The sequence below is a fragment of the Parabacteroides sp. AF17-28 genome (assembly GCF_003479205.1).
Classification (GTDB): domain Bacteria; phylum Bacteroidota; class Bacteroidia; order Bacteroidales; family Tannerellaceae; genus Parabacteroides; species Parabacteroides acidifaciens.
The window spans coordinates 1-57,671 of the sequence record NZ_QUGV01000032.1; the positions used below are offsets into that span (position 1 = coordinate 1).

General features: G+C 43.4%; 40 protein-coding genes, 1 tRNA gene and 1 pseudogene (1 of these 42 running past the window's edge). 19 read left to right on the forward strand and 23 right to left on the reverse strand.

Annotation, left to right across the window (positions count from 1 at the left end; genetic code table 11):
- From DWW90_RS18060 to DWW90_RS18095, 8 genes are all read right to left on the reverse strand, one after another.
- On the reverse strand, positions 1-1,355 hold a 1,355-nt coding region (locus DWW90_RS18060), incomplete at its 3' end, for a putative oxidoreductase C-terminal domain-containing protein (protein WP_122345989.1).
- Positions 1,356-1,429: 74 nt separating this feature from the next.
- On the reverse strand, positions 1,430-2,119 hold the full coding sequence (locus DWW90_RS18065; protein ID WP_158582149.1) for a TonB-dependent receptor plug domain-containing protein: 690 nt from the start codon (positions 2,117-2,119) through the stop codon (positions 1,430-1,432).
- Positions 2,120-2,127: 8 nt separating this feature from the next.
- Entirely contained in the window at positions 2,128-2,427 is a 300-nt protein-coding gene (locus tag DWW90_RS18070; RefSeq protein ID WP_122345990.1) for a hypothetical protein, read from the reverse strand.
- Positions 2,428-2,467: 40 nt separating this feature from the next.
- Positions 2,468-3,724, reverse strand: a complete 1,257-nt coding sequence (locus DWW90_RS18075; protein ID WP_122345991.1) for a 6-bladed beta-propeller — start codon at positions 3,722-3,724, stop codon at positions 2,468-2,470.
- A gap of 196 nt (positions 3,725-3,920) precedes the next feature.
- Positions 3,921-5,810, reverse strand: a complete 1,890-nt coding sequence (locus DWW90_RS18080) for a RagB/SusD family nutrient uptake outer membrane protein (protein WP_199662213.1) — start codon at positions 5,808-5,810, stop codon at positions 3,921-3,923.
- Between the two features lie 19 nt (positions 5,811-5,829).
- On the reverse strand, positions 5,830-9,033 hold the full coding sequence (locus DWW90_RS18085) for a TonB-dependent receptor (protein ID WP_233547805.1): 3,204 nt from the start codon (positions 9,031-9,033) through the stop codon (positions 5,830-5,832).
- A gap of 220 nt (positions 9,034-9,253) precedes the next feature.
- Positions 9,254-11,146, reverse strand: a complete 1,893-nt coding sequence (locus tag DWW90_RS18090; RefSeq protein WP_122345992.1) for a RagB/SusD family nutrient uptake outer membrane protein — start codon at positions 11,144-11,146, stop codon at positions 9,254-9,256.
- 19 nt (positions 11,147-11,165) lie between these two features.
- Positions 11,166-14,303 carry a TonB-dependent receptor gene (locus DWW90_RS18095; protein WP_122333716.1) on the reverse strand — a complete coding sequence of 1,046 codons (3,138 nt, stop codon included), beginning with the start codon at positions 14,301-14,303 and terminating at the stop codon, positions 11,166-11,168.
- A gap of 946 nt (positions 14,304-15,249) precedes the next feature.
- Here DWW90_RS18095 and dnaK point away from each other — a divergent pair.
- Positions 15,250-17,166, forward strand: coding sequence for a molecular chaperone DnaK (gene dnaK, locus DWW90_RS18100; protein ID WP_122345993.1), 1,917 nt, complete (start codon positions 15,250-15,252; stop codon positions 17,164-17,166).
- Between the two features lie 91 nt (positions 17,167-17,257).
- Here dnaK and DWW90_RS18105 read toward each other — a convergent pair whose 3' ends face one another.
- From DWW90_RS18105 to lpxK, 7 genes and pseudogenes are all read right to left on the reverse strand, one after another.
- Positions 17,258-19,561 carry a hypothetical protein gene (locus tag DWW90_RS18105; protein ID WP_147382450.1) on the reverse strand — a complete coding sequence of 768 codons (2,304 nt, stop codon included), beginning with the start codon at positions 19,559-19,561 and terminating at the stop codon, positions 17,258-17,260.
- 475 nt (positions 19,562-20,036) lie between these two features.
- Complete coding sequence (locus tag DWW90_RS18110; RefSeq protein WP_233547807.1) at positions 20,037-20,684, reverse strand: hypothetical protein; 648 nt, start codon at positions 20,682-20,684, stop codon at positions 20,037-20,039.
- A 6-nt stretch (positions 20,685-20,690) separates the two neighbouring features.
- On the reverse strand, positions 20,691-22,055 hold the full coding sequence (locus tag DWW90_RS18115) for a helix-turn-helix domain-containing protein (protein WP_122345996.1): 1,365 nt from the start codon (positions 22,053-22,055) through the stop codon (positions 20,691-20,693).
- Between the two features lie 123 nt (positions 22,056-22,178).
- Positions 22,179-22,346, reverse strand: a pseudogene (locus tag DWW90_RS20880) (AraC family transcriptional regulator); the annotation flags it as partial.
- Between the two features lie 164 nt (positions 22,347-22,510).
- Positions 22,511-22,583, reverse strand: a tRNA-Phe gene (locus tag DWW90_RS18125).
- A gap of 78 nt (positions 22,584-22,661) precedes the next feature.
- Positions 22,662-23,693: a thiamine-phosphate kinase gene (gene thiL / locus DWW90_RS18130; protein ID WP_122333684.1), complete on the reverse strand. Its 1,032-nt coding sequence runs from the start codon at positions 23,691-23,693 to the stop codon at positions 22,662-22,664.
- A gap of 8 nt (positions 23,694-23,701) precedes the next feature.
- On the reverse strand, positions 23,702-24,799 hold the full coding sequence (lpxK, locus tag DWW90_RS18135) for a tetraacyldisaccharide 4'-kinase (RefSeq protein WP_122333697.1): 1,098 nt from the start codon (positions 24,797-24,799) through the stop codon (positions 23,702-23,704).
- Between the two features lie 886 nt (positions 24,800-25,685).
- Between lpxK and DWW90_RS18140 the strand changes: the two genes are divergently transcribed.
- Entirely contained in the window at positions 25,686-27,998 is a 2,313-nt protein-coding gene (locus DWW90_RS18140) for a HAMP domain-containing sensor histidine kinase (protein ID WP_122345997.1), read from the forward strand.
- Positions 27,999-28,001: 3 nt separating this feature from the next.
- On the opposite strand, the gene DWW90_RS18145 is transcribed toward DWW90_RS18140, so the two are convergent.
- Genes DWW90_RS18145 through DWW90_RS18155 form a run of 3 tightly spaced genes read right to left on the reverse strand, consistent with a single transcriptional unit; the run spans position 28,002 to position 29,648 of the window.
- Entirely contained in the window at positions 28,002-28,784 is a 783-nt protein-coding gene (locus DWW90_RS18145) for an amidohydrolase (protein WP_115499863.1), read from the reverse strand.
- 4 nt (positions 28,785-28,788) lie between these two features.
- The gene (locus DWW90_RS18150) at positions 28,789-29,334 is read right to left on the reverse strand and encodes a 1-acyl-sn-glycerol-3-phosphate acyltransferase (protein ID WP_115499837.1); all 546 of its coding nucleotides are present in this window, start codon (positions 29,332-29,334) and stop codon (positions 28,789-28,791) included.
- Positions 29,335-29,363: 29 nt separating this feature from the next.
- The gene (locus DWW90_RS18155; protein WP_115499838.1) at positions 29,364-29,648 is read right to left on the reverse strand and encodes a hypothetical protein; all 285 of its coding nucleotides are present in this window, start codon (positions 29,646-29,648) and stop codon (positions 29,364-29,366) included.
- 127 nt (positions 29,649-29,775) lie between these two features.
- Here DWW90_RS18155 and DWW90_RS18160 point away from each other — a divergent pair, with 127 nt between their 5' ends.
- From DWW90_RS18160 to DWW90_RS18170, 3 genes are all read left to right on the forward strand, one after another.
- The gene (locus DWW90_RS18160) at positions 29,776-31,434 is read left to right on the forward strand and encodes a glycosyltransferase (RefSeq protein WP_122345998.1); all 1,659 of its coding nucleotides are present in this window, start codon (positions 29,776-29,778) and stop codon (positions 31,432-31,434) included.
- Positions 31,435-31,542: 108 nt separating this feature from the next.
- Positions 31,543-34,113, forward strand: a complete 2,571-nt coding sequence (gene glgP, locus DWW90_RS18165; protein WP_115499840.1) for an alpha-glucan family phosphorylase — start codon at positions 31,543-31,545, stop codon at positions 34,111-34,113.
- Between the two features lie 197 nt (positions 34,114-34,310).
- Positions 34,311-35,633, forward strand: a complete 1,323-nt coding sequence (locus DWW90_RS18170; RefSeq protein WP_122346014.1) for an ATP-binding protein — start codon at positions 34,311-34,313, stop codon at positions 35,631-35,633.
- Between the two features lie 53 nt (positions 35,634-35,686).
- Here the strand turns inward: DWW90_RS18170 and DWW90_RS18175 are convergent, their stop codons facing one another.
- Complete coding sequence (locus DWW90_RS18175; RefSeq protein WP_122345999.1) at positions 35,687-37,117, reverse strand: OmpP1/FadL family transporter; 1,431 nt, start codon at positions 37,115-37,117, stop codon at positions 35,687-35,689.
- Between the two features lie 266 nt (positions 37,118-37,383).
- Here DWW90_RS18175 and queC point away from each other — a divergent pair, with 266 nt between their 5' ends.
- The 3 genes from queC to DWW90_RS18190 all read left to right on the forward strand — a co-directional run bounded on the left by queC (position 37,384) and on the right by DWW90_RS18190 (position 39,406).
- Positions 37,384-38,049, forward strand: coding sequence for a 7-cyano-7-deazaguanine synthase QueC (gene queC, locus DWW90_RS18180; protein WP_122346015.1), 666 nt, complete (start codon positions 37,384-37,386; stop codon positions 38,047-38,049).
- A 1-nt stretch (position 38,050) separates the two neighbouring features.
- On the forward strand, positions 38,051-38,515 hold the full coding sequence (gene queF / locus DWW90_RS18185; RefSeq protein WP_122346000.1) for a preQ(1) synthase: 465 nt from the start codon (positions 38,051-38,053) through the stop codon (positions 38,513-38,515).
- 111 nt (positions 38,516-38,626) lie between these two features.
- The gene (locus DWW90_RS18190; protein WP_115499844.1) at positions 38,627-39,406 is read left to right on the forward strand and encodes a DUF1080 domain-containing protein; all 780 of its coding nucleotides are present in this window, start codon (positions 38,627-38,629) and stop codon (positions 39,404-39,406) included.
- 85 nt (positions 39,407-39,491) lie between these two features.
- Here the strand turns inward: DWW90_RS18190 and DWW90_RS18195 are convergent, their stop codons facing one another.
- Positions 39,492-41,303, reverse strand: coding sequence for a DNA polymerase III subunit gamma/tau (locus DWW90_RS18195; protein ID WP_122346001.1), 1,812 nt, complete (start codon positions 41,301-41,303; stop codon positions 39,492-39,494).
- A gap of 70 nt (positions 41,304-41,373) precedes the next feature.
- Here DWW90_RS18195 and DWW90_RS18200 point away from each other — a divergent pair, with 70 nt between their 5' ends.
- The 5 genes from DWW90_RS18200 (at position 41,374) to DWW90_RS18220 (ending at position 47,150) form a co-directional block, all read left to right on the forward strand.
- A complete protein-coding gene (locus DWW90_RS18200; protein ID WP_115499846.1) occupies positions 41,374-41,679 on the forward strand; it encodes a septum formation initiator family protein in 306 nt (101 codons plus the stop codon).
- Positions 41,680-42,006, forward strand: coding sequence for a hypothetical protein (locus DWW90_RS18205; RefSeq protein ID WP_122346002.1), 327 nt, complete (start codon positions 41,680-41,682; stop codon positions 42,004-42,006).
- 180 nt (positions 42,007-42,186) lie between these two features.
- Entirely contained in the window at positions 42,187-44,565 is a 2,379-nt protein-coding gene (locus tag DWW90_RS18210) for a TonB-dependent receptor (RefSeq protein WP_122346003.1), read from the forward strand.
- A gap of 39 nt (positions 44,566-44,604) precedes the next feature.
- The gene (locus DWW90_RS18215) at positions 44,605-46,005 is read left to right on the forward strand and encodes a DUF4374 domain-containing protein (RefSeq protein ID WP_122346004.1); all 1,401 of its coding nucleotides are present in this window, start codon (positions 44,605-44,607) and stop codon (positions 46,003-46,005) included.
- Positions 46,002-47,150: a PepSY domain-containing protein gene (locus tag DWW90_RS18220; RefSeq protein WP_122346005.1), complete on the forward strand. Its 1,149-nt coding sequence runs from the start codon at positions 46,002-46,004 to the stop codon at positions 47,148-47,150. Before DWW90_RS18215 ends, DWW90_RS18220 begins: the two co-directional genes overlap by 4 nt.
- 78 nt (positions 47,151-47,228) lie before the next feature.
- Here the strand turns inward: DWW90_RS18220 and DWW90_RS18225 are convergent, their stop codons facing one another.
- Entirely contained in the window at positions 47,229-47,831 is a 603-nt protein-coding gene (locus DWW90_RS18225; RefSeq protein WP_115499851.1) for an OmpH family outer membrane protein, read from the reverse strand.
- 27 nt (positions 47,832-47,858) lie between these two features.
- Positions 47,859-48,077, reverse strand: coding sequence for a hypothetical protein (locus DWW90_RS20885; RefSeq protein ID WP_115499852.1), 219 nt, complete (start codon positions 48,075-48,077; stop codon positions 47,859-47,861).
- 147 nt (positions 48,078-48,224) lie between these two features.
- Here DWW90_RS20885 and DWW90_RS18235 point away from each other — a divergent pair, with 147 nt between their 5' ends.
- From DWW90_RS18235 to DWW90_RS18255, 5 genes are all read left to right on the forward strand, one after another.
- Positions 48,225-49,682, forward strand: a complete 1,458-nt coding sequence (locus tag DWW90_RS18235) for an aminoacyl-histidine dipeptidase (protein ID WP_122346006.1) — start codon at positions 48,225-48,227, stop codon at positions 49,680-49,682.
- Positions 49,683-49,869: 187 nt separating this feature from the next.
- A complete protein-coding gene (locus DWW90_RS18240; protein WP_122346007.1) occupies positions 49,870-51,345 on the forward strand; it encodes a hypothetical protein in 1,476 nt (491 codons plus the stop codon).
- 24 nt (positions 51,346-51,369) lie between these two features.
- Positions 51,370-52,425: an endonuclease/exonuclease/phosphatase family protein gene (locus tag DWW90_RS18245; RefSeq protein WP_233547810.1), complete on the forward strand. Its 1,056-nt coding sequence runs from the start codon at positions 51,370-51,372 to the stop codon at positions 52,423-52,425.
- A 38-nt stretch (positions 52,426-52,463) separates the two neighbouring features.
- Entirely contained in the window at positions 52,464-54,134 is a 1,671-nt protein-coding gene (locus DWW90_RS18250) for a M23 family metallopeptidase (protein WP_122346009.1), read from the forward strand.
- 95 nt (positions 54,135-54,229) lie between these two features.
- A complete protein-coding gene (locus tag DWW90_RS18255) occupies positions 54,230-55,978 on the forward strand; it encodes a phospho-sugar mutase (protein ID WP_115499859.1) in 1,749 nt (582 codons plus the stop codon).
- Positions 55,979-56,249: 271 nt separating this feature from the next.
- On the opposite strand, the gene DWW90_RS20550 is transcribed toward DWW90_RS18255, so the two are convergent.
- Complete coding sequence (locus DWW90_RS20550; protein ID WP_158582868.1) at positions 56,250-56,408, reverse strand: hypothetical protein; 159 nt, start codon at positions 56,406-56,408, stop codon at positions 56,250-56,252.
- 417 nt (positions 56,409-56,825) lie between these two features.
- Between DWW90_RS20550 and DWW90_RS18260 the strand changes: the two genes are divergently transcribed.
- On the forward strand, positions 56,826-57,671 hold the 5' portion of the coding sequence (locus tag DWW90_RS18260; RefSeq protein WP_233547808.1) for an Abi family protein. 48 nt of this gene lie beyond the right edge of the window; only the first 846 of its 894 coding nucleotides appear in the window; it begins with the start codon at positions 56,826-56,828; its stop codon lies beyond the right edge, outside the window.

The following is a 57,671-nucleotide window of genomic DNA, read 5'->3' on the forward strand; positions in this document are numbered from 1 at the left end:
TAATACTTAGCCAGCATATTCGGAACTTCCCATTCCGGCAATTTGCCATCCTTCAGATACTGAAGGAAATGCTCTGTTACCTGCCCGAAGTGAGCTTCATGACCGACACGGTATTTTGCAGGAATCTCGATCTGCCATACACTGTCACTGATCTTATTCAAGGCTACACCCGGATATTTGGCTGAAACCTTTTCCATTGAAGCGGCAAGATCCTTTTCATAGGTAGCCAGATCGACACCCTTAACTGCTTCTACAAACAATTCAGGTTGATAGTTTTGCTCTTTACCTTGACGGATCACCAGGTCAGATTTGCTACCTTTCATCACTGAGAAGTGAGTATCACCGCCACCTTTCGGGAAGGTATAGTTCCAGATAACAGATACTTTTGCCGTCACACCTTTGATCTTATACAGAATATCACCATTGCAATAAACTTTCAACGTATCATTTTCAACATCCTTTTTCAGAAAATCAGGATAAGCCTCTGTTCCTGTCACCTGCTTAAACTCTTCCGGACTGATAGAAGTGGTCCAACGATTAGCATCCAACAATTCGATATCATTCTTATAGTCGATTACCTGTTCCGGGAATGCTTCCCACTGAACAAGGTCTACCAAATGGGTCGTTACGTCAACGATACCCTCACCCTGCTGGGTCACATCGAAATACCAAACCGGACGTGTCAACGGTTTATTGTCTACCAGCTTGAACAGATGGTGTACACTTTCTTTTACAATAGCCGGTTCTTCGGGAGAACCTTTCAACTGTTCACCATAGATTGCCGGAATAGTAGAAAGTTCGCGCTGCAACATAGTTGTGATCTCATTTCTTTCAGTCATGATGTCATACAACATGATGTTCTTCTGCTTCGCAATATCGAAACATTCTTCGAGCAATTTGAAATTCTGGCTATTAATAGCCATCGGCTTATCTGAAAGCACATTGATACCGGCTTCAAGTGTTTTTTTAATGTATTCGGTTTTCTTTCCATTATTTCCTGCCTGAATCATGACATTGCCTTTCTTTTCAGCCAGCATTTTTTCCAGATAATCCGAACCGGTATAAACGATTTCATTCCACTGCGTCGGATTCTCCGCACGTGTATTAAAGCCCTCGATACGCTTTAGATGTTCATTCACATCGAAGCCAGTGGGTGCGTACACATAAACATCTTTAGAAACTTGCGGATAAGAGACTTTCTGCACTAATGCAGCATGGAAATGTCCCGGATCAAGCGTAATCAACTTGACCTCTCCCGGCGCACCGGTAAAGCCTTCAGCCGCTTTTTCCTGTTTTGTGTTACAAGAAGCCCCTACCAACAGAGCCGCCATAGAGAATAGAAGATAGTTTTTCATACTATTATTATTAAATTATTTGTAAGCTTTTCACTTCAAACTGTATATATCGGGGCAAAGATAATAAAACATTTCTATTTTTTCGTCTTTATCACAATCACTCCATTCGCCCCTTTCGCTCCATAGCCCAGACCATCCTTAATCACCTCTATCATCTGAACATCATTCACATGGCAGCCTTGATCAGCAGCACTGAATGTCGTTTCTGCGCCATCCAAAATAACCAGCGGATCAGTTGAAAGATTCAAACTCTTTGAACCTCTGATGACAATCTTATCTTCCCCATTCGTATATTCAAAGTTAACCCCTGGTATACAAGCTTTAATCGCCTCTTTTATTGTCAAATAGCCATTACGTTCTATCATTTGTGCCGTTATGACGGACCCGCTGCCATATCTCTTAAAGACCAATGTTTCAACGGATACGGAATTGGTAGAACCCTTACCGTTATCGATCACCAGAGCATCACTTTTCACTTTCAGCAAAAGCTGCGTAACATCACCTAACAGAAATCTGGCCCCCCTATTGCCTTTCAGATAAATGACCACGCTATCCGTTGGCAACACATTCTTCAAAGAAAATTCGCCTTTCTTATCCGTCTTCTCTATGATCTTCGTATTGACAACACCAATACGAGCCCCTTTGACAGGTTTTCCATCCATATCGACAACACATCCTGTCACATCCTTCTTCTGTGCACACAAATCCAGGCAATTTGAGCTTGCCATAAAAACAACCAATAATAAAAACATGATCTTTTTCATATCCATATTCATTTTAAAGTTACTACCATTAATACCGGATTATCGTCCGGACTCAATTTCTTAACCAGCGCTTTCAATTCTGCAGACGGATTCGGTAACTGTTCATAAATAGCCAAAAGCTCGTCTGCCGTGAACCAAGTGACCATTTCATTTTCAGATGAAACATATTTTGGCCAGAAGACAGGGCCACCATCAAGATCATTACGGAAACCCAAGTATTTATGCTTGACAGGTTGGTCCAATAAAGTTTGCACACCCGATTCCTTATCAAATAAAGCATGTACATTCGTAACTTTCACTTCCTGCACATATCCACGAGAATTATGTCTTTTATAATTGAAAAAACATCTATTCGACAATCACAGCAATCGGGTTACTTTCGTCAGGTAAATCAGACAAGAGTTTCCGTACTTGATTATCTTTTTTAGAAGGATTATCTTCGATCCATTCTTTCACTTCGGTTACGTCCAATAATCCAGCCAATTCACCTTTGGCGGTTGCTGTCTGGAGTGATTTAATGAAAAGCCCGTTTGCCAAATCGCTTATCATTCCTTTCTCCATGACCTTAACCTTTCCATTTCCTTTATCATAAATACCCCAGTACGTTTCGTCTTTGCCCAATCCTTTATAGTTAATCTCATAATAATTGGTCTGGAAAACAAAAAACAGGACTTTTTCACCCTCCAACACATAGTTGAAAGCAATCTTATCCTCGTTCCCTTCCGGATTATACCGCTCTTCATAAGGCCAATGCCTGAAACCTAAGTCAAAAACATATCGAGGTTCCAACAACTGATCCGATACACAATAAATGGTATCGTTAAAGTTTTCTTTAAAATAGACTTGATCACCGAATGCCCATAAACAAGGTTCTTTTGTATAATCAAAGACGACTTTGTCGTTTTTCAAATACAAAATCAGGCAACGAGTAGAAACAGGTATATTTCCATACCCTCCCAAAAAGATTGGTGTCCTGAAGAGTTCAAAAGGTATCGTATCATCTTGATTCACGATTTCACTTTGTACCTTTTTATTCGGGACATTATATGAAAATATTTTGTCTTCATACTTGTTGAATAGAGTTTTTGAGTAAAAATACAAATTGCCTCCGTTTCCGATTATAGACAATCCTTGCAACCTTGGCATCCCTTCCGGCAGATTGATGTGCTCCAACGGATTTCCATCCGCATCAAAACGTAAAATCCGTTGACCTTCTGTCTGGATATAGATGATGCCCGACACATCGTCCGTCCAAAAAACTGGAAGACCATCCTGCAATAGATATTCATCCGCCCCTTGCCCGATCTTCCCGATGCATCTGATAAATTTACCGGTTTTACGATCGAACATTTTTACCGGTTGCTCACGAGAGCCAACAAGCAATTTATCTTTCAATATCCTGATATAAGCCCTATCTCCTATCAGAGACTCATCTGTTGTTTCCAATGACACATAATCAATATGATACCCGATGTCCTCCACCGAAATTTCTTCAAGTTGTTCCAATGCTTGACTCAAGTTAATGGTCATGTTTTTCTCTTCCACTTTTTTACTTGAACAAGCCCACCCGATTACCACCAATATGACAAATACGATTTTCTTCATGATTAACTCTTAATATATAGTTTTATTTGAATACCCATCTTGAGGGTGTCTGTTAAAATCAATCCTAACTGAATAATATCGATACCTACATAAAAAAAGGCATGGCCTACGGGAGATTAGCTCGCTTGCAGCCTTCCCGACGGCACATGCCTCTTGCGCGTTGTTGTTATGTGTATCGTGCTTTTTTGTCGACTTGTTATTTAGCCGGCGTTTCTTCGCCTACTTTCAACGGGGTGATGTTGTTTTCAGCGCCCGGATAACCGATGTTCTGGTTCAGTGCACCACCATAGTTGGTATTGATGGCGCTTGCCGGAACTGGCCACAAAATATGATGTACGCTAATCTTATATTCGGCCCATTTATGCTTAACTCCTTTATTATAGAAATTATTCTTAGCCGTTACCCAGTCATACCAGAAGTTGTAACCTGTTTCTTTGATATTCGAACCTGTACCTCCGGGGCCGGACAGATTATCCAATTTGTATACCCGTCCACCAAAAACTTCACATGGTTTACCTGTCCTTGCATAAATATAGGATATACGCACTAACTCCAAATGACGGTTTTCTTCGTAATATAATTCACGGGCACGTTCGTCCAGAATGGCTCCAATATTAATATCAGCTGCTGTCAGCGGATCTGCTCCTGCACGCTCACGAACCACATTCAGCATATTTGCAGCTTCCTGAGGCTGATCTTTCCAATAATAGCATTCTCCCATCATCAGATAGACTTCCGCCGAACGATAAATATACCAGGGAGTTTCACCTCCTGCCCATTGTTGTTGCAATGGATCCGGGACAAATACTTTATAATGCGGCCACATAAACCAGCAACGGATGGAATCTTCCACTGACATAGCCGGATTCTTTACAAAATTCTTACCGTACCACTCATTCTTCCCCTTCAAGCTCGGATTATTATAATGCAAATCCTCCATACGCCTCCAACTATCGTGATTGTTCGGGCTTCGCAAATCATTTTTCTCCTTATCCGTCCAAATCGTATACTGGAAATAATTTGTCGGACGAGCACGTCCGATCCCACGACCGTATGTTTTATTCAAATCCATTTCCGGATCTGTCTCGTCGGCTGCGATGTTTACGCTCGTTCCGGTTTGACCATCCGGCGTTTTAATCGCACCACTATTCCAAAAGGGGACACCGTTACGCATCGTCTGTATACGGTCGGAACCATCCACTTCCGGATAGGCTACAACATACATCAGACCTTCCGTATTACTCATATCCAGTTTGGCCTCCACACTATGCAAATCATGCATCAAATTTGTATGGGCTTTTGACTGGTTAGCTGTAAAACGAGTAGTCATCAAAGGATGATTGGCAACTATTTCTTTTCCGACAGCCAATGCCCGGTCAAAATCACCTAATGTCATGCAGATTTTCATCAATAAAACCCCACAAGCCGCTTTTGAAGTTTTTCCTCGATCCACTTTTTCAGGAACCCATTGGTAGGCGTACTCCATTTCTTCCTTCATCTTCTCCAAAATACTCCAACGGTCATAAGAATAGAAATCATATTTCGGAATAGTAAGCTCCCCATCTATAAACGGGACATCTCCGAACTGATGCGTTAACTTGAAATAGCGATACGCACGCTGAAAATAAGCAGCTCCTAAAACGGCATTTTTTTCCGCCTCGTTTTTAAAGGTGGCAGCGTCCAAACGGGAAATAACTACATTGGAATACTTTATTGCTTTAAAGCCCTCGTACCAATACCAACCGGTTTTGGTTTTATCCCCATTATTCAGATCCATATCCGGCAGTAATGTATTATCCATATCCATCTGCGGACCGGCTTTATCAGTCGTTCCCTCCACACAAATATCGGACTGTACCATCTCCGTTACAATAGGAGCTGCATCCCCGAAAAACTCATGACGCATATTACGTTCGCAGGAAGTCAAGGCGCCATAAAGCCCTTCAGCATTTACATATGCATTTTCAGGTGTATAAAATGACAGTGGTTTGGGTTCCAACCAGGAGTCACTACAAGCCACTATTGTCGTCAACAAAGCTGCAGTACCGCCCAAAACCGTATATTTTCTTATATTTATCTTTTTCATATTTGCTCTGATTTTTTAATTATAAAGTAAAGTTCACACTCAAATTATAGGTACGAGGAGTCGGAACTCCTGTTTCCGGATCCCAGAAATCCCAATGGGGAGAGAATACAGCTACATTACGTACACTCATAGACACACGCATATCTTGTACGAAGACTTTCTTTAGGAAATTCTTCGGGACATTATAAGACAGGGTGATATTGTCCAAACGGATAAAAGACTTTTCAAGATAATTAGTTCCTATATTTTTAGAGCCGATACGGGCATAGTCATTTATCGGATTTTCCGGCATCCAGTGAGGCTGGACATACTCAGTACAACGGTCCGGGAAGTTAGAAACATTGGCTGCACGGTTGAAAGAAGCATAATGCCCCCACTGCGAATACATCATGAATGATAAAGACAAATTCTTATAAAATGTGAACTCATTCCGGAACGTCCAACGGAACTGCGGAGTTTTGTTTTTCTGGAATACTTTATCCTTATCCGTCATCACTCCATCTTTATCCAAATCCAGATATTTGAAGTCGCCAGGCTGGCAACCATATTTGGCAGCCTCCTCCGCTTCATCCATCTGCCATACACCATCGCGTACATAGTCCCAAATCTGTTCGGTGTCATGCCCGATAAACCATTTGTTTTTAATGTCATCTGCCTCTTTCTGTCCGATAACATTACCATTATCATCTACAACATCTACCATTTCCCCATACAAATGAGTGACCTTTCTACGGTTCAAAGAAAAGTTGCCGGTTGCCGACCATGAAAAGTTTTCCTTTTTGATAATATTGGCATTGAGAGATATCTCGAATCCCTTATTCTTGATTTCACCTAAATTAGATGCCACACTGTTGAAACCGGTAATTTCCGGTAGGACACGGTCCACTAACAAATCGTTTGTTTTCGACACATAAAATTCCATCGATCCACCGATGATATCGTTAAACAGGGAATAATCCAATCCGACATTATAAGATGTCGTCCTTTCCCATTTTAAAGCTCTATTCGACATACGGTTTACGTACAACTGGGAAGAAGTATAAATAGTACCATTTTGATCGATGTAAGGATGTAATCCTGAAGTCAGGTCGGAAAGAGCTTCATACTGGCCGATATCACGGTTACCATTCTGTCCCCAGGATACTCTCAATTTACCATAATTCAACCAGGAACTCATATTTTCCATAAACCTTTCAGAGCTAAAGGTCCATCCTAATGCAACAGCCGGAAAAACGGCTCTCGGATGCATTTGTCCAAAAGCAGAATAACCATCGCGACGAACAGATGCTGTTAACATATAACGGTTTTTAAAGGAATAGAATAAACGTCCCATCAATGCATCACCTGTTTTATACGTATCGTCACTCTCTACCAAAGGAACGGTTCCGGCTTGCAGGCGGTGATATCCCAAAATATCGCTTGGTGAATAATTAGATGCTTTTGCCGTCTGTTTCCAGGATTGGCCTTTTTCCGCGTTAATCAAAAACGTAGCTTCGACAGTATGCAATTTATTAAATTCACGCCTCCAGCTGAAGATATTATCAATCTGCCAACTGAATTTCTTACGTGTCGTACGCACAGAGCTACCGCCTTGACTTGCCCAGTTTTCATTTTCAGAAGACTCATGGCTGTATAATTCGTAAAATTCATAATGCGGAGTAAAATTCATCTGATATTCAATACCAAACGGCAGTGATACTTTTGCATACATATTAGCATCCAATGTAGAATACATCTTTTTTCGGTCGCGATACAAATTATCATAAAACGGATTCACAGGAGTAGCATCTCCTGTCGGTAAACGGCGGTACGGGCTGTCCGGATCATCGATATTATTAGAACCGTACGGAGAAATCCTGATCATTTGTTCCCAATCGCAAAGCCAATATTTATCTTTATCGTTATTTCCATTCGAATCGTAATTGTTCAAATCTTTCTCGTCCCGGGAAGAAAAACTCGAACGCAAACCGATTGTCAGGAAATTTGTGATCTTCGACTCCAAATTCAGGCGTGTACGGAAATTGGTCATGCGATCGCCTGTTATAATACCTTCACGGTCAGAATAACCCAATGACCAGTAATAAGACATATTGTCCGTACGGTTCGAAACGCTGGCGGTATAGTCTTGCTGCAAACCGGTTTGGAATACCAAATCATCCCAAGCAGTCTCGTTACCAAGCATATAATTATCGATTTCAGGTGATTTGAAATCAAGACGCGCCAACCAGGAACGAACCAAATCATCTTCTGAAACGGAGGAAACCGGAGTCTTTTGCGTATAATTATACCAAGTTAGTTGATCAACATTCTGCAACTTGCGAGGATCACTAAAAATCTCCGGATATTTAGCCAGATATTCGGCCGAATTACGGGTAACTTCATAATCCTGACGATATTTCACAAAACCTTCACCATCCAATATTTTTTGTTGATTAGCAACCTGTACAAACCCTATGTTTGTATTAAAATTAACAACAGGTTTACCAGCTTTTCCTTTTTTTGTCGTAACAACAACTACCCCATTTGCGGCCTTTGCTCCATAAACAGCTGCAGAACTGGCATCTTTCAAAACATCAATCGCTTCGATATCAACCGGATTAATATCATTAAGAGATCCTTCAAAAATCACTCCATCCAAGACAATCAGAGGAGATGATCCAGCCTTTAACGTATTTTTCCCTCGAATTTGCAAACTTGATTGGTCTTTTGCACCAGTCGACATACCAATATTTAAACCCGGAGAATTAGCACGCATCAAATCCTGAATGGAACCAGGAGCTTCGGCAACCAATTGATCAGTCTTAATAGTCGAAATCGCACCAGTTAAATCTTTTTTCTTTGCCGTACCATAACCAATAACAACGACTTCTTCCAGATTTTGTGTATCTTCCTTCAATTTCACATTAATCTTGTTTTGCTTACCTGCCGGAATTTCCTGTGCCAGATAACCAATGTAAGAAAAGACCAATACGACATTCTTACCGGAAACGGAAATACTGTATTCCCCATTAATATCGGTTATGGAACCATTAGTCGTCCCTTTCTGTAAAACATTAACCCCGATAAGAGGTTCGCCCGACATGTCTACGACTTTTCCGGTAATCGGTAAGTTCTGAGCAGATACTCCTCCAATATTTATTATACAGAGGAAGATTATCAGGAGATATGCATATCTCCTGATAGCCAAGTAATTACTTGGAGATTCAGTTGTCCATTTTTTCATACTAATATTATTTAAATTTAACCTGACACAATATTAGAGAGAAAAGAGACTTGTAACATAGCCTTTTTTTGCAAATAATAAGACTATGTTTGCAACTTCAACTACAGAAAAAAAGAGGCATGGCCTGCGGGAGTAATAAAGCTCGCTTGCTGTCTTCCCGACGGCACATGCCTCTTGCGCGTTGTTGTTGTTATGTGTATCGCGCTTTCTTGCCAATTTGTTATTTAGCCGGCGTTTCTTCGCCTACCTTCAACGGGGTGATATTGTTTTCAGCGCCCGGATAACCGATGTTCTGGTTGATTACACCACCTGTATTTGTCGAGATTGCGGTATTCGGAATCGGCCACAAAATATGGTGGACACTGATACGGTATTTTCCATAAGCAATTTCAACGCCGTCACGGAAAAAGTTATTATGTGTCATCATCCAGTCATACCAGAAGTTATACCCCATTTCTTTCACATTAGAACCTGTTCCGCCAGGGCCGGATATATTATCCAGTTTATAAACACGGCCACCGAAAACTTCACAGGATTTACCCAGTTTAGCATAAGTGTAAGCTATACGAACCAACTCTACATGACGGTTTTCTTCGTAATACAATTCACGGGCACGCTCTGCGAGAATTGCACCGATATTAATCTCAGATGCTGTCAAAGGTTCTGCACCGGCACGCTCACGAACAACATTCAGCATATTAGCAGCTTCCTGTGGTTGGTCTTTCCAATAATAACATTCGCCTAACATCAGATAGACTTCTGCCGAACGATAGATATACCAAGGAGTTTCCCCTCCGCTACGGTCTGTTGCCTTTGTTGGATCCGGAACAAATATTTTGTAATGCGGCCACATGAACCAACAGCGTACAGAGTCGGAAACACTTATATTAACAGGACGTACCAAATGCTTGCCATACCATTCCGACTTACTTTTCAACCCAGGTTCGTTATAATACAAATCAGTCATACGTCGCCAGCTATCATGGTTATTAGGACCACGAAGGTCATTCTTCTCTTTATCGGTCCAGATTTCATACTGGTAATAATTTGTCGGACGGCAAGTTCCGATACCACGGCCAACATTAAAATCATTATCTATTTCTGTCTCTTTATCTGCAGAAGCCGGTGAAATAGCGGTTCCAGTTTCCCCGGCAGGTGTCATGATCGCAGCACCTTTCGCCCAATAAGGAGTTGCATTACGCATGGTTTGTATCCTGTCTCGGCCTTCCACATCCGGATAGGAAACAACATACATCAAGCCTTCCGTATTCGACATATCCATCTTTGCCTCTACACTATGCAAGTCATGCATCAGGTTCGTATTCGGCTTTGTCTTGTTTGTCGTAAAACGGCTCGTCATCAACGGATTATTTGCAACGATTTCTTTCCCGACTTCAATTGCCCGATCAAATTCACCCAAGCACATGTAAATTTTCATCAATAATACTCCACAGGCAGCCTTTGATGTTTTGCCACGATCAACTTTCTCCGGAACCCATTGCCAGGCAAACTCCATATCAGACTTACACTGTTCAAGAATACTCCAGCGGTCGTGTGAATAAAAGTCCAGTTTCGGAGAGGTAATTTCTTTATCGAGAAAAGGCACATCCCCAAACTGATGAGTCAACTTATAATAACGATAAGCGCGTTGGAAATAGGCTGCACCCAAAACGGCATTCCGTTCCGCTTCATCTTTAAACGTAGCGGCATCCAGACGGCTAATTACGATATTGGCATATTTGATACCTTTAAACCCTTCATCCCAATACCATTTCATTTTATTTTTAGCATCACTTCTCGATTGAGTCGGAATCATGTAATTATCAAAATCAACGAGAGAACCGCTTTCATCCGTCTTTCCATGGACCGCGATATCCGAAGTGTACATTTCTGTTAAAATCGGAGATAAATCACCGAAGTACTCATGCCTCATATTACGCTCGCAAGCAACAATAGCTGCGTATAAACCATTTGCATCCACATAGGTATTTTCCGGCGTATAGAACGAAAGAGGCTTCGGATCCAACCAACTTTCTTTACAACCGGTCGTCAGTAAAGGTAATATAGCTAACGCTCCTATTACACATTTCTTTATATGTTTATTCTTTTTCATATTTCTGATTATTCTTTTATTAAAGAGTAAAGTTAACACTAAGATTATAGGATCTCATTGTATAATCGCCGCCTTCTACGTCGCCGAATGACCAATTTGAAATCACAAACGGATTGCGGGCACTTAAAGAAAGACGCATATTCTGCACCTTAAACTTGCTCAGGAAGGTCTTCGGCACATTATAAGACAAAGTGATGTTTTCCATACGGACAAACGTCTTCTTTACATAATGGCTACCTAAATTATAGGAACCGATACGTCCGTAGTCGTTTGTAGGATTATCGATCGTCCAACGCGGTAAATCGACAATTGAATATCGGTCATACGTGCCACCGGTATTTGCCGCGCGATTGAATGTTCCATATTGTCCGACATGGGAGTATACCATAAAAGAAAAACTGAAGTCTTTATAACTGAATTCATTTCTCCATGACCAGTAGAAACGGGGAGTCGTATATCCCTGGAACACCTTGTCGTCGTCATTCATCACACCATCATTGTTTTGATCGATATACCGGAAGTCACCTGGTTTACAACCATATTTGGCTGCTTCTTCTTCTTCACCCAATTGCCATACGCCTTTTCCTTCATAATCCCAGATCTGGTCGGGATCATGGCCGATAAACCATTTGTTTCCAATATCATCTGCCTCCTTCTGTCCAATGACATTACCATCTTTATCCAAAACATCAACCATGTCACCATACAATTTTTTCAATTTACGACGATTAAAGGAGAAAGTTCCGGAAGAGGTCCACATAAAGTCATTCGTACTGATGACATCACCATTCAAAGATAATTCAAACCCTTTATTTGCCAATTTACCCAAATTAGCCTTAACGTCTGCAAAACCTAAAATAGAAGGCAAAGAACGGTTGACCAACAAATCCTGAGTTTCAGTCATGTAAGTTTCAACAGAACCTCTCAGGCGATCTCCCAACATCGAAAAATCCAAACCGATATTGTAAGATGCCGTACGTTCCCACTTCAAATCGGCATTAGCCATACGGCTAACATAAATTTGTGATGTGATATATATGTTCCCGTTCTGATCGATATAGGGATGTAAGCCGGAAGTAAGACTTGCCAATGCATCGTACTGGCCGATATCGCGGTTTCCGTTCTGCCCCCATGAGAAACGCAACTTTCCATAATTCAACCAATTGCTTGCCGGTTCCAGGAACTTTTCGGATGTAAAAACCCATCCTAAGGCAACTGCAGGGAAAGTGGCACGCGGATTCGCCTGTCCGAAGGCAGAATAACCGTCACGACGAACAGATGCAGTCAACATATATTTATCTTTGAAAGAATAGAAGACACGTCCCATCAGAGCATCACCCGTTTTGTATTTATCTTCACTGGAGACAACCGGAACTGTTCCAGCCCCGATATTATGATAGCCAAGGACATCACTCGGTGAAAACTGTGTATTTTTCGCAGTTGTGCTCCAATACTGTTCTTTTTCAGCATTAGCCAGGAAAGTAGCTTCGAGTCTATGATCCTTTCCAAAGTCCATTTTCCAACGGACAATATTATCCAGCAACCAACCGAATGTTTTCTGATTGGTACGTTCCGAGTTACCTCCTTCTCCAGCCCACTCGGGATGTTGGGATGATTTATGGTTATAATATTCATACCATTTATAAGTCGGAGTAAAGTTCATCTGATATTCAAAACCGAAAGGCAATTTCACTATACCATATATATTAGCATTCAAAGTATGCGTAATTTTTTTACGATCGGTATACAGATTGTCAAAAAACGGGTTCTTCGAATTATTATCACCATTAGGATACATCCGGTACGGGCTCTCCAAATCATCTATATCATTAGTTGTATATGGTGAATTACGTTCGCGCTGAACGGCATCTGCGGCTAATGCACTTTCATCTTTGGTTGCAAAAGAAGAAGTCAAACCAATTGTCAGGAAGCTATTTACTTTAGATTCTAAGTTCAAACGGGTACGGAACGTCTTGTACCAATCACCTGTCTGAATCCCGTCACGATCTGCATAGCCTAAAGACCAGTAATATGAAAAATCGTCCGTGCGATTTGATACACTTGCCGTATAATCTTGCTGAAGACCTGTCTGAAAAATATAATCATCCCAATCAGTCTCTATCCCATTCAAGTAATTCTCTACTTCAATATTTTTAAAGTTCAAACGGGACAACCAGGTTGTAATCATCTGCTCATTGGAGGGTAAAGATGTAGCAGGAGTCGACTGATCGTAGTTATACCATGATAAAGGATCTATTCCGCTATTACTCAACAACCTCGGATCGGTATACATACCCGGTTTAGCGGCTAACTCTTCCTTTGTCAGCAGGCTTTCAGAATATTCCTGTCGAAACTTGATAAAACCGGCACCATCAACAACAGATGGTATGCGGGAAGGCTGCACCAAACCCAGATTGGTATTAAAATTAACCACTGGTTTTGAGGTCTTACCTTTTTTAGTCGTAATTGCAATTACACCATTTGCTGCTTTTGCTCCATAAACAGCAACGGAGCTGGCATCTTTCAATACATCAACAGATTGGATATCTATTGGATTTATATCGGAAAGATCTCCATTAAAAATAACACCATCCAAAACATATAGCGGACTGGATCCAGCTGTCAATGTATTTTTTCCACGAATCTGAACATCCCCTGTCCCTGCTGCATTCGTAGACATTTTAATTGATAAACCGGCTGCATTTGCACGCAGAAGATCCTGAACAGAACGAGGACTTTCTTTCTCCAAGTTTTCTGTTCTTACAGAAGAAATCGCCCCGGTCAAATCCTTTTTCTTAGCCGTACCGTAACCGATTACTACCACTTCTTCCAATTCCTCAGAATCTTCTTTCATGGTCAAATTAATCACTTTTCGATTGGATACCGGTATTTCCTGAGTCAAATAACCGATATAGGAAAAGACTAAAATGGGGTTTTTCCCTGTTACAGTAACACTGTACTTTCCATCTATATCCGTGATAGAACCATTTGTTGTTCCTTTTTCCATCACGTTCACGCCAATCAACGCTTCGCCAGATTGGTCTTTCACAACTCCCGTTACTGTTAATCCTTGAGCGCTCGCATAACACGCAAAAACACTCATCAACAATAATACAAAAGTACAACGGGACACAAGACTAAACACATGTTTTCTCATATTCTCATTTAAATTGGTATTAAATAATTAGTTAGTAAAACTCTTTCTTGCATTAAACCATCACATTGTGTACGTTCACACAAGCCATCAAACACGCACAATAGATTATCCACTATTCATAATAATAAATATTAAGATTCAACACTTTATACATTTTCTTCATCTATAAAATGACTAAAAAAAACGTACGTTTTTTTTAGTCATTTTTCAAAAGCTATTTTTACTAAATATCTCTGTATATATCTACTTCCAATATACACATTAAACAATTGTGCTATAGATATTTATCATAAATCATCAAAAAAAGCAAAGAAAGTTTTCATTATTCAATATAAGTTAATATCTTTGGCGAAAATAAATGTACGTTTTTTTTAGTCATTTACAATCAGTATAAAATTCTTATATCCAACACATTACACACTTCAAATCAAAAATATACTTTAAAATCACATTTACACGATCTTAAAACACAAATAGCTATACATCAATATTTTATTATCAGAAACTGATTCTCATAATGATTTACCAAATCCACACATTAACCGGTTTTAAGCTCATTTCATCTATGGACTACATGGAAAGAAGTATTTCAGGAAGAGGTATGTAAATGCAAATCTGCTACTAAGCATAGATTTAATGTAACTTTGTTTCGTACACATCACTTTTAGAGTACAGAATAGAACCAATATCAATAGAGATTACTTTACTAATTTTAAAGGCTGTCAGAATGCCGTTGCCTCTCCCCACTAACATACTTATAATAATAAAAACCACATTTTAGTTAGAAGCCAACCCGAAAACTGACGTATTGTCACACTTTCTGTCAGCTAAACTTTTCCAAAGGCATCCTTGTTACTTTGGCATACGATTTGTAAGATAATTAGTGCAGCTCGAAAGAGAAAAGCGAATACAAGGAAAATAATAACAATTAAAATAGAAGAAAATTATGGGAAAAATTATCGGAATCGACTTAGGAACAACCAACTCGTGTGTTGCCGTACTCGAAGGTAACGAACCGGTTGTCATTGCAAACAGCGAAGGTAAAAGAACGACTCCTTCAATCGTTGCATTTGTAGAAGGTGGCGAACGCAAGGTAGGTGATCCGGCAAAACGTCAGGCAATCACCAACCCAGAAAAAACAATATTCTCTATCAAACGATTCATGGGTGAAACCTACGATCAGGTACAGAAAGAGATCAACCGCGTACCTTACAAAGTAGTACGTGGCGACAACAATACTCCGCGTGTCGACATCGAAGGACGCCTATACACACCGCAGGAAATCTCAGCTATGATCCTGCAGAAAATGAAGAAAACAGCAGAAGACTATCTGGGACAGGAAGTGACAGAAGCCGTTATCACTGTTCCGGCATACTTTAGCGATGCACAGCGTCAGGCAACAAAGGAAGCCGGTGAAATTGCAGGTTTGAATGTTCGTCGTATCGTAAACGAACCGACAGCTGCATCTTTAGCTTATGGTCTGGATAAGACGAACAAAGACATGAAAATCGCCGTATTCGACCTTGGTGGCGGTACATTCGATATCTCTATCCTGGAACTGGGCGACGGTGTGTTTGAAGTTAAATCGACTAACGGTGATACTCACCTGGGTGGTGATGACTTCGACCATGTAATCATCGACTGGTTGGCTGAAGAATTCCTGCGCGAAGAAGGTGTCGACCTGCGCAAGGATCCGATGGCTTTGCAACGTTTGAAAGAAGCTGCAGAAAAGGCTAAAATCGAATTGTCAAGCACAACAAGCACAGAAATCAACCTTCCGTATATCATGCCGGTTAACGGTATTCCAAAGCACTTGGTTAAGACACTGACTCGTGCCAAATTCGAACAATTGGCAGACAGCCTGATCCAGGCTTGTATCGAACCGTGCCGCCAGTCTTTGAAGGATGCAGGTTTGAGTACTTCCGACATCGACGAAGTAATCTTGGTAGGTGGTTCAACACGTATCCCGGCCGTACAGGCTATTGTTGAGAAATTCTTCGGCAAAGCTCCGTCCAAAGGTGTTAATCCGGACGAAGTGGTAGCTGTAGGTGCTGCTATTCAAGGTGGAGTGTTGACAGGTGAGGTAAAAGACGTTCTGTTGTTGGATGTGACTCCGTTGTCATTGGGTATCGAAACAATGGGTGGCGTTATGACTAAGTTGATTGAAGCCAATACGACTATTCCGACTAAGAAGTCTGAAACATTTACAACAGCTGTAGACAATCAGCCTTCCGTAGAAATCCACGTATTGCAGGGTGAACGTTCATTGGCTAAAGACAACAAATCGATCGGACGTTTCCATCTCGATGGAATACCTGCCGCACAGCGTGGCGTACCTCAGATCGAAGTTACTTTCGATATCGACGCAAACGGTATCCTCAACGTCTCTGCGAAAGATAAAGGTACCGGTAAAGTTCAGAGTATCCGTATCGAAGCATCCAGCGGATTGAGTGATGATGAAGTAAAACGTATGAAAGAAGAAGCTCAGGCTAATGCTGAAGCCGATAAGAAAGAAAAAGAACGTATCGACAAGCTGAACCAGGCCGACAGTATGATCTTCCAAACTGAAAAACAGTTGAAAGACCTGGGCGACAAGCTCCCGGCTGACAAAAAAGCTCCGATCGAAGCTGCTTTAAATAAATTGAAAGAAGCTCACAAGGCTCAGGATATCGCCGGTATCGATGCTGCTACTGCAGAACTGAACAGCGTATTCCAAGCCGCAAGCCAGGAAATGTACAACGCACAGAATGCACAGGGTGGTGCACAACCGGGTCCTGATTTCGGTCAGCAGGCTGGTGGCAACACCGGAAATGGCAAACAGGATGGTGGAGTAACTGATGTAGACTTCGAAGAAGTGAAATAAATAGTTTATCGGAAACGATAAGCAATGATTTAAAAATCGCAGTAGAATAACTTTTTACTGCGATTTTTCTTTTTATGAAGTTCTTCACCGATCACTGTGGTTTTTCTATATCCTGTCCCCAGTTTGCCGACTGTACGTGTGAATAAATATCATTATAGTATTTACGATCTTCCCAACTCATCTTCTCGACTTCTTCCATATTCGGTGTGCCAAAGGCATCTTTGAAACGGAACATCGGGTCAAGATGTGCGGCATAATTCCAGTTGAGACAGGTAAATGCCCCATTTTCACGCCTACGCCCACTCACATTGAAGACCTCCATTTGTAATCCCCTTTGCTGCCCGGGGAAAAGAGATTGATCCCAGTTCATGGACTGTTTGGAATTATGGGCAGAGATGCGTGCCACTTTCAGGTAATGTTCATTGCCGGTTTCCAGGTAAAGGCGATAAAAAGCAAAGGAACTCCATGCAAACCCGAGGTCTGCTCCAGCATGTCCTATGGCAATAATGTGTTGCCCCACGATGCTACGGTCTCTTGGGAATTTCGTGGGGCGGTTACCCTTATCATTTTCAACGGGTATCTCCATGCAATGAACCCAACTTTCCGTATAAGTTGCAGCTTGTTCGGCTGCCGTCAGCCATTTAGCATCTTTCGTCAGGTCGTAAAGAGCCAGGAATCCATTGAGAGCCATTTGGCCTGATTCGCTGTCATACGTCTGGGGATTATCAATCACACAAGAAACATAAGTATAGGTATTATGTATATTCCTATAGCAAAAATCGCCTGCCTTTTCAGCAGCTTCCCTATACTTATTATCACCGGGACTATCCGCTTGTGCTGCGATATGAAGTTCCACAAGATAACGGACCGCACAAATTGTCAGAAACTTATTTGAATTCGTAACCGGATGTTTTCCCAGAGCATTTATGACCCTATGATTATAAGAAAAATAATAGCTTCCATCTCTGTTCTGGTTATCTATAAGCCAGTCGCCATATCTTTTGCAGGCATCCAGCCATTCAGGCTTTTCGATGCCGCTACGTTTAGCAAACGCCCAAGCGGCAATCAGGCTTTCCATACCTCCTGTATTTACACGCAGGTTGCTTCCGTCACGGAAAGTGCCGGTATTTCCCCACCAACCCGGATCATACCAATCACGTGGTAATCCTAAAGATGTCTGGCTTTTGGATGCCCAGAAGTTCAACACGGCTTCCCCTTTTTTTATCATATCGTTATTGCCGGTTTCCACTCCTTCCCGATAGATATAATATCCGGTTGCAACCTGCATGCCTACAAATCCCATTTGATAATCATAGTTCCTGGGTTCAAAAGTGGTGAGGTCTACCTCGAAAGGCCAGCCCGCTGCATCGTACTTACCTCTCATACTCGTGTCTTCCCCATAATAATGCATTAAAGTTTCGATGATACCATTATAGGTTACATCGAGATCGACCGGATAAATAGTAGGATTGTATAATTCGAAAGCATGTCCCCACGAGTCTTTCACTGCTGTAGCATAGTCATTTACACTTGAAAAACAAAGTTCCAGATTATATTCATGCACTAAATCATCTTGTATGGGATGATAGCGTGGGCCGCGTCCCCCTCGTCTCTCAGCCTCCGAACCGGGGTATATAAAATTCGTATAAATCACTTTATTTTCTCTCTTTATACCCAATGAACCGAACTGATAATCTGCACAAGTGTCAATCCCGTTTCCATCGGCGATAACCGTTTCGCATTTGGAATCTTTATGAATGATCGAAAGGGTGAAATTCGTTCTTGGATTGCGAAACATAACAAGAGGCAATGTGATCCTATCTTCCCGATAATAAAAATAGGTATCGTTGACCTGCGGGATATACTCTGGAATATTCCCGGTTACAGTGAAATTACCTTTATACCATACGGCAGGCATAAAATATTCGTTCCGGGTAAGATCCGTTGCTTGCTCATCAGTACGAAAGCCGAAAAAGGAGTTGAAGAAACGATCGCCTGCTTTGGAGTTTGACAATCGGATTTTGCGCTGGAGCTCAATGATTCCGTTGCCTTTAGCAATATATATATCAGAAACATTAAAGCTCGTTCCTAAGCTTGTCGTAAGCAATGTTTGACGGGTAAGCATATTGCTATTAAGCACACACGAGCTATAGTTTCCCGAAAGCTCCTTTGAGCCGGCTAATCCCAGAAAAATCGTAGCATCCGGGTTGATTGTGGGTATCGGGGTTCCCTGATAAGAAAAATTTAATTTATAGAGCCCTCCTTCCACGGCTTTCACCGTTATCGATGCATCGCCGGAAACCAAAACGACACCGTCATTTGCAGATAGAGAACAAGGCATTACTAAAATGGAGATCGAGAAAATGCAGATGTATTTTATAATTCTATTTGACATATTATTAGATTTAAATGGATCGGATGATCCGGTTTGTTTATTGTTATTCTGAATCTTTTATAAAACTTGTATAGAGGTATCGATTTCATTTGTTACATCTTAATTGATTGACAAATATACATTTTTAGAGCAAAAGGTTTGCTTTTTCTGCACCGAAAAAAAGCATATGAATGAACAAAGAGAAATATTCTATAAACTGCCGTTTTTTGCGCTTTTAAGGGGATTGGCCTTAAAAAGAAAATCCCCGAAACACAATGTATTTCAGGGATTTTCTTTTTTCTATGACTCTTGTTAAGTGGTACCACCAGCAGCCGAAAATGGTTTGATATGGCACTATTTTTCAATAAGTTATTTTACTACGATGTAAGTTCCTTGAATAAGGTTTTTACAGCTTTGCACCGTTCAACACAAGTTTGTATCTTAGGTACGATTTCTGTGAGCAAAGATAATAATTATAATGATAGCATTGTAATAACTAGCTAATTATTCCTCCGACTTTACATAATTTTTGAAAAGCAATGTTTCCTGATATTCTTTGATATTTATTGAGTCCTTTTTCTAGTCCATTACATAATTCTTGATGTATATATGTTCCAATGCTTAATGCTGGATTATTGTATAAGGCTTTAGTATATTGTAGGTCTTGCATGCATAGTTGTTCTTTGTTTTCTCTGATATCTGAAACTGTTTGATTTAATCTATTGTATTGCTGTAAATAATAGAATGAGCATTTAGCATTGATGGAGTCTTGAATTTTCATTTTTATGAAAATTTGCTGTGTTTTGATTTCTTGAGCGATTTTGAAGAACTTATCTATTGTTTCAAAATTTGATGCCCCTAATTTGTCAGCAAACATGTAGTTATATTTTAGCCAGTTATTTTCTTCAAAGATAACTTTTGAATAATATAATGGCTGTTCTGATAAACAGTTTCCAACAATTGCTTCAGCTTTTAGATTTTCTATATTTACTTCAATATCTTGAATTTGAAGTTTTAATATAGTTGCTGCTGCTCGAAGTTCATTTCTCTTTTTATTCCAATATATGATTGCTGTAACACAGACTGTTACCGCCATTACTATAGTCTGTAAAAGATTGGATTCTAAAAAACTTTCTTGTTCCACAAATTTTTAATTAATGTAATATCCTCCTGTTCTCTGTGCTCCTTTAAATGTTATTAATCCTGATTTTACTAAAGAATTTAAGTAGCGTTTAGCAGTAGGCACACTTTTTCCTATTAGTTCAGCAATCTTAGATGAATTGAGCCCCGGATATTGCTTGATGATATTTAGTACTTCTTGTTCTTTTGAGTTTACAGTATCATTTACAGTATCATTTACAGTATCATTCTTGATACTGATACCTCTTTTGAATGTAACTGTAAACATCCCGTCCGTATGAAATTCAGGCTCAGGAAGATTGGCTTCTTTCATGGCTTCCTGCATACGAGGAATACCGGATGCTACCCTTTCAACCAAATGCATACGGGTAAACAATCCAAATATTAATGGATTGCGTGTCATACTCTTGTGTCCGAAATCTTTAGCTACGATAGGTAAAAGCCCTCCGGGATTAGAAACCTCTACCCGGTCATCAAACATTTCTATTGTAATGGTTGCTCCCTGTTCGTAATAATCACGATGTGAGAGAGCGTTAATAATGGCTTCTTTGAACACAGTGAGAGGAATTTCCCAAATTTCTTCTCTTGGTCCTGCTCCCTCAATTTTATAAGCTACTTGCAGTTTACTTTCCAGCCATGCCATAGCCTGCAAATATTGTTGGTATAGTGGACCGCCAAAGGTTTTATCATCTATGATATATACTTTGGTTGTTCCTTTGAAAAGGACACATCTTGTTACTGCGTGTGGAAACTTTCGTTCAGGTTGTTTCCCAAAGAACATGGCTGCTCCATTCTTGGCTACTCCTTTATCCGTAAACAGTTCCAAATTCTCAAATATCTGTTTGTTCGCAGTCGATGGACTTAGCTTTGCCTCCGTGCGAAAGTCTTTTATCGCTTGTTCGTCTGCATCTGTGTAAATGTTGAACCACGAACAAGGGATAGCATCAAAAAATATTTTGTTGCATTCCTGAAAGAAACTGCGCATTTCTTCGACAGTACGAAGTTTCTGTGAGTTTGCTCCCTCGCGCACAAAGATAGAGCCGGAAAATATATAAGGTTTATCTTTCCCTGACGGAACATCAATTACCCAAACTGTCTTATCTTCGATATTTACCGCATACATATCACAATGGAGAGCCGGAGATATTTCACTGATAGAGCCTTGAATAGCTGAACGTTTGTCATTCTCTAAATCTGTGCCAATAATCTGCCCGTTATCATCTACACCAATGAGTAAATATCCTCCGTCTGCATTAGCGAAAGCGCAAATTTCTTCTGTTAGTTCACGAACCTTTGAAGGAACACGAACTTTGAACTCTACATTATAGCCTTCTCCGCTATCGATGAGTGATTGTATGGTTTCTGTATTTGTCATAGACATCTATAAATATAATGCAAAAATAGTCATTTCAATTGTTTCAATAACTCTAAAAACAAGGATATGTATATGGTTTACTTCAAATTGTTCTTTCTGAAATTAGAGGGGCTTGCATCCTCTATACTTTTTGAAAAACTTATTAATTTGGATATTTTCAGCACCGAAAACAGAAAAAGAATACGTATCTCCGAGAGTAATCATAAACAAATGTCCGTCATGATAAGGAAACATATTGTTGTTAATCCATTGGAAGCCTGTTCCTGAAAGAATATATACTAATTCAAAAAAAGGAATGTTCATGCTGACTGTTGTACTCATGGTTTACATCTCGGTTTACATGGCTTGTGTGAACCAACACGAAAAACACAGAAAATAATAGGATTTGATGGGAAAAACCACCGAAAATGCACAAAAAAAGCAGTCACATTTTACTGTAACTGCTTGATTTTCAGTGGTGCCACCAGGAATCGAACCGGGGACACAAGGATTTTCAGTCCTTTGCTCTACCAACTGAGCTATGGCACCGTTGTTTTGTTTAACGGGTGCAAAGATATGGACTTTTTTTTATTCTGCAATAGGTAGAGGATCTTTTTGTTGTTTTTTTTATTCGTTCAGTGAATTCCAGCCCTGGGCTTTTAGCTCTACTTCTCCACCATCGCGACCAACCAAGTAATTGCCAAGCTCTGGTTTTGTGATATGGCCGATTACTTTAACGCCCTTCATTTCAGAGACTTTATCGTGGTCGGTAAGAGGAACGGTGAAGAGTAATTCATAGTCTTCGCCCCCATTTAAAGCGGCTGTTACCAGATTCATATTAAACTGTTCGGCCATTGCTGCTGTTTGATAATCAATAGGAATACGGTCTTCATAAATACGGCAACCGACATTGCTTTCTTTTGATATATGCAAAAGTTCAGATGAAAGACCGTCTGAGACATCCATCATTGCAGTAGGAATGACCGCTGCATTACGAAGTGCTTCGATAATATCCTTTCGTGCCTCCGGCTTTAATTGGCGTTCCAACAAATATTCTTTACCCGTAAAGTCAGGGGTAAAATCTTTTTCTCCTTTAAATATTCGTTTTTCCCGCTCCAATAACTGCAACCCCATATAGGCAGCTCCCAAATCCCCGGAAACGCAGATGAGGTCCGTCTCTTTGGCACCACTGCGGAGAATGACTTTTCCCTTCTCACCTTCTCCAATGCACGTGATACTGATGCAAAGCCCGGTGAGAGAAGCGGATGTATCTCCTCCGACAATATCGACTCCGTACACGTCACAGGCCAGTTTTAGCCCGGCGTAGAAATCCTCAATCTCTTCAACAGAAAAACGTTTGGAAATTCCGAGTGAAACGGTGATTTGTTTAGGCAAACCGTTCATTGCGTAGATATCGGAAAAATTCACAACAGCCGATTTATATCCGAGATGTTTTAGTGGAACGTAGGTCAGGTCGAAATGAATCCCTTCCAACAACAAATCGGTGGTGACAAGCACTTGCTTATCCCCATACGAGAGTATGGCGGCGTCGTCACCTACGCCTTTTATGGTACTGCTATTTCTGATTTCAATTCTGTCTGTCAGGTGGCGAATCAATCCGAATTCGCCTAATGTTGAGATTTCTGTTCTGTTACTCATATCTATGATTATAAAATACTTTTCTTTTGGACTGCAATTATATGTTTTTTTATTGTCTCATCAAAGCTCTGTCCATTATGAAACTTGATGGTGATAGGTAAATAATATAACGATTTCTTCCAGCTTTCCGGGACAAGCGGATTGTCTTTCAGGCGAGCTGCGTCTTTTTCTGTAGTCAGAATCAGTTTCCCCGGAGAAGTCATCATTTCGTATGTCTCGTCTAATTTCTTGAAATCCGATTTTATGAACGTATGATGATCTGGAAAAATTACCGGCAAAACTTTTTTTGAATATTTTTTTGCTTCGCGAATAAAAGGTGAAGGAGAGGCTATTCCTGATATTAACAGAATATCTTCTTCTTTGCCAATATCTTTCCTACGTAGAGACTGAGCCATTGAAGGAAATACCGGCTTGATTTCATCGTAAACAATGCTGGTGAAAAAGAGTAATTGATGAGCCCTCAATTTCATATTTTCTTCGATAATGCGAAAATCGATAGGCTTCATATCTTCCTCACATTTAGTGACAACTACAATATCGGCCCGATTTATTCCGTTTATCGGTTCACGCAGCCTTCCCGTTGGCATCAGCTTGTCATTGTAAAACAAGCGATGATAATCACTCAATACAATTGAAAGGGACGGACAGACATAGCGGTGCTGATAAGCGTCATCCAGCAAGATTACTTCCGGCCTTTCCTGCTCGGGCAAGGATAAAAGAATTTGAATACCCCGTCTTCGATTGGCGTCGACAGCAACAAGTACATCAGGAAATTTATTTTTCATTTGAAAGGGTTCGTCTCCGATTTCCTGGCTGGAGCTTTGCGGGTTGGCAAGAATAAAACCGGAGGTTTTTCTTTTATATCCTCGGCTCAATACGGCAATACGGTATTGCTTTTTTAGCAAATCGATAATATATTCGGTATGAGGAGTTTTTCCTGTGCCTCCTACAGATAAGTTTCCTATGCTAATTACGGGAACAGGATATTGCTCGGAATGTAGAATATCCCAATCAAAAAGTCTGTTTCGTAACCGTATTCCAATTCCGTATAAAAAGGAAATTGGATTCAGGTAGTAATTAAGCTTAATTTCGTTGTTTGTCAGCATGTGATTCCTATCTGCATACAAATATAGTTAACTTATTGAAAGTAATCGGCTTTTTATTCGTTTATTTGAAAAATAAGGATGACTATACTGCTCTGATTATTCATTTTCAAGGATATCAAATTTAGAAATCATATCTTTGCAGGGAAGATCCTTGGGTAGGTCCTGTCGATCCGAAAGACCTCTCCTAACTTTCAATTTTCAACTCTTAACTTTCAACTATCGGGGGGGGCTTATTGTATAAAACGCATTTTTCAGGTTCGAAAAACATCCGAAACAAAACAAATGTTAATCCGCTTTTTTGACCTCAAAAAGGGATTTTTTCGCCTTTTTTGAGCGTTCCCAGCCATTACGACCGTCCTCTTTACCATTACGACCGTGCTAATGTGTAGTGCACTCGGCACCTCGCGAAGATTAGCACGGTCGTAATGGCGATTTGGACGGTCGTAATTGGAAAGAGGACCGTCTTTAGGGCAAAAACCACCCTGAATTTCCTTGGGATATTTGGGACGCCGTCCGTTTTATTTTCAAATATTCGATTCTCCGAGAGTTAAGGTTTATCACATTGTCGGCGTTTCTGCCTTCCAACAATCAAAAAGAATGCTTTTCAGAACGGACTGCGCACCTCGTTTTTCCTATTGTCAGAAAGGGGAGCTTAAACCGTAAAAAGAGTCAATCCAAAATCGATCAAGATTTCAGACGAAATAGAAAAACGGCCGAAACAGGGGGTTATTGTAATATTTATATTTTATTCGGGAACTAATAATTACAGTTCACAAAAAACGGCACATAAACTTTGATTTTCAAACAATAATCACCTACCTTTGCCGAAAAATAAAAAAACAACATTAAATCTTAAATGATCTATTAGGGTAGAATTTTAAAATTTATGCAAAAAAATCAGACACTACATATTTATTTTCTGATTTGTATTCTATCAATCCTGACAGGTACATCCTGCAACGATTCCTATGAAAAGAGGAGGATATTAGTTATTCACTCATATGAAGCGGAATATGCCGGCTATAAACATAACGGAGAAAAGATACAACAACAGTTCCACCGGCAAAAAATCCATGCCGATATCCGGACTTTCTATCTGGACTGTGACAGTTATCGGGAAAAAGACGAACTCAACCGGATGTATAACTTTCTGGACACCACTGCCAACTGGAAACCGGAGATTATCCTGGTGTATGACGACCAGGCCACTTATTCCCTGATGGCTTGCGAACACCCTTTGGTAAAGCAGACACCGGTCGTATTCGCGGGGGTCAACTATCCGAACTGGAAACTGCTCAAACAATATCCTAACGTTACCGGATTCTGGGACAAGCCGGAATTCATGAAAACCGTCGAACAAATAGAAAAGTTGTTCGGCCCCATGAGAATCCATTTTTGGCTGGACAACACCTATTTGGGTCGGCAAACCATGGAGCTATTTATCAGTGAGATAGACCCCTTACGCATGAAAGAATATGCCCCTTCTCTCAACGTCATAAATGAAAACGGTTTTTTTCACGTGCTAAGAGATACCATCCAACATAATAACCAACTATTCACAAACAACAGCATACTGCCGGCAAAGCCAGCACATACAATTTTCAATTTTATCAATTCAAGGGAAACCAGTTCCAATAATTTATTGTGGGTCTTATCCGGCTTGCACCGGCACTCGGTCTTCGTACAGAGCAAGCGTGATTTCACATCCAAACGCCTCGGCCTGTTTGCCAGCAGCCCAACCTTTACCGTTATAAACGAAGGGTTCGGAGTCGGAGAAGGATTGACAGGCGGATACCTGACCTCTACGGAAGATGAAATAAAGATATCTGTAGACAGGGCTATCGAGCTGTTAAGAGGCAAAGCCATATCCGAAACTCCCATCACCCAATCTCCCAAACAATTCGTACTGGACTGGATAGAAATGCAACGGTGGCATATCAGCAGAAAAAACATTCCAGCTTCCTACCAGATTATCAATATGCCGCTGACAGAACGATATAAAACACTGTTCATAACGCTCGGCATCCTTTTGTTACTCATTGTCACGACGGTAATCCTGTCCCTTTTACGTCTCTACCGGAAAGAAAACAGGACCAAGAAGGAAACACAGAAAAGCCTGAGGAAAAGCGAACGATTCCTGTCTCTCGCCTTGAGCGGAGGAAAAGTTTTTGCCTATCAGCTCAAGGACTACACTTTCTATTTTGACAACGAGTTTTATACGAATGCCGGACTTGAACAAAAACCGATTCTGATAAACGAATACCTGGACCATTTGCATCCCGGTGATATCCAAGTCTTTAAAAAGGATATACAGAGAGCTTATTCCGGAGAAATCATGGAAAACATATCCCAGATACGTTGTAATTTCGACGGAAAGGGATACCAATGGTGGGAATTCCGCTATACATATAATAAAGAAGACGATGCCTTCAACGGCCTCTGCCTGAATATCCAACAAAAAAAGAAGGCAGAACAGGAGCTTATAGAAGCCCGGCAAAAAGCGGAAGAATCCGATAAGATGAAGTCTACATTCCTGGCCAATATGAGTCACGAGATACGAACACCTCTAAATGCTATCGTTGGCTTTTCCAATATCATCGCCAGCAATGAAGTTGAGTTGGAGATAGAAGAAAAGGTTGAATTTGTCAGGCTGATTAACAACAATTGCGATTTACTTTTGAAACTGATCAATGATATCCTTGATTTATCACGCATCGAATCCGGCCGTATGGAATTCACCTTCACCCGGCAAAATCTGACAACCTTGATAAACGACATTTATCAGACGCACCAGTTATTGCTTCCTGACGAGGTCAAATTGATACAGGAAACACCCGAAGCTCCTATATTTATAGAGACAGACCGGCACCGCCTGACACAAGTCATCACAAACCTCATTAACAATGCGGTCAAGTTTACCCAAAAGGGATATATTAAACTGGGCTATAAATACAGTGAAGCAGATTCGTCCGTATATATTACGATAGAAGACACAGGCATCGGTATCCCTAAAGAAAAGCAGAAAGCCATATTCGAGCGTTTCAACAAACTGGACGAGTTCGCCCAGGGGACAGGGTTGGGATTATCGATTTGCCAAGTGATTGTCAAACGCTTAAAAGGCCATATCACGTTGCAATCGGAAGAAAGAAAAGGCAGCCGGTTTACCGTCTGCCTCCCCTTGATAGATCATCAACAATAAGTTTTATTGTATAGAAAAGGTATCTGCATCTTTCCATGCCGGAAACTTGGCACGCAGATCATCCAGTTCGGTACGGGTTAACGTACAGGTCCGGGTTACCTCTTCACGTTTGCCGGCATCGGCCATCTTCTTCCCTTTCGGGGAAAATACCATCGAGTCGCCGCGATAGACAAAACCTTTCCCGTCAATGCCTACCCGGTTTACGCCACAGACATATGCCATATTCTCCATTGCACGTGCCTGAAGAAGCGTTTTCCAAACCTTTTTGCGGGCTTCCGGCCAGTTGGCGACATAAATCAACAGGTCATATTCGTTGTTCACATTCCTGCTCCACACCGGGAAACGCAGGTCATAGCAAACTTGCAAACAGATATTCCAGTCCTTATACCGTACGATCGTCCGTGTATCTCCGGCCGTGAAATGCCGGTCTTCACCGGCCATCCGGAACAAATGACGTTTATCATACAAATACGTTTCTCCTTCAGGAGTGATGAAAAAAGCACGGTTAAAATATTTACCATCCTCTTTTGCAATAAAACTACCGGCCACAGCCAGTTTATACTTCTTCGCCCATCCTTTAATAGTGGGGATAGTCGGGCCGTCCATCGTGTCGGCCAGTTTTTCAACTTCCATAGAGAAACCGGTTGTGAATGTCTCCGGCAAAATAGCGATGTCGGTCTTTCCACTGACACGCCGGAGCAATTCTCCATAATAACCCAGGTTTTCATCTCTGTCCTCCCAGATAATATGGGACTGGACCATACTGATTCGCAAATTGTCTGCCATAATATTAAATTTGAACAAAGTTTTCAGGATGACAAGCTGTCACCCCTCTGTAGTTCTTACGGATTTCATAGAGATCTTTCTCCACGTCACCCGTCGGATAGAATATCCCTTTAAAACCGGCCTCTTTCTTTTTATAATCCAAATAGGCCACCAGGATAGGAACATTGGCTTTCTGCGCGATAAAATAGAACCCTTTTTTCCACTCTTCCGCCCGCTTACGGGTTCCTTCCGGAGTAATGGCCAACTGAAACTCTTCCCTGCTGTTGAAAAGTTCAACCATCTGGTCCGTCACCGACGTCCGTTTATGACGGTCGACAGGCACACCCCCCAGCCAGTTAAACAACAAATTGAACGGGAAAAAGAACCATTCTTTTTTAATCAGGAAACGAGCATTACGCCCGATCGAGGTGTAAAACAGTTTTCCGACTAAAAAATCCCAGTTACTGGTATGCGGCGCTACACATATCACGCATTTAGGCACATCTTCGACCACAGGTCCGAGTTTCCAACCCGCCAGGCGAAGAAGCGCCTTACTAATCGCTTTCTTCATTATTTGCGTTAATTTGCTCTTATTTGCCCTTATTTGCTCAGCTCACCTATTTCTGTAGCGATAGCGTTTACTTCTGCTTGCAGATCAGCGAGCAATTTATTATAATACTCTTTCACACGCGCTTTATTATCCTTTCCATCCGGACGGTTGGCACGACGAATATATTCATCCTGCATATCGAGTATTCTCGACATCACTGCGTCTGCCTTATCCGAATCCACGCCTGGGATATACAATTTACAAACCAATGCTTCTGAAAACAAATCGCCAGCCACATAGCTGATGTCTTTCTTTAAAATTCTTCTTTTAGCCATAGTCGTTTATATTAAAATACCCACAAATCTACATATTTCATTTATTAAACAAGCTCTATAGTTGAAAAAAAGACAAAAATTCGTATCTTTGCCCCCGCAAAATATCTGATTATAAACAAAATCGTTTATGGATAATATAACAACAACGCCAGAATATCTTTTTGAAAGCAGTTGGGAAGTGTGTAACAAAGTCGGAGGTATCTATACCGTCCTTTCAACAAAAGCGCATACGTTACAACAATCTTTTAAAGATAAATTAATCTTTATTGGACCAGATGTGTGGGCTAACACAAACGCCCCCGACTTTATCGAAGATGATATTCTGTTCGCTGAGTGGAGGGCTTATGCAAAGACCACGGGCAACCTGAAAGTAAAAGTAGGCCGATGGAATGTTCCGGGAACACCACCCGTAATATTAGTTGATTTCAAACCATTCTTCAAGGAAAGGGATGCCTTCTTCTATTCTATGTGGGAAAATTTCCGCGTAGACTCTATCCACGCATACGGCGATTACGACGAGTCTTGTATCTTCGCCTACTCCGTAGGTAAAATAATTGAAAGTTTCTACCATTTCTATAAGTTGGAAGACAAAAAGGTCGCAGCCCTGTTCAACGAATGGATGCTGGGAATGGGTGCTCTTTACATCCAGAAACAAATTCCGGCAATAGCGACGCTCTTTACGACACATGCTACTTCCATCGGACGTTCCATAGCGGGCAATAACAAAGCATTGTACGCCTATATGGACGGCTATAACGGCGACCAGATGGCGAAAGAGCTGAATATGGAAGCCAAGCATTCGCTGGAAAAACAGACCGCCCATTATGTGGACTGCTTCACAACAGTGAGCGACATCACGGCCCGCGAGTGTAAACAATTGCTGGACAAAGCGCCGGACATCGTGACCCCGAACGGTTTCGAGCCGGATTTCGTACCGGAAAAAAAGGAATATGAAAAGAAACGTGCCGAAGCGCGCCATGCCCTGCTGAATGTAGCGGAAAAGTTATTAGGATGCCCCATTTCACCGGATGCATTCCTTGTCTCTACAAGCGGCCGCTATGAATATCGCAATAAGGGCATCGATGTCTTTATCGAAGCAATGAACCGGGTACGTACTTCCGGCAAGTTGCAACGCGAAGTGGTAGCCTTCATCATGGTACCCGCCTGGGTGCGCGATGCCCGTGCAGACCTGAAAGAAGTGATCGACAAAAATATCCGTACCACCTCCCCCATGCAGATGCCGTTCGTCACGCATTGGCTGAACCTGATGGAGCAGGACAAGGTACTGAACTATATCTCGCATTCCGGATTCACCAATTCGGCAACAGACAAACTGAAAATCATTTTCGTACCCTGTTACCTGGACGGACGCGACGGCATCCTCAACAAACCGTACTACGACCTGTTGGTCGGTATGGACGCAACGGTCTATCCTTCGTATTACGAACCGTGGGGATACACTCCGTTGGAAAGTATCGCTTTCGGAATCCCGACCATCACGACCGATCTGGCCGGATTCGGACTCTGGGCTAAGAGACACGTGACAGGCAACGACATCAGCGAAGGTGTTGCAGTCGTGAACCGTGACGACTTTAATTATTTCGAAGTAGCAGACGCTATCACATCCTCCATCCTGACTCTCGTCAGCAAGAATAAAAAAGAAACGGTCGAGATACGGAAACGCAGTTTCGACCTGGCGGCAAAAGCGGAATGGAGCAAATTTATCGTCTATTACGAAGAGGCTTTCAGGATCGCTTTGGAGAATGCGGCCAAAAGAAATAATTAAAATAGGCTCATAATTAAACAGATAATCCCTATCTTTGCAGCGTTTTAAACAAAGATCAGAGATTCTATAATATTAAATTGAAATTGAAACATTTTAAACTTCACAATAATGAAAATCAAAGCGAATAACGCAAACAGCCCGATTTGGAAAGATGTTTATTCTCATTCTATGCTCCCCGAGCCATTACAGCCATTATACGAAATGGCAACAAACCTATGGTGGGTGTGGAACCATGAAGGAGCCAAATTATTCGGTAAGATCGACCCGGAACTGTGGGCCTCTACAGAAGGTAACCCCGTACTTTTACTTCAAAGCTTATCCTATAAACGTATTGAGGAAATTCTGGCAGATAACGTCCTGATGGCCGAAATCAAAGCTACTTACTCAATATTCAAGGATTATGTAAATGTTAAGCCGGACAAGACGAAACCGTCTGTTGCCTATTTCAGTATGGAATATGGTTTGACAAACGTTCTGAAGATTTACTCCGGTGGTCTGGGCGTATTGGCAGGTGACTACCTGAAAGAAGCCAGTGACAGCAATATCGACCTGACTGCTGTCGGTTTCCTGTACCGTTACGGTTATTTTACCCAATCCCTGTCTATGGACGGACAGCAGATTGCCAACTATGAACCGCAGAATTTCAACGCACTGCCTCTTACACAGGTGATGCAGGCTAACGGCGAACCGATGGTACTGGAAGTACCTTACCCCGGCCGTACCGTTTATGCCCACATCTGGAAAGTAAGCGTAGGACGCGTTCCTTTATATTTGATGGATACGGACATTCCTCAAAATAGCGAATGGGACCGCTCTATCACTCACCAGCTCTATGGCGGCGACTGGGAAAACCGTATGAAGCAGGAATACCTGCTGGGTATCGGTGGTATCCTGATGCTGAACAAGTTAGGTATCAAAAAACAGATCTACCACTGCAACGAAGGACATGCAGCCCTGATCAACGCACAGCGTTTGGTAGACTTCATCCAGAACGACGGTCTGACATTCAACCAGGCTCTGGAAGTTGTCCGCGCCTCTGCACTGTACACGGTTCACACTCCGGTTCCCGCTGGTCACGACTACTTCGACGAAGGTCTGTTCGGCCGTTACATGGGTGAATTCCCCGGCAAGTTAGGTATCAGCTGGCAGGAATTTATCGACATGGGACGTGAAAACCCGGGATCGAACGAAAAGTTCTCCATGAGTGTATTCGCATTGAATACATGCCAGGAAGCAAACGGTGTAAGCTGGTTGCACGGAAAAGTATCCCAGCGTATGTTCGCACCGGTATGGAAAGGTTACTTCCCCGACGAACTGCACGTAGGATATGTGACAAACGGCGTACATATGCCGACATGGGCTTCTACGGAATGGAAACGTTTCTTCGCAGAACATTTCGACAAGAAATTCTTCAAAGACCAGTCTAACAAGAAATACTGGGAAGCCATCCAGAACGTACCGGACGATGAAATCTGGGAAATCCGCAAGAGACTGAAGAACAAACTGTTCGAATACATCAAGAATCAATACAAGAGTAACTGGCTGAAAAACCAGGGCGATCCGGCAAAGGTTGTTTCCATCTTGGACAAGATCAATCCGAACGCTTTGATTATCGGTTTCGGACGCCGTTTTGCAACATACAAACGTGCTCACTTGTTGTTCACAGACCTGGACCGTCTGGCTAAGATCGTAAACAACGAAAAATACCCGATCCAGTTCGTATTCACAGGTAAGGCTCACCCGGCTGACGGTGGTGGACAAGGCTTGATCAAGCACATTGTCGAAATCTCACGCCGTCCGGAATTCTTAGGAAAGATTATTTTCCTGGAAAACTACGATATGCGTCTGGCCCGTCACCTGATTGCAGGTGTGGATGTTTGGTTGAACACTCCGACACGTCCTTTGGAAGCATCCGGTACATCTGGTGAAAAGGCAGAAATGAACGGTGTTCTGAACTTCTCCGTATTAGACGGATGGTGGTATGAAGGTTATAAAGAAGGTGCAGGTTGGGCTTTGACCGACAAGCGTACTTACGAAAACCAGCAGTACCAGGATCAGTTGGATGCTGCAACAATCTACCATACACTGGAGACACAGATCATCCCGACTTACTATGCAAAGAACAGTAAGGGATACTCTCCCGAATGGATCCAGTACATCAAGAACTCCATGTCTGAAATCGCTCCCGACTATACAATGAAACGTATGTTGGACGATTACATCAGCCGTTTCTATGACAAACTGGCAACCCGTTCCGCCCACTTGCGCGAAAATGACTTTGCTGAAGCAAAATCTCTTGCAGCATGGAAAGAAGAAGTGGTTGAACATTGGGATAGCTTCCAGGTAGAATCGTTTACAAGCTCTCAGGATTTGTCTATCGATGGTCCGGTAGTAGGAAAAGAATACACATTCAACCTGGTCATCGACCGCCACGAACTGCAAGGCATGTTAGGTGTAGATATGGTTGTTACCAAAGAAAACTCTGACACCCACCAGTTGGAACTGCTGTACGTCGAACATTTCAAACTGAAAAAAGAAGAAGGTTCCAAACTGTTCTTCGAACTGAAAACAAACCCGAGCGAAGCAGGTCTCCACAAAATCGGTTTCCGCGTTTACCCTGTAAACAAAGAATTGCCTCACCGCATGGACTTCGCTTACGTTCGCTGGATTCAGTTATAATCGAAACGATCCGATCCAAAATAAAAAAGGTTGTTCTCCGGAAGGGGGACAACCTTTTGTTGTTTATGTCATCAAATCAGTATAAAAAACCGAATTACCTCCATAGCAGCTCCCCGTACTATTTGGTAATCCCAATATTCTTCCGTAACTTTGTTACCACTGTAACTGTTACCACCGTAACAAAACACAATGTATATATGAAATTCTACAACCGGACAAACGAATTAGCTGAGCTACAGCGCATACAAGACTTATCATTCACGGATCATTCGCGGCTGACCGTAGTGACAGGCAGGAGGCGTATTGGGAAAACGAGTCTGATCATGAAGGCTGTTGAAGAGACACCGACTGTCTATTTGTTTGTCGGGCGGAAGAATGAGGCGACGCTTTGTACCGAATTTATTCCTATGATAACACAGTCGCTAAACATTTATGTTCCGGATGGGATCAAAACATTCCGTTCGCTTTTCCAGTTCCTGATGGAACAGGCTACGACCAAAACGTTCAACCTCGTAATCGACGAGTTTCAGGAGTTTTATAATATCAATGAAGCCGTATATAGCGACTTACAGAATATATGGGACCAATACCGGTTGAAGTCGAAGATGAATCTGATTGTCTCCGGCTCGGTCTATTCCCTGATGCAAAAGATTTTCCAACAGTCTAAAGAACCGTTGTTCGGCAGGGCCGACAATATCATCAGACTTTCGGCTTTCAACCTTCCTACCCTGAAAGAAATCATGCATGATTACAGGCCCCAATACACAAACGACGACCTGCTGGCGCTCTATGCCTTCACAGGGGGAATCCCTAAGTACATCGAACTGTTCTGCGACAACAGAACATTGAGTGTAACGGAAATGATCGATTTCATGATACGGGAAAACTCTCCGTTTACCGACGAAGGAAAAAACCTGCTGATAGAGGAGTTCGGAAAGAATTACGCTACGTATTTTTCTATCCTGAGCGCCATATCCGGAGGAATCAATACACAACCGGAAATAGAAGCTGCATTAGGAAACAAAAGTATCGGAGGACAGCTCAAGAGACTAATTGAAGACTATAATATTATTGCTCGCCAACGTCCTATTCTGGCAAAAGAAGGGACACAGAACGTCCGCTATGAGATTACGGATAATTTCATCCGCTTCTGGTTCAACTACTTCGACCGTAACCGCTCGCTGATAGAGATCAAGAACTTCACGGGGCTACGTTCCATCGTCAAAGCCGACTATCCGACCTATTCGGGTAAAATCCTGGAACTCTATTTCAAGCAACAGTTTGCGGAAAGTTTCCAATACCGTGCTATCGGCTCCTGGTGGGATGTTAAAAACGGGGAAAATGAGATTGATATCGTTGCTTTGAAACTGGAGAAAAACAAGGCCGTCATAGCCGAAGTTAAAAGACAGAAGAAAAACTTTAAACCGGAACTGCTGGACACCAAAGTCGAACACATCAAACACAAACTTCTGGCTAAATATGAGATCGAAAAACGATGCCTCTCATTAGAGGATATGTAAAAAGGGGGAATTGCAAAGCATCCCCCCTTTTTCACTGATATAATATTTATCGATTAAAAAGCATAAGAAAGTCCGATAGCCGGCATTAAGGCCACCGTATCGTAGTTGCCACCGAATGTTCTTGGCTGTTTCAGCAAGTCCAGGTCCGTATAGGATCCGTCACGATCGAAGCCGCTTACATAAGAGAACGCGACATCCACAGACAGGTTTGTCAACGGACGGAAACTCAAACCGGCTGTCAGCCCCAACTTATTCATACTCGGAGTTTCCGGATTCAGATAATCCTTTTCAACCGGTGATTCATCCAGGTAAACACCCAAACGGACATCCAGACGGTTGGTGGCAGCAAACTGGCCACCGATACGATAAATACAGGAATTCTTATATTTCTTCGGAGCATTGATATCATATTCGCCTAACTCTTCCGTAGGATTGAAATTAACCGTTAGTGCATCATAAGCACCCCATCCAATTACCTGAACCTCACCGGAAAGCGTCCAGCGATTTGTCGGACAATAGGTAATCCCTACACTCCAGACACTCGGTAACGGCAGTTCGGCTGAAAAAGTTCCTTTATCCAGTTCCGGTACTTCAATTTTTTCCGGCACGCCTGGAGTTCCCGGAGGTAACATTCCCAACAGACCGTTTACCTTCTGTAACAGTCCTTTTAACTCCAACTCATTAGCATAATCTAACGCAACATCGCCCTCTTTAACGCGAGCCATCACCTTTGAACGATAAGAAGCTCCGATAGTAATCTTCTCGTTAATATCGAACATCGCTCCGACATTATATCCCAAGCGTACACCGGCATCACCTTTCAAACCGACAGAAACAGCCGAGATATTGTCATATTTAGCCATAATTTGTTTCAACTCCTGAGGGATCATGGCACCCAAAGCCGGATTACCAGCCGTCAGCTTGTTTGCCAAGTCACTCATGGCTCCCGGAGCAATCAGTGAACGATTCAGCGAGATATTACCAAACTCCATCATTAGACCTGCTCCAATACTCAAGCGATCCATGATTTTCCAAGAAACCGTAGGTTGTATATTAAACGCTTTCAAAGAAATATCCTGGATCAGATGTGACCCCCTCCAGTCATTTCCCCAATGGATGCCACTGCCAAACGGGGTGTTTACCATCACTCCGGCAGCCAGATTATCATAAATCTTAAATCCGGCATATAGATATAAAGGCGTACTGGCCTTATTATCCGTTTCAAAAGAATAATCGTCTGTTAATGATTTATATTTTGCCGTAGCAAAAACGCCTGATACACCGGCAGACAAGTCTATACTATTTTCCATAAACGCCAATCCGGCAGGATTGAAGTGCATGCTTTCCGCACCCAACTTCATGGCAACACCTACGTGTCCCATACCGGCCTGCTTCGTACTTTGTGCATTTACTTGATAGCCTTCTGCGGCCAAATACGTCATTGGGAGCATGGAAAGACATGCTAACGCGATAACTTTCTTCATAAAAACTTTATTTGTTAATACTTTATTTATTATGCCTTCCCGGGCATAAACGGCAGCAAAGATAAAGACTTTTTTCTAATACTGCACACTTTTAACAAGAATGTGCAGCACAAAACCCGAAAAGTTGTGCAACCGGTAGGCCGTTTTTGCCCTCTAATTTTCAATTTTCAATTCTCAATTTTCAATTAATAAAGTATCTTTGCAGCGAAAAGGAACGTTTCCTTTTCCGTGTGCTTGCTAAACCACGTACTAAAAACAAGAAAGATATGAAACATCAAGAAGCCGCTTTGGTCTGCTTCTCAGGTGGACAAGACTCCACGACCTGCCTATTTTGGGCAAAGAAGCATTTTTCCCGCGTAGAAGCCGTTTGTTTTACTTACGGACAAAAACATTCCCTGGAAATCGAGGTTGCACGAAAGATCGCAGCCGACGCCCATGTTCCCTTCCAAGTATTGGATGTATCGTTGATCAGCCAGTTAGATGCGAGCTGCTCGCTGACCCATACCGACATTGCGATGGATCAGGAAAAGCCGGCAGACAGCTATCCGAACACGTTCGTTCCGGGACGTAACATGGTATTCCTCACCTTCGCCGCCATCCTGGCACGCAGCAAAGGGATCTTCAACCTGGTGACAGGCGTTTCGGAAGCCGACTACAGCGGATATCCCGATTGCCGCGATACGTTTGTGCGTTCCCTTAACGTCACGCTAAACCTCGCGATGGATGAACAATTCGTAATCCATACCCCGTTGATGAACCGCGATAAAAGCGAAGTATGGGAACTCTCCGACCAGTTAGGCGTATTCGACCTCGTACGGACACAAACCCTCACCTGCTACAATGGCGTTGTAGCCGAAGGCTGCGGCCATTGCCCTGCCTGCAAATTGCGCAACGAAGGATTAAAAAAATATATAGAGAGAAAAGGTAAATAGTATGGATACAAGAAAAGAAGAAAACGAACTGCATCTCTTGGGCGGTTCAACGGTCTACAAGCAAGATTATGCGCCGGAAGTGTTGGAAGCTTTTACCAATAAACATCAAGGGAATGACTATTGGGTACGTTTCAACTGCCCGGAGTTTACCAGCCTTTGCCCTATCACGGGACAACCGGACTTTGCCACGATCTATATCGACTATATTCCCGACGTGAAAATGGTGGAGAGCAAAAGCCTTAAACTGTATCTGTTCAGTTTCCGCAGTCATGGAGCCTTCCATGAAGATTGTGTCAATATCATCATGAAAGACTTGATACGCCTGATGGACCCGAAATATATCGAGGTCACCGGAATCTTTACCCCTCGCGGCGGTATCAGTATCTATCCGTATTGCAACTATGGCCGTCCGGGTACAAAATATGAGCAGTTAGCCGAACAAAGGTTGTTCAACCATAAGCCATAAAGGACATTTTTAAATGATTCCATAAAAAAACGGCAATATGGGAACTATAGTATTGCCGTTTTTTATACATTTGCAACTAATAAATTCTAAACCATATAAAATATTTAGACCATGAACAAAAGCATTACAATGAAGACGGCTCTGGCCGCCTTGGCTTGTACAGCCTGCATCAGTGCAAGTGCACAAAAACAGTATCCCGAACAAGAAAAGATGAGACCCGGTATGTCCGAATACTGGACACCGCAACCGAAAATCGTCACTCCGGGTGACATAAAGACGAACAGCGCTCCTTCAGACGCTATCGTTCTATTTGACGGCAAAGATCTTTCAGCGTGGGAAACACCGAAAGGCGGTCCGGCTGAATGGACTGTAAAGAACGGAGCTTTTACAGTCAATAAGGAAAAAGGAGACATCCAGACAAAACAAAAATTTGAGAATTTCCAATTGCATATCGAATGGTGTGTTCCGAAAAACATAAGCGGAAAAAGCCAGGCACGTGGAAACAGCGGTATCTTCCTGCAAGATATGTATGAAATCCAGGTATTGGATTGCTACGACAACGAAACGTATGTAAACGGACAAACCGGTAGTGTTTACAAACAGACTCCTCCTTTGGTAAACGCTATGCGCAAACCGGGTGAATGGAATGTATATGACATTATCTATACCGCACCGATCTTCAAGGAAGACGGAACTTACCGCGTTCCGCCTCATGTAACAGTGATCCAGAACGGTATCGTACTGCAAAATAATACGACTATCCTGGGAACTACGGAATATGTCGGCTTCCCGAAAGTTATCAAACATGGTGCAGGTCCGATCCGCTTGCAGTCACACGGAGACCCGAGCGAACCGATCAGTTTCCGTAATGTTTGGATCCGGGAAATGTAATTCAGGTGAAAGTTAAAAGGTGAAAGGTGAAAGTTTGATTGATATTAATATCTCTTTAAACTTTCACCTTTCAATTTTCAACTATTTAATCGAGCGTCAGATTAAACTCATCCTTCAGCTTAGCCAAAACCGGATTTATACTCAATAAATGCTCATACTTTTCAGCGGATGTGTAGGCCAGATGCTTCTGGTTCGTTTCGTCTATACGGACACGCATCTGGATACGGGTATTCTTCAACTGCCCCCGCAGATAGCTCAAAATATCAAGGCAGTTATTCGTCAATTCGTCCTGTTGTCCGGGATTGTGCACACAGACCTCAAAATAATAATTATCTTGCAAAACCGGTTTGCAGTTGATCATCGTATTCTTCAGATAGACTTTCTTATCGATAGAAGCGGCAAACGCATCCCAATAATGCACCAGGGCTTCCTGGCTGAACGGGCTCTGCATCTCTTGCACGACAGTTTCCACATGTGTGGCAGACTGTGCCTTCGGATGCTCCACTCCTATCTCCTTTATGGATGTTCCGAATTGCGGCGGACGCGCCACTCTTTTCGGAGCGGTGGCGGGAGGCGCTTGCGGAATAGCTGACGAAAGCGGTACATGGGTGGAGACAACCTGCTGACGAGGTATAGCTCCTGTCATTTCCTGCGGGGACTGTACGGGCTTCTGCAAAGGGGGAGCCGATTGCACGGTATAAGTCTGACCGGCTGCCTGTTGGGATTGCGGCTGGACAGCAGCTTGCCCGTTTGAGGCTATCGGTTCAATCAGGCCTTTTTTTTTATCCTCGACCGGCTGTCCGGTACTGCTCAATTGGCAAAGTTGGATAAGCGTCAACTCCAGCAACAGCCGTTTATTCCGGCTGGCGCGGTAATTCAGGTCGCAGGTGTTAGCCAGTTCAATCGCTTTGAACAACAGTTGGTCCGGACAACGTTTTGCCATTTCCTTATAACGTTCGCGTATGGATGCTCCTACTTCAAACAAAATCAAAGTCGATTCATCCTTGCATACAAGCAAATCGCGGAAATGCGATGCCAACCCCGTTATAATATTCTGCCCGTCGAAGCCTTTGCTTAAAATATCATTCAATATCAGAATGGCGGAACGGACATTTCCCGAAAGCATGGCATCCGTCAAACGGAAATAGTACTCGTAATCCAGCACATTCAGGTTATCGATCACCGCCTGATAAGTAATGTTACCATTCGTAAAGCTGACAACCTGGTCAAAGATAGACAAGGCATCGCGCATACCGCCGTCCGCCTTTTGCGCAATCACATTCAGGGCTTCCGGTTCAGCCGTCACTCCTTCACAAGAAGAGACATACTCCAGATGCTCCACCATATCGGCAATCGAGATACGCGAAAAGTCGTATATCTGGCAACGCGACAGGATGGTTGGCAAGACTTTATGTTTTTCCGTCGTAGCCAGGATAAACAAGGCATGGTGGGGCGGTTCTTCCAGCGTCTTCAGAAACGCATTGAAGGCTGCCGAACTCAGCATATGTACCTCATCGATGATAAACACCTTATATTTTCCGATTGGAGGCGGGATACGCACCTGGTCAATCAGCGAGCGTATATCGTCCACCGAGTTATTGGAGGCGGCATCCAGTTCATGGATGTTATACGAACGCTGTTCATTAAAAGCCTTGCACGATTCGCATTCGTTGCAGGCCTCTCCGTCGGCAGTCGGATTCAGACAGTTGATTGTCTTGGCAAAGATACGGGCACAAGAGGTCTTGCCGACTCCGCGCGGACCGCAAAAGAGATAGGCATGAGCCAGCTTGTTACTTTGTATTGCATTTTTAAGAGTAGTAGTCAAAGACTTCTGTCCCACCACGCTACGGAATGTAGAAGGACGATATTTCCTTGCCGATACAATATAATTATCCATTCTCTGCTTTTTTATTAATAAGACAAAGATACAGATAAAATTTTATTTACCTTTGCAAAAAGCAATTCCGATGTCACGCATAAAAGACTTTTATAATAAGTACCTATCTCGAATCAATGCCTACTGGCTGATAACGATTCTGTTTCTTGCCCTGACTTTTACGATGGGCGACAGCAGCTTGTATAAACGTTATACCTATGATGAAAGGATTCGCAGCCTGGAAAAAGAGATTAAACATTATCAGAAAGAGATTGAAGTCAACAGCAAAAAGCTGAACGACCTGCATACCGACAAGGAAGGACTTGAACGCTTTGCCCGTGAAGAATATTATATGAAGAAGCCAAACGAGGATGTCTATATTATCAAGAATAAGTAAATGAACGAAAAAGCAAGAACAATCGTTTTTAATATCTCCGCCCTCCTGTTACTCGCCGGAGCCGGATTATATCTGGCACTGCCGGTTGTCGCACCTTATCTGTTTGCCGTAGGAGCTGCAGGTATAGCCGTCAGCTATCTGACAATGTCGACTAAAGAGATGGATTTCCGCAGGCGCAGGCTCCACCGTTATAATATCTTTGCCGGACTGTTGTGCATATTTGCCTCCGCACTGATGTTCAGCGGACGGAAAGAATGGGTGATCTGCCTGACCATTTCAGCACTGCTCCAGTTATACACAGCATTTGTCGCCCCTAAAAAAGAATAACGGTTTTCCTGTATCCGGAGAAAAGAGACCGTACCACACAAAATACCTACTTATGGTTACAATACTGTCAAAAATATAATTACAGAGACAAGTAAAATTACCTAAAATCCGCGATTGATGCGCTTCCCTTTTATAAAGACCTTTGCATCGTTTTATTAACGATACAAAACTCTTTATAAATTGAAAGCAACGATTCTTAAGATTTCCTTTTTATTCATACTCTTGTTACCTGCCTCATTTGTCTATTCACAGGACAGGGCAATGGTTTCCGGGAAAGTATTATCGACGGAAAAAGAAATTGTAGATTTTGCTACCGTCTATCTGAAAGGCACCACCTATGGAGTCACGACAAACGAACAAGGCATCTACCATCTGAAAGCGCCTGCCGGCAGCTATACACTAATTATATCCGCCATCGGATATGAGACGGTGGAGAAAAAAGTCACGCTCATCGAGGGTGAAAGAGTGAAACAAAACATCACAATCGCACCTAAGACAGAAGAGTTGGAAGAGGTTGTCGTCGTCTCAAACGGGATTAGCCGCCTGAAACGTTCAGCCTTCAATGCGGTGGCGCTTGACACCAAAGAGCTGCAAAACTCAACCCGGAGTTTGAGCGACGCATTGGCTAAAGCACCGGGAATGAAAGTACGCGAATCCGGCGGTGTCGGCTCGGACACACAGCTTACGTTGGACGGCTTCAGCGGAAAGCATGTCAAAATATTTATCGACGGCGTGCCGCAGGAAGGTGTGGGAAGTTCTTTCGGGCTGAACAACATTCCTGTAAACTTTGCCGAGCGCATAGAAGTATATAAAGGTGTTGTTCCGGTAGGATTCGGGACAGACGCTATCGGCGGTGTCATCAACATCATCACCAAGAAAAAACGTGACAGATGGTTCCTGGATGCATCCTATTCTTACGGCTCATTCAACACGCATAAATCGTATGTCAATTTCGGGCAAACATTCAAAAACGGTTTCACTTACGAGATCAATGCTTTCCAGAACTATTCGGACAATGACTATTACGTAAACGCCCCGGTAGAAAACTTCGAAACGGGAAGCATCGACAGAAGCAAGAAAGAGCGTGTAAAACGTTTCAACGATACATATCACAACGAGGCTGTCATCGGCAAGTTAGGCATTGTAGACAAGAAATGGGCGGACCGCCTGATGTTCGGTTTTACCTACTCGAATATGTACCAGGACATACAGACCGGCGTACGCCAGGAAATCGTGTACGGCCGGAAACACCGCAAAGGTCATTCGCTGATGCCGTCATTGGAATACGGTAAGCGCGACCTGTTCACCAAAGGATTGGACATGGTGTTGACCGCCAACTACAACAAAAACCTGACGACAAATGTGGACACCTCTTCCTACGAATACAACTGGCGCGGAGAAAAACATCTGATGAACTCCGCCGGAGAACAGTCCAGACAGTACTCACGGGCAAACAATAACAACTGGAACGGAACAATGACCCTCAATTACCGGATCGGCAGAATACACACATTCACCTTCAATCATGTGCTGAACACCTTCCACCGTTCCAACACCTCCCTGCTCGCAGCAGAAGAGATGAAAAGTGCCATTGCCAAAGAAACCCGAAAGAATATATCCGGTTTGTCTTACCGGTTGATGCCGTCCGAACACTGGAACTTCTCCGCATTCGGAAAATATTACAACCAGTTTGTAGCCGGTCCGATGGCTACTTCTTCCGCACAAGATGAATATATCCGGAACAGCCGTACCGTCAACTCATTCGGATACGGGGCGGCCGGAACTTATTTCATCCTGACCGGCCTGCAGGCAAAATTGTCTTACGAGAAAGCTTACCGCCTGCCGACCATCGAAGAAATGTTCGGAGACGAAGATTTGGAGATGGGCGAGTTAGGCATCAGGCCGGAGAACAGCGACAACGTAAACCTCAACCTGAGCTACAACAAAACATTCGGCAAGCATTCCATATATGTGGAAGGAGGCGTCGTTTACCGCAATACAAAAGATTATATCCAGCGCAACATCACAGACCTGAGCGGTGGCAAACAGGCCGCCACTTACATCAACTACGGCAAAGTGGAGACTAAAGGCTTCAACCTCTCCCTCCGTTACAACTTCGCCAATTGGGTGAGTGTCGGAGGTAACTTTACCCAGATGGACGTGCGCGACAGGATGAAAACCTCCATTTCCAGCAGTGCCGAAAACCTGGCCTATGGGGAACGGATGCCGAACCTGCCATACCGCTTTGCGGATTCGGATGTATCGTTCTACTGGCGTAACCTCTGGAAAAAGGGCAATGTGCTGACCGTTACCTACGACAATCAGTACCTGCATCGTTTCACTTACTATTCTTCCGCCATCGGAGCACAAAATAACGACTATGTGGTACCCAACCAGTTCTCTCATAACCTGTCTCTTTCTTACAGCCTTCAGAACGGGCGGTACAACCTGTCATTCGAATGCCGCAACTTCACAAATGAAGACCTGTACGACAACTTCAGTTTGCAGAGAGCCGGACGTGCTTTCTACGGCAAAGTAAGAGTTTACTTCGGAAATTAATTCATTATCATAATTACTAAATATAAATACATTTACAAGATGAAAAAGAATCATTTACTCATCGGTATCACCTCTGCCCTGTTGGCAGGCGGCATGTTTATTTCCTGTAGCGACAACGAGATTCCGGCACCAAACCCGGAACCGGGAACTGGCGATGCACAAAGCGCATTCATCATCCCGGCTTCCGTTACGGCTTCCGGAAATACGACCAATGTCCTGCTAACAGCCGAAAGCATAGACGAAGGAACGATCACGACACAAAATAACGGCCTCGTCAATGACGGTGCGACACAATGGGTGTTCTACAAAGATCAGTATCTGTATGGTTTGACTTACAACCAGGGCAACGCCGGAGACACCCGTTCGTATGTCCTGAATGCAGATGGCGAACTGGAGACACGTTCACAGAGCTATAAGGTGAAGCGGTTCACAACCTACGGCATTTACGACAAGTATATCATGACCCTTTCATCGGGCGACGGTCCTACGGAATGGGCGGACGAAAACGGCTATGTGCCTCAGTCGTTCCTAATTTCATGCCTGGACGTGGCAGCCGAGACAAAGACAGACAACGATACAAAGGACAAGAACTTTCTGTCCGAGAACTTCCTGGGTAATGGCGAATATGTGACACTGGCGGGCATCCTGGAACACAACAGCAAGATTTACAGCGTGGCAGTCCCGATGGGATTGAGCCAGTACGGAACGAAAGACGAAAACGGGAAATGGATCTTGCCGGGCAACGAAGACCTGGTTAAGACCGAATCCGGAGGCTCAAACAGCAGCGCCTACGAAAAAGACGAATTGTTGTGGACACAATACCCCGATTCCTGCTGGGTGGCAATCTTCAACGACGAGACATTCGCGACGAAGAAGATCATCAAGACCGGTAAAATCAGCTATGCTTGCGGACGTTTCAAATCTCAATACTACCAGATGATCTGGGCAGCTGACAATGGCGACATTTACGTCTTCTCTCCCTCATACGCCAAGACCATGACTGATCCGCGCCAGCAAACCAAACTGCCGGCCGGTGTAGTCCGCATCCCGAGCGGAAGCGAAGACTTCGACGATTATTATTGCAATATCGAAGAGCAAAGCAACGGAAAATCATTCCTCCGCAGCTGGCATATCACGGAAGATTACTTCCTCTTGCTGATGTACGACCGCCCCTTCAGCGAAACCGGTTATACGGCAAATCAATTGGCTGTATTCAAAGCCGGCGACAAAAAGCTGACCTACGTCACCGGCCTTCCTTCATCAGACCTGATCTCAGGCTTCGGCAGTACACCGCATATCGAGAACGGCAACGCTTACATTGCAGTGACCTTGACCGACGGAGACCCGGCTATCTATAAAATCAATCCGGCAAATGCCAGTGCAACGAAGGGTGTAACGGTAAAAGCAACTCAAATATCCGGTATTGGTAAGTTGAAATGAAAAAGATCTTTGCAAAAATACATCTCTGGTTATCGATTCCTTTCGGTATCATCATTGCGATTGTCTGCCTGACAGGGTCGATCCTGGTATTTGAAACGGAGATACTGGAGCTCTGCTATCCCTCCCGCTATTTCGTAAAAGAGGTAAAAGGGGAACCGCTGTCGCCGGCTGCATTAATGGATGCAGCCCGGCAACAGCTGCCCGACTCCATAAAGATAACGGGCATACGGATTTCCGCCGATCCTGAGCGGACCAGCCAACTGGTCTTACCCGGAAAAAAAGCAGCTTGCTTTATCAATCCTTATACGGGAGAAATAACCGGAATAGACGATGGCAAAGGATTCTTCATGAAAATGATGCGCCTCCACCGTTGGTTGCTCGATGAATACAAACGCGACGGCAGCTTTGCCTGGGGAAAAGCAATTGTCGGCTATTCGACGCTGGCACTGGCAATCATCATCATCAGCGGACTTGTCATCTGGTATCCGCGAAACAGGAAAGTACTGAAGAACCGGTTGAAAATAAAGACGAAAACCGGCTGGTTCCGCTTCTTCTACGACCTGCATGTTTCAGGAGGTTTTTATGCAGCCCTGCTCCTGCTTGCCCTTTCGTTGACAGGATTGACCTGGTCGTTCGGTTGGTATCGTGATGCATTTTACACCACGTTCGGCGTCAGCACAAACCAGACACAGCAGGCTCATGCGTCGGCCCCGTCTACGTCAAAAGAAGCTCCAGCCCGGGGACATTCAAACTCTTCCGAAAGAGAAGGGAGACAACAGAAAAAGGCGGATTATCTCCAATGGGATGAAGTCTTATCCGAACTGCAAAGCCGTTATCCGAAATACAACTCGATTACGCTCCAGAAAGGCTCGGCAACAGTCTCTACTGCCAATTACGGGAATACAAGAGGTAGTGACCGTTATTCATTCGATCCGGCTACCGGAAAGATAACCGACATCCAATTGTATAAGGACCTTCCCAAATCAGGGAAGATCAGAGGATGGATCTACTCCGTTCATGCCGGAACATGGGGTGGCATGACGACCCGGATATTAAGTTGCCTGGTCTCATTCCTCGGAGCAGTCTTTGCCATAACAGGTTACTATTTCTGGATCAAAAAGAAAGTCAGGAAGAGAATACCCTAAGTCCTACAAACAAAAAAGCCCGGAGTTGAAACGACTCCGGGCTTTTTTGTTTCAGGCTTTAAACGCCTTTTTTATATCTTACTTGGCGGAAGAATAGTTCTTATTCAACACTTCAAGAAATTCAGCTGTGATATCATACGCATGGTTCGCCAACAAAATATTGTCACCCATTGTATTGCTGAAAATAATCTGGTAACCTTTTGTCTGGTTGTAAGCAGTCAACTGTGCAACGATCGTATCGCGAAGTTGTCCGTTCAGTTCCATCTGCTTGGTTGCCAACTCCTGTTCTTTCTTTGCTGCATAATCCTGAAGTTCCTGCTGCTTTTTCTGCAAACGGTTTCCTTCCTGTTGAGCTCTTTCCGTAGTCAGGAAAGCATTTGCTTCATATTTACGCTGAAAATCATTCAACTCAGTCCGTAAAGCATTTGACCGCTGGGTCATATCTAAACGATAATCTTCCTGCATTTTGAGAATACGTTCATTCAAATCCTTTGAATAATTGTAATTTGATAAAAGAGAGTCTACATTTACATATGCTACAGGAAGCAAATTAGTAGAATCTCCCTCCGTTGTGAAAGCCGGAGTTACTGTGGATTCTTTTTTTCCGGAAAACTGCATAACGAACAAAATTATGACAGCCACCGCGAGCACACCATTAATTACGTAGTTAATGTTCTTCATAAAGTGTAAATTAAATCTTTATTTATTTTATTCTTCTATTTCTTTTATCTTATCATATAGATTCTTCTGCATACTATCCCGCCTATGCTGGGTTTTAGCACAACATATACCCTTTTCCCTTAGTGCCGCGTTACCCTCGATATGTGTATTGGGAAATCTTCCTCCTTTTTTGAAAAGGACTTTTACACTGAGCAACACAACACAAATAACAAGAATTATGACCGTAATCAATAACGTTGCAAGCATTTTCTCTATATTTGTGGACGCAAATATAAGAGTTTAAGTGATTGGAAAGTATGTTTTTGGTATTTAATTGTACTTTTTTTCATACCGAACTCTGTTTATAGCGGTATTATTAACTATAGAGTAGCATCTATAATATATTGTAACATTATGAAGATTACTGATTTAAAACCTGAGATCGTCTGGAAGTTCTTCCACCAAGTAACACAAGTGCCCCGTCCTTCAAAGAAGGAAGGAAAAATGATCGAATTTCTCGAATCATTCGCCAAACAGTATAAAATAGCAATCAAGAAAGATGCCGTAGGCAATATCCTAATGTCAAAACCGGCAACCCCCGGAAAAGAAAGCCTGCCGACAGTAGTCCTGCAGTCACACATGGATATGGTATGCGAAAAAAATAACGGGACTGCCCACGATTTCGACAACGATCCGATCGAAACAATCGTTGACGGCGATTGGCTTCGTGCCAACGGGACGACGTTAGGAGCCGACAATGGCATCGGTGTCGCTGCCGAGCTTGCAATCCTTGCTTCCGATGATATCGAACACGGTCCGATCGAATGCCTCTTCACGATTGACGAAGAAACCGGGCTGACCGGAGCAAAAGCCCTCGAAAAAGGCTTTATGACAGGTGACATCCTGTTGAACCTCGACAGCGAGGACGAAGGCGAAATCTTTATGGGTTGCGCCGGAGGTAAAGACACGCAGGCAGTTTTCCACTACGAATCGCAACCGACAAATCCGAACATGCAGTATTTCATCATCGACGTGAAAGGCTTGAACGGCGGACACTCCGGAGGTGAAATCCATAAAGGATTGGGGAATGCCAATAAAGTGCTGGTACGCTATCTGTATCTGTTAGGTGCACAGGTCGATTTCACACTCTGCTCGATCAGCGGAGGCAACCTGCGTAACGCGATCGCCCGTGAAGCGCATGCCGTAATCGGCTTGTCACCCAATGATAAGGAAACGGCACGTGTCCTGCTCAACCATTATACGGCAGACATCGAAAACGAGCTGAAGCATGTAGACCCGAACGTTCGTATTTCCATGGAATCGACCGAACAGCCGGAAAAATGCATCGGCAACACATGGAAAGACAAAGTGATCTGGGCTCTGCACGCCTGTCCGCACGGCGTAATCGGCATGAGCCATGATATCGAAGGATTGGTTGAAACCTCTACCAACCTGGCCTCTGTCAAGATGGGACCGGACGATACGATTATCGTAGGAACAAGCCAGCGCAGTTCGATCGAATCCTGCAAGAACATGATTGCCAACCAGGTAGCATCCGTATTCAAACTGGCAGATGCAGTAGTTACCCACGGTGACGGTTATCCCGGATGGGCGCCTAACCCGGACTCTAAGATACTGAAAGTGGCCCAGGAGACTTACAAACGTCTGTTTAATAAAGATGCCAAAATAATGGCGATCCACGCAGGATTGGAATGCGGCCTGTTCCTTGAAAAATATCCGAATCTGGATATGATTTCATTCGGTCCGACACTTCGCGACGTGCATTCGCCCAACGAACGCATACAGATCGATACCGTAGGTTTGTGGTGGTCGCACCTGCTTGAATTATTAAAGAGCATCCCTGCAAAATAAAACGGTATATTTTCCGTTATAAAAAGAGGATTAACATTTCGCCGATGTTTTTCCTCTTTTTTTATGTTAAGACGTGAAAACTTATTTATGATAAATTTGTTTTCATAAAACATAATATGACAATCAGGCAATATCTCAACACGTAGAAGCAGAATGGGTATATTGCCACATTATTAAATTGAATAAGATGAAAAGATTAGCCGCTCCGTTACTCATACTATTTTTAATGGTATTCAACCTGTTGTCGTGCGACGGGCTGGACGAAAACTATTCAACCAATCCGAACCACCAACTGAGCTTCTCGGCAGACACGCTCTCTTTTGATACGGTGTTTACGACAATAGGTTCCGCGACCAAAGAGTTCATGATCTATAACCGTAACGACCAACCGTTGATGATCGGCGAAATCATGCTGGCAAGCGGTGAAGAGACCGGTTTCCGCATCAATGTGGATGGCCGTAAAGGCGACCATTTCCAGGATGTAAGAATACAGGCGCAAGACAGTTTGTATGTTTTTGTTGAAGTCACAGTCAATCCAAATGCATCAAACCAACCGTTGCTGATCGACGATTCCGTGATTTTTATAACAAACGGAATCAAACAGTCCGTGCGCCTCGAAGCATACGGACAAAATGTAAACCTGTATAAAAATGGGATAACATTAACACAAGACACCCATTTCACAGCCGAACGCCCCTATCTGATTTACGACAGCCTGATGATAGCTCCCGACGTTACGCTGAATATAGACCCGGGATGCATCTTCTATATGCACGACGCGGCAAAGATCATCACCTATGGTACTTTGCTCGCCAAAGGGACACGCGAACAGCCGATCCTGTTCCGGGGAGACCGCCTGGATTTCATTTTGGACGACGTCTTGCCTTACGACCGCACGCCATCCCAATGGGGAGGCATCTTCTTCCGTCCGGAAAGCTACAATAATATAATGGACAACGTGATTGTACGGAACGGAAAAACCGGCCTCACATTTGAGAAATCATCTCCGGAAGAATCCAAATTGAAATTGAGCAACTCCCAAATCACGAATATGGGCGAGAACCTCTTCTCCGCGATCAACTGCAACATCGAAGTCAGCAATACGGAACTGACCAATGCGAAAGACTGTGTCGTGGTCCTGATCGGAGGAGAATATCATTTCGTCCATTGTACGCTTGCCAATTTCATGACACTGAATAAAAGGGAGCAACCTTGCCTGACCCTGACCAATAATAAAATAGTCGATTCGCAAAAAGAAACGTATCCGCTGAAAGTGACTTTCGACAATTGCATCATCGACGGTAGCTTCAGTGCCGGCGAAAAGGAACACCAGGGAGAGCTGAACTTGTCTATCGACGGCATCGCTTCGTTCGACTACCTGTTCAACCACTGCGTGATCAAGACATCGGGCAGTAATAACGACCAGTTCAAAGATGTACTGTTCACCAAGACAAGCCCGTCTTACCGGCTGAAAGGCGGTGAAAAGAATAAATACCGTTTCGACTTCCGCCCGGATTCGGCAACGACATTAGGCGTAGGCAAAGCCGATATTTTCATCACGCAACAATATCCCGTGGACCGCTACGGCGTAAACCGCCTCACGAATGACGGCCCGGATATCGGAGCGTATGAGTTTGTACCGAAAGAAGAAGATGAAAAATAAAACGATATGATCAGAATCTTAACTATGACGTTTTTCATCCTGCTCCTGTCCGTTATCTCTTCAAAAGGGCAAACGGATTTCCGGGTGATGAGCTATAATGTCGAAAACCTGTTCGACACGGAAGACAATCCGCTGACAGCCGACGAAGAATTTCTTCCTTCCGGCAACCGCCACTGGACGGGCGGACGGTTTTATCATAAACTGCAACAAGTGGCAAAAGTGATCACTGCCGCTGGCGAATGGAGCACTCCGGCGCTGGTCGGCCTTTGCGAAGTGGAGAATGACTCCGTTCTTGTCCGGTTGTTGCGCCAGACACCTCTCCGCCAGCAACATTACCGCTATTGCATGACACATGGAGAGGACACACGCGGCATCAACGTGGCATTGCTCTACCAACGGGACAAGTTCCGTTACTTGGGACATGCCGAACAGCCGGTCCGTTTCACGCGGAAACAACACAAGCACACCCGCAACATCCTCCACGTATGGGGAGAAGTCCTCACCGGCGACCGTCTCGACGTCTTTGTCTGCCATTTTCCCTCCCGCTACGGAGGAGAGAAAGAGAGTGAACCGGATCGCTTCGACGCCGCCCGCACATTACGGTCGTTATGCGATTCCGTCTATGCCCTTCGCCCTGCTCCGCATATCCTGATCATGGGAGACTTCAACGACACTCCGGACGACATCAGCATCCGGCAAATATTGGATGCGCATCCGTTTCCAATCCGATGGGCATCCGTTCCGGATTCCATGCGCATCGAATCCCAAACGGACAGGCATCCGTTTCTCCGCCTGTGCAATCTCTTCGCCGAACGGAAGACACATCCTTCGGGCAGTCATAAGTATCAGGGCGAATGGAGCCAACTGGACCAGATCATTATCTCTTCCGCCCTGGCCGACACGACAGCCGCCATGCACCTCGTTCCCGGAAGTGCCCGCATCTTCTCACCGCCCTTCCTGCTCACCAAAGATAAAACATGGCGCGGCGAACGCCCTTTCCGCTCTTACTACGGCTTCAAATACGAAGGCGGCTACAGCGACCACCTGCCTATAATCGCGGACTTTCTATTATCGAAATAAATTATTACTTTTGTCTTCCTTACTTAATACAATCATATATGTATAAACTATATATCGCCATTCTTGTCTTTTGCATACAAACAATCAGCGCCCAACAACTCCGGCAGCCGCTCGATCTTCCGATTCTGCTGAGCGGGAATTTCGGGGAGCTGAGAAACAATCATTTTCATTCGGGAATAGACTTTAAGACACAAGGGGTAGAAGGAAAAGCGGTCCATGCCGTGCAGGAAGGATATGTGTCCCGTATTTCCGTCAGTCCCTGGGGATACGGAAACGGTCTGTACCTGACGCATCCCGACGGGACGACAACCGTTTACGGACACCTCCAACGTTTCGCCCCGTCCATCGCCGAATATCTCAAAACCCAACAGTACGAACAGGAAAGTTTCAACGTCAACCTGTTCCTCACACCGGACCAGCTTCCGGTCAAAAAAGGCGAATTAGTCGCCTACAGCGGTAATACGGGAGGCTCGGGCGGCCCGCACCTGCACTTCGAAGTACGCGACACAGAAAGCGAAGAAGTCCTCGACCCTATCGAATATTTCAAAGAGAAGATTACCGACACCCGTTCCCCTAAAATACAAGGCATCCTGGTCTGTCCGATAGAAGGCAAAGGCGTTGTGAACGGCAGCAAACGGAAACTGGAGCTAAAACCCGTCACCGCTAAAAACGGCAAGCAGACGCTCACCGGCAAAATAGAAGCCTGGGGAGAAATAGGCCTCGCAGTGAAAGCATACGATTACATGGACAACACGACCAATATATACGGAGTAAGAGAAATCACCCTCCGGCTGGACAGCCAGATCGTCTACCACAGCGACCTGGACCGCTTCGCCTTCGACGAGACACGTTTCCTGAACAGCTACGTGGACTACGAAGAGTGGAAGGAGCACCGTTCTTTTTATATGCGCAGCTTCGTCGAGCCGGGTAACCGCCTCCGCTTTATCGAAAGCGCCAACCGGGGAATCATCAACATTGATGAAGAAAAAACATATCATCTGACCTATACCCTGGCCGACGTATTCGGCAACACCACCCAACTGTCTATTTGGGTAGAAGGCAAAGAGCAGGAAATACCGGAAATCAAAACGGAAGGGACTGAACTGTTCCATTGGGTCGCAGACAACCGTTTCGGAGCAAAAGGCATCCGGATGACCCTTCCGAAAGGCAACCTGTATGATGACCTGTATTTCCGTTATTCCGTGAAGGAAGACAGTACGAAATTGGCCGATATACACATCCTGCATAACCGCCCCGTCCCGATTCACAAATCGGCGCAATTATCCCTGCGTCTGCGGATCGACACGCTGGAAAACAAACAACAATATGGCATCGTACGCATCCAGAAAGGCCGTCAATCCTGGATAGGCGGCACTTACCGGAACGGCTGGATAGATGCGGATATCCGTGAATTAGGCAACTATACGATCAGTCAAGACACGCAGGCGCCGACCATCACCCCGCTCAACGCCAATCTCTGGATCAGCAAACAGGCATTCACATTCCGCCTGTCCGACAACCTGAGTGGCGTGCAGACATACCGGGGAGAGATAGACGGACAATATGTTTTGTTTGAAATGAACAACAAATCAGTCATCACCTATCACTTCGACAAGGAACGGCTCGAAAGAGGAAAACACGCGCTCCGGCTGACCGCGACTGATGCCGCAGGAAACCAATCGGAGTACACATACTCTTTTACCTGGTAAATATCAGCCTTAAATGTTGGAGATTACCAATTTATTCGTACCTTTGTTAAATTTAAAAACATAAAATTCTAAATTAAAAAGCAAGCATATAGGTCATGGAGAACAATGGACTGTTAGAAATGGTAAGAAGCAAAGCACAAAGCTGGCTTACAAAAAGTTATGACGCTGAAACACGTGCACAAGTACAGGCTCTTTTGGACAATGAAGATCCGACAGAACTGATCGAGTCATTCTACAAAGACCTGGAATTCGGCACAGGCGGCCTGAGAGGCATCATGGGAGTCGGTTCAAACCGCATGAATATCTACACGGTAGGAGCAGCCACACAAGGCTTATCCAACTATCTGAAACAGGAATTTGCAGGTCTGGACCAGATCAAAGTTGTAATCGGCCACGACTGCCGCAACAACAGCCGCAAATTCGCTGAAATCTCCGCAGATATTTTCTCCGCTAACGGCATCAAGGTTTATCTGTTTGAAGACCTTCGCCCGACACCGGAAATGTCATACACAATCCGCAAGTTAGGATGCCAGAGCGGTATTATCCTGACAGCTTCGCACAATCCGAAAGAATACAACGGCTACAAGGCTTATTGGGATGACGGCGCACAGATGATCGCCCCGCACGATAAGAACACGATCGCCGAAGTAAACAAAATCCGCAATGCCAGCGAAATCAAGTTCAAAGGCAACAAGGAACTGATCGAAATCATCGGTAAGGAAATCGACGAACAATATATCAACGATCTGACAAAGATATCATTGTCACCGGAAGCGATCGCACGCCACCACGACATGAAGATCGTGTACACTCCGATTCACGGAACAGGTGTCACTGTTGTTCCGCCGACATTGAAAGCATTCGGTTTCACCAACATCATCCACGTTCCCGAACAGGATGTGGTAAGCGGCGACTTCCCGACTGTTGTTTCTCCGAACCCCGAAGAACCGGCAGCATTGGCTATGGCTGTTGAAAAAGCAAAAGAAACAGACGCCGAACTGGTTATGGCTTCCGACCCGGACGCAGACCGCGTAGGCGCAGCCGTTAAGAACAACGAAGGCGAATGGGTATTGCTGAACGGCAACCAGACAGCCCTGATGTTTGTCTATTACCTGATCACCCGCTGGAAAGAACTGGGCAAGATCAACGGTAAGGAATACATTGTAAAGACAATCGTTACAACCGAACTGATCCGCACGATTGCAGAAAAGAACGGCGTTGAAGTATATGATGTTTATACCGGTTTCAAATGGATTGCCGACGTGATGAAAAAGAACGAAGGCAAGAAGAACTATATCGGTGGCGGCGAAGAAAGCTACGGTTTCCTGTGCGAAGATTTCGTCCGTGACAAAGATGCCGTTTCCGCCTGTGCTATCCTCGCTGAAATCGCAGCCTGGGCCAAAGACCAGGGCATCACGATGTATCAGTTATTGCAGAACATCTACGTTCAGTATGGTTTCTCCAAAGAAAAAGGTATTTCCGTTGTAAAGAAAGGCAAGAGCGGAGCTGAAGAGATCGAAGCGATGATGAAACATTTCCGCGAAAACCCGTTGCAGGAAATCGCAGGTTCCAAAGTGACGTTATTCTATGACTACTCTTCCCTGAAAGGAAAAGACTATATCGAAAATGAAACGTTAAGCCTGGATATGCCGACAACATCCAACGTTCTGCAGTATTTCACCGAAGACGGCACCAAAGTATCCATCCGTCCTTCCGGTACGGAACCCAAGATCAAGTTCTACTGCGAAGTTCATTCCAAAGTGAAGAGCATCGACGAACTGCCCGCAGCAGAAAAAGCCGCAGCAGAAAAGATCGAAGCGATCAAGGCTTCATTGGGAATCTGATCCCGCGATTCGGAAACATATACATATAATTATAAAAGGAGAGGCTGCCACAGTCTCTCCTTTTTTCTTTACTTTTGCCTACGATCAGTTTTCCTGCATTGGTCATCATCATGGAATTGCTGGCCAGTAAGTAATTTACTCCACCTTATTGTAAAAAACAGCAGAAAAGAGGTCTACAACACATCCTCAAAGTGTCTCTCAGACAATTCCCTCTTGGATGAAAAATCCGTATATTTCCAGTCTATTGCCGTGAGGTGCGCAGAAAATTCCCCTAAAGTACCGGTTCATCGCTCTGAAGTTTACCTTCATCACCCATGAAGTCAGACTTCAAAGCAACGAAGTTCCGGGTCAGCGCGATGAAGTCCGGCTTCATGAAAATAAGGTGCCGGCTCCTTCCGAAATCAACTTCTGCTCCTTCCCATATTTCCATATCCTCCCCTTTGTTGTTTCAAATATTCGATTCTCCGGAAGTTAAGCTTTATCGGAATGTCAGCAAGAATATATTATGGCTTGACAATTGTCCTGCCATTAAAACGAGCCGCGCAACTCGTTTGTCCGCATGTCATAAAAAGCGTTGTTCCGGTAGCTAAATGTCAAACCGAAACAGTGCCTTTTTTACGGTGAAATAGAAAAAAGAGGGTTATTGTAAAAAAACGTTCCATGCAAAAGGATAACTTTTAGTTCAACCTCGCCAATATATTGAAAATAAAAGCGTTCTTAGAGAGATAGTGTTGGAGATTAGGGGAAAAGGGGTTACCTTTGTAAGGGAACTTCGATATTTTACTTTACGGGGGAAGATGTCTGGAGGTTTCTGGAGCGGATGAAAAAACTTATAACGCGTATTTGTATGAAACAAGCGACCACGATAGAAGAACAGATACAATTACTAAAAGAGCGGGGTATTACGATCAAAGATGAAACTAAGGTGAAAGAAAACCTGATGGATATAGGTTTTTATCGGCTGGGTTTTTATTCCTTTCCTTTTGAGAAAACTTTTCCGAAGTTAGATGACAGGGATCATCAATTTAAAGAAGGTACATGTTTCCAAGATATTGTATCTTTATATTATTTTGATTATGATTTAAGGAACATCTTACAAAATTACTTGAATCGGATTGAAGTCAATCTCCGTACCTATATCGTATATACGGTATCGAACTATTACAAGATGTCTCCGACGTGGTTCGTAGACCCAAATATTGTCGATAAATCGTATGCTGATACGTTCGAGAAAAAAGTCTATAAAACTATTAAGGAAAATCCGGTTATTAAAAGGCATCACAAAAAATACATAAACGATCGTTTTGCACCAGCATGGAAAACGGTGGAATTTATGACTTTAGGTAATATTTGTTCATTGTATCTTAACCTGAAAGATCGGAATGTCCAGTACAAAATTGCAGATCATTATGGTTGTGGAATAGGGGTATTCATAAACTATATTGAAACGATTCGGATTATCCGAAATTCCTGTGCACATGGTAGTTGCCTTTATAACCTTTCTCTTGCTAAAGCAATTAAGTCCGGTCCGGCAGGGCAGGTATCAGGGGACAAAAGGCATAATATTTGCGGTGTCATAAATGTTACAAGTTATATTGTCGGTAGAATATCAATGAATAGGCAGCGGGATTTGTATGAGGCGATCAATAAACTACTGAGCAAGGATAGAGGGGACAAAACGAATGAGATCATC

Excerpts from the sequence above, each read along its gene's own strand:
- DWW90_RS18255 (WP_115499859.1), top strand. The coding sequence starts at position 54,230 with ATGGAGAACAATGGACTGTTAGAAATGGTAAGAAGCAAAGCACAAAGC.
- DWW90_RS20885 (WP_115499852.1), bottom strand. The coding sequence starts at position 48,077 with ATGCTTGCAACGTTATTGATTACGGTCATAATTCTTGTTATTTGTGTT.
- DWW90_RS18065 (WP_158582149.1), bottom strand. The coding sequence starts at position 2,119 with ATGAAAAAGATCATGTTTTTATTATTGGTTGTTTTTATGGCAAGCTCA.
- DWW90_RS18115 (WP_122345996.1), bottom strand. The coding sequence starts at position 22,055 with ATGACAAATACAGAAACCATACAATCACTCATCGATAGCGGAGAAGGC.
- DWW90_RS18200 (WP_115499846.1), top strand. The coding sequence starts at position 41,374 with ATGTCACGCATAAAAGACTTTTATAATAAGTACCTATCTCGAATCAAT.
- DWW90_RS18075 (WP_122345991.1), bottom strand. The coding sequence starts at position 3,724 with ATGAAGAAAATCGTATTTGTCATATTGGTGGTAATCGGGTGGGCTTGT.
- DWW90_RS18080 (WP_199662213.1), bottom strand. The coding sequence starts at position 5,810 with ATGAAAAAGATAAATATAAGAAAATATACGGTTTTGGGCGGTACTGCA.
- DWW90_RS20550 (WP_158582868.1), bottom strand. The coding sequence starts at position 56,408 with ATGGAAATATGGGAAGGAGCAGAAGTTGATTTCGGAAGGAGCCGGCAC.
- DWW90_RS18140 (WP_122345997.1), top strand. The coding sequence starts at position 25,686 with ATGCAAAAAAATCAGACACTACATATTTATTTTCTGATTTGTATTCTA.
- DWW90_RS18245 (WP_233547810.1), top strand. The coding sequence starts at position 51,370 with ATGACGTTTTTCATCCTGCTCCTGTCCGTTATCTCTTCAAAAGGGCAA.
- DWW90_RS18240 (WP_122346007.1), top strand. The coding sequence starts at position 49,870 with ATGAAAAGATTAGCCGCTCCGTTACTCATACTATTTTTAATGGTATTC.
- DWW90_RS18145 (WP_115499863.1), bottom strand. The coding sequence starts at position 28,784 with ATGGCAGACAATTTGCGAATCAGTATGGTCCAGTCCCATATTATCTGG.
- DWW90_RS18170 (WP_122346014.1), top strand. The coding sequence starts at position 34,311 with ATGAAATTCTACAACCGGACAAACGAATTAGCTGAGCTACAGCGCATA.
- DWW90_RS18250 (WP_122346009.1), top strand. The coding sequence starts at position 52,464 with ATGTATAAACTATATATCGCCATTCTTGTCTTTTGCATACAAACAATC.
- DWW90_RS18175 (WP_122345999.1), bottom strand. The coding sequence starts at position 37,117 with ATGAAGAAAGTTATCGCGTTAGCATGTCTTTCCATGCTCCCAATGACG.
- DWW90_RS18190 (WP_115499844.1), top strand. The coding sequence starts at position 38,627 with ATGAACAAAAGCATTACAATGAAGACGGCTCTGGCCGCCTTGGCTTGT.
- thiL (WP_122333684.1), bottom strand. The coding sequence starts at position 23,693 with ATGAGTAACAGAACAGAAATCTCAACATTAGGCGAATTCGGATTGATT.
- DWW90_RS18195 (WP_122346001.1), bottom strand. The coding sequence starts at position 41,303 with ATGGATAATTATATTGTATCGGCAAGGAAATATCGTCCTTCTACATTC.
- DWW90_RS18215 (WP_122346004.1), top strand. The coding sequence starts at position 44,605 with ATGAAAAAGAATCATTTACTCATCGGTATCACCTCTGCCCTGTTGGCA.
- lpxK (WP_122333697.1), bottom strand. The coding sequence starts at position 24,799 with ATGCTGACAAACAACGAAATTAAGCTTAATTACTACCTGAATCCAATT.
- DWW90_RS18105 (WP_147382450.1), bottom strand. The coding sequence starts at position 19,561 with ATGTCAAATAGAATTATAAAATACATCTGCATTTTCTCGATCTCCATT.
- DWW90_RS18155 (WP_115499838.1), bottom strand. The coding sequence starts at position 29,648 with ATGGCTAAAAGAAGAATTTTAAAGAAAGACATCAGCTATGTGGCTGGC.
- dnaK (WP_122345993.1), top strand. The coding sequence starts at position 15,250 with ATGGGAAAAATTATCGGAATCGACTTAGGAACAACCAACTCGTGTGTT.
- DWW90_RS18235 (WP_122346006.1), top strand. The coding sequence starts at position 48,225 with ATGAAGATTACTGATTTAAAACCTGAGATCGTCTGGAAGTTCTTCCAC.
- glgP (WP_115499840.1), top strand. The coding sequence starts at position 31,543 with ATGAAAATCAAAGCGAATAACGCAAACAGCCCGATTTGGAAAGATGTT.
- DWW90_RS18225 (WP_115499851.1), bottom strand. The coding sequence starts at position 47,831 with ATGAAGAACATTAACTACGTAATTAATGGTGTGCTCGCGGTGGCTGTC.
- DWW90_RS18220 (WP_122346005.1), top strand. The coding sequence starts at position 46,002 with ATGAAAAAGATCTTTGCAAAAATACATCTCTGGTTATCGATTCCTTTC.
- DWW90_RS18160 (WP_122345998.1), top strand. The coding sequence starts at position 29,776 with ATGGATAATATAACAACAACGCCAGAATATCTTTTTGAAAGCAGTTGG.
- DWW90_RS18095 (WP_122333716.1), bottom strand. The coding sequence starts at position 14,303 with ATGAGAAAACATGTGTTTAGTCTTGTGTCCCGTTGTACTTTTGTATTA.
- queF (WP_122346000.1), top strand. The coding sequence starts at position 38,051 with ATGGATACAAGAAAAGAAGAAAACGAACTGCATCTCTTGGGCGGTTCA.
- DWW90_RS18205 (WP_122346002.1), top strand. The coding sequence starts at position 41,680 with ATGAACGAAAAAGCAAGAACAATCGTTTTTAATATCTCCGCCCTCCTG.
- DWW90_RS18085 (WP_233547805.1), bottom strand. The coding sequence starts at position 9,033 with ATGAAAAAATGGACAACTGAATCTCCAAGTAATTACTTGGCTATCAGG.
- queC (WP_122346015.1), top strand. The coding sequence starts at position 37,384 with ATGAAACATCAAGAAGCCGCTTTGGTCTGCTTCTCAGGTGGACAAGAC.
- DWW90_RS18150 (WP_115499837.1), bottom strand. The coding sequence starts at position 29,334 with ATGAAGAAAGCGATTAGTAAGGCGCTTCTTCGCCTGGCGGGTTGGAAA.
- DWW90_RS18090 (WP_122345992.1), bottom strand. The coding sequence starts at position 11,146 with ATGAAAAAGAATAAACATATAAAGAAATGTGTAATAGGAGCGTTAGCT.